57 protein-coding genes and 1 riboswitch (1 of these 58 only partly in view) are annotated in these 55,539 nt (G+C 73.1%); of the genes, 29 read left to right on the top strand and 28 right to left on the bottom strand.

The features are described from left to right. The 6 genes from gap to glyA all read left to right on the top strand — a co-directional run. Window positions 1-756: the 3' portion of a type I glyceraldehyde-3-phosphate dehydrogenase gene (gene gap, locus E1287_RS00285; protein ID WP_131962267.1), read on the top strand. 249 nt of this gene lie to the left of the window's left edge; 756 of the gene's 1,005 nt are visible here — the last part of the coding sequence; the start codon falls outside the window, past its left edge; it ends in the stop codon at window positions 754-756. Between the two features lie 94 nt (window positions 757-850). Then, a complete protein-coding gene (locus E1287_RS00280; protein ID WP_131962265.1) occupies window positions 851-2,038 on the top strand; it encodes a phosphoglycerate kinase in 1,188 nt (395 codons plus the stop codon). Window positions 2,039-2,040: 2 nt separating this feature from the next. After that, window positions 2,041-2,853, top strand: coding sequence for a triose-phosphate isomerase (gene tpiA / locus E1287_RS00275; protein ID WP_131962263.1), 813 nt, complete (start codon window positions 2,041-2,043; stop codon window positions 2,851-2,853). Between the two features lie 151 nt (window positions 2,854-3,004). After that, the gene (gene secG / locus E1287_RS00270) at window positions 3,005-3,241 is read left to right on the top strand and encodes a preprotein translocase subunit SecG (RefSeq protein WP_131962261.1); all 237 of its coding nucleotides are present in this window, start codon (window positions 3,005-3,007) and stop codon (window positions 3,239-3,241) included. Window positions 3,242-3,323: 82 nt separating this feature from the next. After that, on the top strand, window positions 3,324-3,695 hold the full coding sequence (locus E1287_RS00265; RefSeq protein ID WP_131962259.1) for an RNA polymerase-binding protein RbpA: 372 nt from the start codon (window positions 3,324-3,326) through the stop codon (window positions 3,693-3,695). A 151-nt stretch (window positions 3,696-3,846) separates the two neighbouring features. Further along, window positions 3,847-3,933: riboswitch (ZMP/ZTP riboswitch) on the top strand. Between the two features lie 54 nt (window positions 3,934-3,987). After that, complete coding sequence (gene glyA / locus E1287_RS00260; protein ID WP_131962256.1) at window positions 3,988-5,259, top strand: serine hydroxymethyltransferase; 1,272 nt, start codon at window positions 3,988-3,990, stop codon at window positions 5,257-5,259. A 4-nt stretch (window positions 5,260-5,263) separates the two neighbouring features. On the opposite strand, the gene E1287_RS00255 is transcribed toward glyA, so the two are convergent. Next, window positions 5,264-6,046: a class I SAM-dependent methyltransferase gene (locus E1287_RS00255; RefSeq protein ID WP_131962254.1), complete on the bottom strand. Its 783-nt coding sequence runs from the start codon at window positions 6,044-6,046 to the stop codon at window positions 5,264-5,266. A gap of 130 nt (window positions 6,047-6,176) precedes the next feature. On the opposite strand from E1287_RS00255, the gene E1287_RS00250 reads away from it, so the two are divergent. Further along, on the top strand, window positions 6,177-6,908 hold the full coding sequence (locus tag E1287_RS00250; protein ID WP_131962252.1) for a carboxymuconolactone decarboxylase family protein: 732 nt from the start codon (window positions 6,177-6,179) through the stop codon (window positions 6,906-6,908). After that, window positions 6,901-7,503 (top strand): GNAT family protein, encoded by a 603-nt coding sequence (locus E1287_RS00245; RefSeq protein ID WP_131962250.1) that lies wholly within the window; start codon window positions 6,901-6,903, stop codon window positions 7,501-7,503. The genes E1287_RS00250 and E1287_RS00245 overlap by 8 nt, the downstream gene beginning before the upstream one ends. A 10-nt stretch (window positions 7,504-7,513) precedes the next feature. On the opposite strand, the gene E1287_RS00240 is transcribed toward E1287_RS00245, so the two are convergent. Genes E1287_RS00240 through E1287_RS00230 form a run of 3 tightly spaced genes read right to left on the bottom strand, consistent with a single transcriptional unit; the run spans window position 7,514 to window position 9,995 of the window. Further along, window positions 7,514-8,281, bottom strand: a complete 768-nt coding sequence (locus tag E1287_RS00240) for an amino acid racemase (RefSeq protein WP_131962248.1) — start codon at window positions 8,279-8,281, stop codon at window positions 7,514-7,516. A 42-nt stretch (window positions 8,282-8,323) separates the two neighbouring features. After that, window positions 8,324-9,163, bottom strand: a complete 840-nt coding sequence (locus tag E1287_RS00235) for a class I SAM-dependent methyltransferase (protein ID WP_131962246.1) — start codon at window positions 9,161-9,163, stop codon at window positions 8,324-8,326. 37 nt (window positions 9,164-9,200) lie between these two features. After that, a complete protein-coding gene (locus tag E1287_RS00230) occupies window positions 9,201-9,995 on the bottom strand; it encodes an SDR family oxidoreductase (protein ID WP_131962244.1) in 795 nt (264 codons plus the stop codon). 105 nt (window positions 9,996-10,100) lie between these two features. Here E1287_RS00230 and E1287_RS00225 point away from each other — a divergent pair, with 105 nt between their 5' ends. After that, window positions 10,101-10,472: a VOC family protein gene (locus tag E1287_RS00225; RefSeq protein ID WP_131962521.1), complete on the top strand. Its 372-nt coding sequence runs from the start codon at window positions 10,101-10,103 to the stop codon at window positions 10,470-10,472. A gap of 42 nt (window positions 10,473-10,514) precedes the next feature. Here E1287_RS00225 and E1287_RS00220 read toward each other — a convergent pair whose 3' ends face one another. The 3 genes from E1287_RS00220 to E1287_RS00210 all read right to left on the bottom strand — a co-directional run bounded on the left by E1287_RS00220 (window position 10,515) and on the right by E1287_RS00210 (window position 12,686). Then, complete coding sequence (locus E1287_RS00220) at window positions 10,515-11,093, bottom strand: dihydrofolate reductase family protein (RefSeq protein ID WP_131962242.1); 579 nt, start codon at window positions 11,091-11,093, stop codon at window positions 10,515-10,517. A gap of 76 nt (window positions 11,094-11,169) precedes the next feature. Further along, window positions 11,170-12,171: a sigma-70 family RNA polymerase sigma factor gene (locus E1287_RS00215; RefSeq protein WP_131962240.1), complete on the bottom strand. Its 1,002-nt coding sequence runs from the start codon at window positions 12,169-12,171 to the stop codon at window positions 11,170-11,172. A 59-nt stretch (window positions 12,172-12,230) separates the two neighbouring features. After that, entirely contained in the window at window positions 12,231-12,686 is a 456-nt protein-coding gene (locus E1287_RS00210; protein WP_131962238.1) for a MarR family transcriptional regulator, read from the bottom strand. 94 nt (window positions 12,687-12,780) lie between these two features. Between E1287_RS00210 and E1287_RS00205 the strand changes: the two genes are divergently transcribed. Both E1287_RS00205 and E1287_RS43430 read left to right on the top strand, forming a co-directional pair. Next, window positions 12,781-12,969 carry a hypothetical protein gene (locus tag E1287_RS00205; protein ID WP_131962236.1) on the top strand — a complete coding sequence of 63 codons (189 nt, stop codon included), beginning with the start codon at window positions 12,781-12,783 and terminating at the stop codon, window positions 12,967-12,969. Continuing rightward, complete coding sequence (locus E1287_RS43430; RefSeq protein ID WP_131962234.1) at window positions 12,966-13,709, top strand: MFS transporter; 744 nt, start codon at window positions 12,966-12,968, stop codon at window positions 13,707-13,709. Before E1287_RS00205 ends, E1287_RS43430 begins: the two co-directional genes overlap by 4 nt. On the opposite strand, the gene E1287_RS00195 is transcribed toward E1287_RS43430, so the two are convergent. From E1287_RS00195 to tkt, 13 genes are all read right to left on the bottom strand, one after another. Next, window positions 13,706-14,371: a response regulator transcription factor gene (locus E1287_RS00195; protein ID WP_131962232.1), complete on the bottom strand. Its 666-nt coding sequence runs from the start codon at window positions 14,369-14,371 to the stop codon at window positions 13,706-13,708. The two genes, E1287_RS43430 and E1287_RS00195, sit on opposite strands and share 4 nt — an antisense overlap. A gap of 26 nt (window positions 14,372-14,397) precedes the next feature. Then, window positions 14,398-14,826, bottom strand: coding sequence for a pyridoxamine 5'-phosphate oxidase family protein (locus E1287_RS00190; RefSeq protein ID WP_131962230.1), 429 nt, complete (start codon window positions 14,824-14,826; stop codon window positions 14,398-14,400). Window positions 14,827-14,867: 41 nt separating this feature from the next. Beyond that, entirely contained in the window at window positions 14,868-16,019 is a 1,152-nt protein-coding gene (locus tag E1287_RS00185) for a histidine kinase (RefSeq protein ID WP_131962228.1), read from the bottom strand. 94 nt (window positions 16,020-16,113) lie between these two features. Continuing rightward, a complete protein-coding gene (locus tag E1287_RS00180; RefSeq protein ID WP_131962226.1) occupies window positions 16,114-16,446 on the bottom strand; it encodes a cupin domain-containing protein in 333 nt (110 codons plus the stop codon). Between the two features lie 43 nt (window positions 16,447-16,489). Beyond that, on the bottom strand, window positions 16,490-17,701 hold the full coding sequence (locus E1287_RS00175) for an Ig-like domain-containing protein (RefSeq protein WP_243718425.1): 1,212 nt from the start codon (window positions 17,699-17,701) through the stop codon (window positions 16,490-16,492). Between the two features lie 99 nt (window positions 17,702-17,800). Then, window positions 17,801-18,580: a 6-phosphogluconolactonase gene (pgl, locus tag E1287_RS00170; protein WP_131962224.1), complete on the bottom strand. Its 780-nt coding sequence runs from the start codon at window positions 18,578-18,580 to the stop codon at window positions 17,801-17,803. Further along, the gene (locus tag E1287_RS00165; protein ID WP_131962222.1) at window positions 18,577-19,608 is read right to left on the bottom strand and encodes a glucose-6-phosphate dehydrogenase assembly protein OpcA; all 1,032 of its coding nucleotides are present in this window, start codon (window positions 19,606-19,608) and stop codon (window positions 18,577-18,579) included. The genes pgl and E1287_RS00165 overlap by 4 nt, the downstream gene beginning before the upstream one ends. Next, entirely contained in the window at window positions 19,608-21,146 is a 1,539-nt protein-coding gene (zwf, locus tag E1287_RS00160; RefSeq protein WP_207933934.1) for a glucose-6-phosphate dehydrogenase, read from the bottom strand. Before zwf ends, E1287_RS00165 begins: the two co-directional genes overlap by 1 nt. Before the next feature lie 33 nt (window positions 21,147-21,179). Continuing rightward, window positions 21,180-22,820, bottom strand: a complete 1,641-nt coding sequence (locus E1287_RS00155) for a glucose-6-phosphate isomerase (protein ID WP_131962220.1) — start codon at window positions 22,818-22,820, stop codon at window positions 21,180-21,182. Continuing rightward, the gene (locus tag E1287_RS00150) at window positions 22,817-24,502 is read right to left on the bottom strand and encodes a phosphoheptose isomerase (RefSeq protein ID WP_131962218.1); all 1,686 of its coding nucleotides are present in this window, start codon (window positions 24,500-24,502) and stop codon (window positions 22,817-22,819) included. The genes E1287_RS00155 and E1287_RS00150 overlap by 4 nt, the downstream gene beginning before the upstream one ends. Window positions 24,503-24,612: 110 nt before the next feature. Next, window positions 24,613-26,280: a glucose-6-phosphate isomerase gene (locus E1287_RS00145; protein ID WP_131962216.1), complete on the bottom strand. Its 1,668-nt coding sequence runs from the start codon at window positions 26,278-26,280 to the stop codon at window positions 24,613-24,615. After that, window positions 26,277-27,392, bottom strand: coding sequence for a transaldolase (gene tal, locus E1287_RS00140; protein ID WP_131962214.1), 1,116 nt, complete (start codon window positions 27,390-27,392; stop codon window positions 26,277-26,279). The genes E1287_RS00145 and tal overlap by 4 nt, the downstream gene beginning before the upstream one ends. Window positions 27,393-27,403: 11 nt before the next feature. Then, window positions 27,404-29,455, bottom strand: a complete 2,052-nt coding sequence (gene tkt / locus E1287_RS00135; protein ID WP_243718466.1) for a transketolase — start codon at window positions 29,453-29,455, stop codon at window positions 27,404-27,406. A 582-nt stretch (window positions 29,456-30,037) separates the two neighbouring features. On the opposite strand from tkt, the gene E1287_RS00130 reads away from it, so the two are divergent. From E1287_RS00130 to E1287_RS00120, 3 genes are read left to right on the top strand one after another with little or no spacing between them, the layout of a single operon-like run. After that, the gene (locus tag E1287_RS00130) at window positions 30,038-30,967 is read left to right on the top strand and encodes a heme o synthase (protein ID WP_243718464.1); all 930 of its coding nucleotides are present in this window, start codon (window positions 30,038-30,040) and stop codon (window positions 30,965-30,967) included. Between the two features lie 43 nt (window positions 30,968-31,010). After that, window positions 31,011-32,264, top strand: a complete 1,254-nt coding sequence (locus E1287_RS00125) for a PrsW family intramembrane metalloprotease (protein ID WP_131962210.1) — start codon at window positions 31,011-31,013, stop codon at window positions 32,262-32,264. A 48-nt stretch (window positions 32,265-32,312) separates the two neighbouring features. Further along, the gene (locus tag E1287_RS00120; protein ID WP_131962208.1) at window positions 32,313-33,314 is read left to right on the top strand and encodes a COX15/CtaA family protein; all 1,002 of its coding nucleotides are present in this window, start codon (window positions 32,313-32,315) and stop codon (window positions 33,312-33,314) included. A 2-nt stretch (window positions 33,315-33,316) separates the two neighbouring features. Here E1287_RS00120 and polX read toward each other — a convergent pair whose 3' ends face one another. The 5 genes from polX to E1287_RS00095 all read right to left on the bottom strand — a co-directional run bounded on the left by polX (window position 33,317) and on the right by E1287_RS00095 (window position 38,649). Further along, window positions 33,317-35,038 carry a DNA polymerase/3'-5' exonuclease PolX gene (gene polX, locus E1287_RS00115; RefSeq protein WP_131962206.1) on the bottom strand — a complete coding sequence of 574 codons (1,722 nt, stop codon included), beginning with the start codon at window positions 35,036-35,038 and terminating at the stop codon, window positions 33,317-33,319. Between the two features lie 61 nt (window positions 35,039-35,099). After that, entirely contained in the window at window positions 35,100-35,936 is an 837-nt protein-coding gene (gene prcB, locus E1287_RS00110) for a proteasome subunit beta (protein ID WP_131962204.1), read from the bottom strand. Window positions 35,937-36,001: 65 nt separating this feature from the next. After that, window positions 36,002-36,940 carry an EamA family transporter gene (locus tag E1287_RS00105; RefSeq protein ID WP_131962202.1) on the bottom strand — a complete coding sequence of 313 codons (939 nt, stop codon included), beginning with the start codon at window positions 36,938-36,940 and terminating at the stop codon, window positions 36,002-36,004. Window positions 36,941-36,943: 3 nt separating this feature from the next. Next, the gene (locus E1287_RS00100) at window positions 36,944-37,702 is read right to left on the bottom strand and encodes an ABC transporter permease (protein ID WP_131962513.1); all 759 of its coding nucleotides are present in this window, start codon (window positions 37,700-37,702) and stop codon (window positions 36,944-36,946) included. A gap of 8 nt (window positions 37,703-37,710) precedes the next feature. Further along, complete coding sequence (locus E1287_RS00095; RefSeq protein ID WP_131962200.1) at window positions 37,711-38,649, bottom strand: ABC transporter ATP-binding protein; 939 nt, start codon at window positions 38,647-38,649, stop codon at window positions 37,711-37,713. A 196-nt stretch (window positions 38,650-38,845) separates the two neighbouring features. Between E1287_RS00095 and E1287_RS00090 the strand changes: the two genes are divergently transcribed. From E1287_RS00090 to E1287_RS00030, 13 genes are all read left to right on the top strand, one after another. Then, entirely contained in the window at window positions 38,846-40,090 is a 1,245-nt protein-coding gene (locus E1287_RS00090) for an arginine deiminase (protein WP_131962198.1), read from the top strand. A gap of 26 nt (window positions 40,091-40,116) precedes the next feature. Continuing rightward, window positions 40,117-41,118 (top strand): ornithine carbamoyltransferase, encoded by a 1,002-nt coding sequence (gene argF, locus E1287_RS00085; RefSeq protein WP_131962196.1) that lies wholly within the window; start codon window positions 40,117-40,119, stop codon window positions 41,116-41,118. Between the two features lie 30 nt (window positions 41,119-41,148). Continuing rightward, window positions 41,149-42,084 (top strand): carbamate kinase, encoded by a 936-nt coding sequence (gene arcC / locus E1287_RS00080; protein WP_131962194.1) that lies wholly within the window; start codon window positions 41,149-41,151, stop codon window positions 42,082-42,084. Further along, window positions 42,081-43,541: an amino acid permease gene (locus tag E1287_RS00075; RefSeq protein WP_207933933.1), complete on the top strand. Its 1,461-nt coding sequence runs from the start codon at window positions 42,081-42,083 to the stop codon at window positions 43,539-43,541. Before arcC ends, E1287_RS00075 begins: the two co-directional genes overlap by 4 nt. Continuing rightward, window positions 43,538-44,467 (top strand): universal stress protein, encoded by a 930-nt coding sequence (locus tag E1287_RS00070; protein ID WP_131962192.1) that lies wholly within the window; start codon window positions 43,538-43,540, stop codon window positions 44,465-44,467. The genes E1287_RS00075 and E1287_RS00070 overlap by 4 nt, the downstream gene beginning before the upstream one ends. Before the next feature lie 131 nt (window positions 44,468-44,598). After that, entirely contained in the window at window positions 44,599-45,363 is a 765-nt protein-coding gene (locus tag E1287_RS00065; RefSeq protein WP_243718462.1) for a metalloregulator ArsR/SmtB family transcription factor, read from the top strand. Further along, window positions 45,360-46,772 carry a Fe-S cluster assembly protein SufB gene (gene sufB, locus E1287_RS00060; protein ID WP_131962187.1) on the top strand — a complete coding sequence of 471 codons (1,413 nt, stop codon included), beginning with the start codon at window positions 45,360-45,362 and terminating at the stop codon, window positions 46,770-46,772. Before E1287_RS00065 ends, sufB begins: the two co-directional genes overlap by 4 nt. Next, window positions 46,772-47,908: a Fe-S cluster assembly protein SufD gene (gene sufD / locus E1287_RS00055; RefSeq protein ID WP_131962185.1), complete on the top strand. Its 1,137-nt coding sequence runs from the start codon at window positions 46,772-46,774 to the stop codon at window positions 47,906-47,908. The genes sufB and sufD overlap by 1 nt, the downstream gene beginning before the upstream one ends. Beyond that, complete coding sequence (locus E1287_RS00050) at window positions 47,905-48,225, top strand: bifunctional 3-phenylpropionate/cinnamic acid dioxygenase ferredoxin subunit (protein ID WP_131962183.1); 321 nt, start codon at window positions 47,905-47,907, stop codon at window positions 48,223-48,225. The genes sufD and E1287_RS00050 overlap by 4 nt, the downstream gene beginning before the upstream one ends. Before the next feature lie 24 nt (window positions 48,226-48,249). Next, window positions 48,250-49,014, top strand: coding sequence for a Fe-S cluster assembly ATPase SufC (gene sufC, locus E1287_RS00045; RefSeq protein WP_131962181.1), 765 nt, complete (start codon window positions 48,250-48,252; stop codon window positions 49,012-49,014). Then, on the top strand, window positions 49,011-50,273 hold the full coding sequence (locus tag E1287_RS00040) for a cysteine desulfurase (protein ID WP_131962179.1): 1,263 nt from the start codon (window positions 49,011-49,013) through the stop codon (window positions 50,271-50,273). Before sufC ends, E1287_RS00040 begins: the two co-directional genes overlap by 4 nt. A 54-nt stretch (window positions 50,274-50,327) precedes the next feature. Continuing rightward, window positions 50,328-50,786: a Fe-S cluster assembly sulfur transfer protein SufU gene (gene sufU, locus E1287_RS00035; protein WP_131962177.1), complete on the top strand. Its 459-nt coding sequence runs from the start codon at window positions 50,328-50,330 to the stop codon at window positions 50,784-50,786. Continuing rightward, the gene (locus E1287_RS00030; protein WP_207933932.1) at window positions 50,783-51,103 is read left to right on the top strand and encodes a metal-sulfur cluster assembly factor; all 321 of its coding nucleotides are present in this window, start codon (window positions 50,783-50,785) and stop codon (window positions 51,101-51,103) included. Before sufU ends, E1287_RS00030 begins: the two co-directional genes overlap by 4 nt. Window positions 51,104-51,147: 44 nt before the next feature. Here the strand turns inward: E1287_RS00030 and E1287_RS00025 are convergent, their stop codons facing one another. Beyond that, window positions 51,148-51,846: a hypothetical protein gene (locus tag E1287_RS00025; RefSeq protein WP_243718423.1), complete on the bottom strand. Its 699-nt coding sequence runs from the start codon at window positions 51,844-51,846 to the stop codon at window positions 51,148-51,150. On the opposite strand from E1287_RS00025, the gene E1287_RS00020 reads away from it, so the two are divergent. Then, on the top strand, window positions 51,841-53,019 hold the full coding sequence (locus tag E1287_RS00020) for a histidine kinase (RefSeq protein WP_243718421.1): 1,179 nt from the start codon (window positions 51,841-51,843) through the stop codon (window positions 53,017-53,019). The two genes, E1287_RS00025 and E1287_RS00020, sit on opposite strands and share 6 nt — an antisense overlap. Window positions 53,020-53,035: 16 nt before the next feature. Then, on the top strand, window positions 53,036-53,713 hold the full coding sequence (locus E1287_RS00015) for a response regulator transcription factor (protein WP_131962173.1): 678 nt from the start codon (window positions 53,036-53,038) through the stop codon (window positions 53,711-53,713). Window positions 53,714-53,766: 53 nt separating this feature from the next. Here E1287_RS00015 and E1287_RS00010 read toward each other — a convergent pair whose 3' ends face one another. Together E1287_RS00010 and E1287_RS00005 are read right to left on the bottom strand one after the other, a co-directional pair. After that, window positions 53,767-54,906, bottom strand: coding sequence for an EAL domain-containing protein (locus tag E1287_RS00010; protein WP_243718407.1), 1,140 nt, complete (start codon window positions 54,904-54,906; stop codon window positions 53,767-53,769). Between the two features lie 88 nt (window positions 54,907-54,994). Next, window positions 54,995-55,390, bottom strand: coding sequence for an ABC transporter permease (locus E1287_RS00005; RefSeq protein WP_131962171.1), 396 nt, complete (start codon window positions 55,388-55,390; stop codon window positions 54,995-54,997). Between the last annotated feature and the right edge of the window lie 149 nt (window positions 55,391-55,539).

The following is a 55,539-nucleotide window of genomic DNA, read 5'->3' as shown; positions in this document are numbered from 1 at the left end:
CTGAAGTGGAGCGACGTCGGCGCCGACGTCGTGGTGGAGTCCACCGGTTTCTTCACCGACGCCACCAAGGCCAAGGTGCACGCCGACAACGGCGCCAAGAAGGTGATCATCTCCGCGCCGGCGAAGAACGAGGACGTCACGCTCGTCCTCGGCGTCAACGACGACGCCTACGACCCGGCGAACCACACGATCATCTCCAACGCGTCCTGCACCACCAACTGCCTGGCCCCGCTGGCGAAGGTCCTGCACGACAGCTTCGTCATCGAGAAGGGCCTGATGACGACGATCCACGCCTACACGCAGGACCAGAACCTCCAGGACGCCCCGCACAAGGACCTGCGCCGCGCCCGCGCCGCCGCGCTGAACGTCGTCCCGACCTCCACCGGCGCCGCCAAGGCCATCGGCCTGGTGCTGCCCGAGCTGAAGGGCAAGCTGGACGGCTACGCGCTGCGCGTCCCGGTGCCGACCGGCTCCGCCACCGACCTGACCGTCACGCTGTCCCGCGAGGTCACGGTCGAGGAGGTCAACGAGGCGTTCAAGGCCGCCGCCGAGGGCGCGCTCAAGGGCTACCTCACCTACACCGACGACCCGATCGTCTCCAGCGACATCGTCACCGACCCGGCGTCCTGCATCTACGACTCCGGGCTGACCAAGGTCATCGGCGACCAGGTCAAGGTCGTCGGCTGGTACGACAACGAGTGGGGCTACTCCAACCGGCTCGTCGACCTCGTCAAGCTCGTCGGCTCGCAGCTGTAACCCGTAGCCGTAACCCGTAGCCCTTCGCGCCGTGGCCGCGCCCGACGGAGCGCGCGCCACGGCGCGGCCGTGTACGGAAGGACACCGCATCCCGATGCGCACCATTGACGACCTCGACGTCGCCGGTCGGCGCGTCCTCGTCCGGGCCGACCTGAACGTGCCCCTGGAGGACGGCGAGATCACCGACGACGGGCGGATCCGGGCCAGCCTGCCGACGATCGAGGCGCTGCGGAGGAGGGGCGCCAAGGTCATCGTCTGCGCCCACCTCGGCCGTCCCAAGGGCGAGGTCAAGCCCGAGTTCTCGCTGGCCCCCGTCGCCGCGCGGCTCGGCGACCTGCTCCGCGCGGACGTCGCGTTCGCGTCCGACGTCGTCGGCGACTCCGCTCGCGCCGCCGCCGGCGGCCTCGCGGACGGCGGCGTCGCCCTGCTGGAGAACCTGCGCTTCGAGCCGGGCGAGACGAGCAAGGACGACGCCGAGCGCGGCGCGTTCGCCGACCGGCTCGCCGCCCTCGCCGAGCTCTACGTCGGGGACGGGTTCGGCGCCGTGCACCGCAGGCACGCGTCCGTGTACGACGTGCCGAAGCGGCTCCCGCACGCCGCCGGCGGGCTGATCGCCGCCGAGGTCGAGGTGCTGAAGAGGCTCACCGAGGACGTCGAGCGCCCCTACGCGGTGGCCCTCGGCGGCTCCAAGGTGTCCGACAAGCTCGGCGTGATCGACAACCTGCTCGGCAAGGCCGACCGCATCCTGATCGGCGGCGGCATGGTCTTCACGTTCCTCAAGGCCCAGGGCCACGAGGTCGGCGAGAGCCTCCTCGAAGAGGACCAGCTCGGCACCGTCCGCGAGTACCTGCGGCGCGCCGAGGACGCGGGCGTGGAGTTCGTGCTCCCGGTCGACATCGTCGCCGCCGCCGCGTTCTCCGCCGACGCCGACCACGGCGTGGTCGCCGCCGACGCGATCCCGTCCGGCCGGCTCGGCCTGGACATCGGCCCCGAGTCCGGCAAGCTGTTCGCCGCGCGCCTCGCCGACGCCCGCACCGTCTTCTGGAACGGCCCCATGGGCGTGTTCGAGATGGAGCCGTACGCGAACGGCACCCGCGCCGTCGCGCAGGGCCTCATCGACTCCGGCGCGTTCACCGTGGTCGGCGGCGGCGACTCCGCCGCGGCCGTCCGGCGGCTCGGCTTCGACGAGGCCGCCTTCTCCCACATCTCGACCGGCGGCGGCGCCAGCCTCGAATACCTCGAAGGCAAGACGCTGCCCGGCCTGCAGGCCCTGGAGGACTGACGATGGCCCCCGCGACACCTTCTTCCGGCAAGCACGACGCCCGCAAACCGCTGATGGCGGGCAACTGGAAGATGAACAACAACCACCTTGAGGCGATCGCGCTCGTCCAGAAGATGGCGTTCGCCCTCAAGGACGCCGACTACGACGCCGTCGACGTCGCAGTGATCCCGCCCTTCACCGCGATCCGCTCGGTGCAGACGCTCATCGACGCCGACAAGTACCCGATCCAGTACGGCGCGCAGGACGTCTCACCGCACGCCCCCGGCGCCTACACCGGCGACATCTCCGCGTCGATGCTCGCCAAGCTGCGCTGCACCTACGCCCTCGTCGGGCACTCCGAGCGCCGCCAGTACCACACCGAGGACGACGCGCTCGTCAACGCCAAGGCCAAGGCCGCGCTCGCCGCCGACCTCACCCCGATCATGTGCGTGGGGGAGGGCCTGGAGGTCCGCAAGGCCGGCGGGCACGTCCCGCACGTCATCGAGCAGCTGGACGGCGGCCTGGAGAAGATCACCGCCGAGCAGGCGCGGCGCACCGTGATCGCCTACGAGCCGGTCTGGGCGATCGGCACCGGCGAGGTCGCCACCCCGCAGGACGCCCAGGAGGTCTGCGCCGCCATCAGGACGCGGCTCGCCGAGCTGTACGACGGCGGAGTGGCCGACGAGGTGCGTATCCTGTACGGCGGTTCGGTGAAGGGCGGCAACATCGCCAAGCTCATGGCGCAGGCCGACGTGGACGGCGCCTTGGTCGGTGGTGCCAGCCTGGACCCGGGAGAGTTCGTCAAAATCTGCCGGTACCGGGATCTCCCCGTCTGATCAAAGTGATCAATTCCGCGTCAACTGGGGGTTCTTGCCGAACCAGCGGGTTGTTCGTCGTACCCTTCGTAGCTGACGGGTAAACCGCCCGGCCTGACGCACCGTCTGAACTACAGACCGTCCTGAACTACAGACAAGGCGCTGAAGAATCGTGATCATCGCATCGTCCATCGTGCTCATCGTCACGAGCCTGCTGATGGTCGTCCTCGTCCTGATGCACAAGGGCAAGGGCGGCGGACTGTCCGACATGTTCGGCGGCGGCATCTCGTCGTCCCTGGGCGGGTCGTCCGTGGTGGAGCGCAACCTCGACAGGCTGACGGTCGCCGTCGGCGTCCTCTGGTTCGCCTCGATCGTCGCCCTCGGGCTCCTGTTCAAGGGCGACGCCTGAACCACCCGTTCCGACCAATGCGAGCGCCGCGCCGCCCCAGGAGGTCACGGGCGGCGCCGGAAGACCAAGCGAGGAGTACTCCGTGGGTAGTGGCAACGCGATTCGGGGCAGCCGTGTCGGGGCCGGTCCGATGGGAGAGGCGGAACGCGGCGACGCCGCCCCCCGCGTGTGGGTGACCTTCTACTGCGCCAACCGGCACGAGACCCGCCCCAGTTTCGCGACGGACGTCGCGGTCCCCGAGACCTGGGACTGCCCGCGCTGCGGGTTCCCCGCCGGGCAGGACTCGGAGAACCCGCCGGCGCCGCCGAAGACCGAGCCGTACAAGACGCACCTGGCGTACGTGAAGGAGCGCCGCAGTGACGAGGACGGCGAGGCCATCCTCGAGGAGGCGCTGGCGAAGCTCCGGCAGAAGCGCGCCGCCGTGAAGAAGGCCCTGGAGTCCGCGAGCCGCTGACGGCCCGCGCACCGACCACCGCACGGCCCGGCCCCGCGCAGGGGCCGGGCTTTGCGCTTTCCGGACGGCCCTGGAACGGCCCTGGAGCGGCGCTGGAGCCGACCGGCGATACCGGCGATCGCCGCGAGCGGGCGGGCCCGCGCCGGTAGGATGGCGAGCACGCGACTGGCGCAGTCAAGGTGGAGATGACCACCGGGGAGCGAAAGCAGTCCGCACACCGCGCGCCTGGGTGTACGGGTCCCCATCCGCCGGGGTGCCCGAAACCCCGGCGCGGACAGCGCGGAGGCATCCCATGCACGAACCGGCCGTTCCCCATCTGCACGACCAGGACCCCGAGATCGCCGGGATGGTGGAGGACGAGGCGCGCCGCCAGTTCGAGAAGCTGCGGCTCATCGCCTCGGAGAACTACGTGTCGCCCGCCGTCCTGGAGGCGGCCGGGAGCGTCCTGACCAACAAGTACTCCGAGGGGTACGCGGGCAAGCGGTACTACGAGGGCCAGCAGCTCGTCGACCCGATCGAGACGCTCGCGATCGACCGGGCGAAGGAGCTGTTCGGCGTCGAGCACGCCAACGTCCAGCCGTACTCGGGGTCGCCCGCGAACCTCGCCGTCTACATGGCGTTCCTGGAGCCCGGCGACCCGGTGATGGGCCTGTCGCTGCCGATGGGCGGGCACCTCACGCACGGCTGGTCGGTGTCGGCGACCGGCAAGTGGTTCCGGCCCGTCCGGTACGAGGTGCGCGCCGACACCGGGCGCGTCGACATGGACCAGGTCCGCGACCTAGCGCTGAAGGAGCGGCCGAAGCTCATCTGGTGCGGCGGCACCGCGATCCCGCGGACGATCGACTTCCCCGTGTTCGCCGAGATCGCCCGCGAGGCCGGCGCGGTCCTCGCCGCCGACATCGCGCACATCGCGGGGCTGATCGCGGGCGGCGCGCACCCGTCCCCGGTCGGGCACGCCGACGTGATCTCCACGACCACGCACAAGACGCTCCGCGGCCCGCGCGGCGCGATGGTGATGTCGACGGCCGAGCATGCGAAGGCGGTCGACAAGGCCGTGTTCCCGGGTCTGCAGGGCGGGCCGCACAACCACACCACCGCCGCGATCGCCGTCGCGCTGAAGGAGGCGTCGCAGCCCGGGTTCGCGACGTACGCGCGGCAGGTCGTCGCGAACGCCAAGGCCCTCGCCGCCGCGCTGCTGGACCGCGGCTACGACCTGATCTCCGGCGGCACCGACAACCACCTCATCCTGATCGACCTGACCAGCAAGGGCATCGGGGGCAAGCCCGCGGCGCAGGCCCTCGACCGCGCCGGGATCGAGCTGAACTACAACGCGGTCCCGTTCGACACGCGCAAGCCGTTCGACCCGTCCGGGCTGCGCGTCGGCACCGCCGCGGTCACCACCCGCGGTCTCGGCGAGGAGCACATGCCGCGGGTCGCGGCCTGGATGGACGAGGTCGTGCAGGCCGCGTCCAAGCAGGACGAGAGCACCGTCGAGCGGGTCGCGGGGCAGGTCCGCGAGCTGCTCGCGGACTACCCGATGCCCGGCTGGACGTCCGCGCCGTAGCCGGTCACGCCCCGCGCATGATGGTGATCATGCGCCAGGCGGCGGGGTCGGTGAGGGCCACCGCGTCCTGACCGGCCCCGAAGTCGCCGTGCTGAGCCAGCACGTCCAGGCCGCCCGCGAGGCGGATCGCGGCGTCGAGTTCGGTGGCCGTCCAGAACCGGTACGGGACGACGCCGCGCAGCACCCGCGTGCCGCCGTCCCCGGTGATCGTCATCGTGACGTGGTCGTCGGCGATCTGGGTGACGGGGTCGAGCCGGTCGCCGGGCTCGCCCCAACGCACGCTGCCGTGGACGCCGCCGCGCTCGACCGTCCAGCCCGTGCTGACGCTCGGGTCGTCGCCGAGGCGGTCGCGCGGATGCGACATCTCCACGATGTACAGGCCGCCGGGGGACAGGTGCGCGGCGACCCGGCGCAGGTGCGCGACCAGCGCGTCCAGCGTCATCAGGTGGGACGTCGAGTCCAGCATCGTCACGATCAGGTCGAACCGGCGGCCGAGGTCGAACCGGGTCATGTCGTCCTGGACGACCGCCACCTCGACACCGTCGCGCGCCGCCTCGCGGGCCGCGTAGGCGCACATCTCCGCGTTCAGGTCGAGCGCGGCGGCGGCGAGGCCGCGGCGGGCGAACTCCCGGGCGTGCTCGGCGGGCCCGGCCGCCAGCTCCAGCACCGACGCGGGCTTCGCGTCGTGCTCGGCGCACCAGCCGAGCAGCGCGTCCACCTCGGCGGGCACGTCGCGGAACGAGCACGCCAGCTCGTACGCCCACGGATCGTCGTAGATGCCGCTCACCCGGCCATCCTGCCAGGCCGGACGGCGGGTCCCGGCCGGTGTCACGCGACGGCCATGTCATCGTGCGGCAGAGGTTTCACATTCCGGACGGGACTTGAGCGGCCAGGGCCGACCGCCTAGCGTGCGGTAAGTGATCGACCCCGTGAGCGGTGAGCACGTCAACGACCGACCAGCGCGCGGTCCGTCCACGACCCGGCTCCCGCTGCTGCTCCCCGGCTCGCTCAGCGACGAGCAGCTGGCCGTCTACGAGGCGGTGACCGGCGGCCCGCGCGGCACCGGCGGCGCAAGTCCCGCCGCGGAGGACGACCCCCCGGATCCCCCGGCCGCCGAACCGGTGTTCGGCCTGGCCGACGCGTCCGGACGCCTCCTCGGCCCCTTCAACGCGATGCTCTACAGCCCGTCCGTCGGGCTGCCGCTGCAGGACCTCGGCGCCGCGCTGCGGTTCCGCACCGCGTTCACCAAGCGGGAGCGGGAGATCGCGACGCTGGTCGTCGCCGCGCACCTGCGGTCCGACTTCGAGTGGTACGCGCACGAGCGGATCGGCCGCCGCGCCGGGCTCGCCGACGGCGAGATGGACGCGCTCCGCGAGGGCCGCGCCCCGATGCTCGCGGACGTACGCGAACGCGTCGTGTACGAGGCGACCCGGCAGCTCGTCGCCGAGGGCGACCTCGGCGACGCCGTGTTCACCGAGGCGGCGACGTCGCTCGGCCGCGCCGCCGTCGTGGAGCTGGTCACGCTCGTCGGGTACTACCGGGCGCTGGCGCTGCAGCTGCGCGTGTTCCGGGTCGGCGTCCCGGACGGCGAGCCCGCGCCCGAATGGCCCGCCGCCGGCGGCCCGTCCGGGGAGGACGGGCATGAGTGAGGTGCTGCGCACGGTGCGGCTCGTCCTGCACCCGGTGTCCATGAGGGACCACGGCGCGCTGCTGACGCACTGGACGGGCCCGCTCGTCCGGCGGCACCTGTTCCACGACCGGCTGATCTCCGCCGTCCAGGTGTCGGAGATCATCGACTCCAGCGAGCGGGACTTCGCCACCGAGGGCTACGGGCTGTGGGCGCTGCGCCCCGCCCGCTGGTCAGGCGGGATCGACGGCGTCGACGCCCGGCCGCCCGCGGCGGGCGAGCCGCTGATCGGCGTGGCCGGGCTCAGCCACCACGACGGCCCGCTCGGCCACGGCGTGGACGTGGAGATCCTCTACAGCCTGGAACCGGACCGGTGGGGGCAGGGCCTGGCCGCCGAGGCGTCCCGCGCGGTGCTCGACTACGCGTTCGGGGTGGTCGGCGTGCACCGGGTCACCGCCGAGATCGACACGGCGAACCCGGCGTCGGCGGAGATCGCGCTGCAGCTCGGGATGCGCCGCCGTCCGGACGGCCCCGCCGGGCCCGACGGCGCCGCCTACTACGCCGCCGAACGCTCCCGCTGGATCGGGTCCCGCCGGATCGTCGACGCCGTCCCCTAGGTCCGGGCGCTCACTTCTGGACGAGGCCCTGAACGTCCTCGTCGGAGGGCGAAGCGCCGGACGGGCCGCCGCGCCATGCCGGGAAGGGGCGTCGGCCGATGGCCGTCTCGAACGCGGCGCGCGCGAGCAGGCGGGTGGAGTCGAGCGTCGGCAGCGGCGACGCGCCAGGCGTGACCAGCAGCGGGATCTCGGTGCACACCAGCGCCACGGCGTCGCAGCCGCGTTCGGCGAGCCGGTCGATGACGCGGACGTACTCGCGCCGCGAATCATCGGTGAAGACGCCGTTGACCAGCTCCTCGAAGATGATCCTGTGCACGGTCTCCCGGTCGGCGGCGTCCGGGACCTCGGCGGCGATGCCGCGCGCGGCCAGCTCACGAGGGTAGAGCGGACCGTCCATGGTGTAGCGGGTGCCGAGGACGCCGACGCGGGCGCGGCCGTCCCGGGCGGCCTGGTCGGCGACCACCTGGGCGATGTGCAGGCCGGGCAGCGGCAGGTCGGCGCCGGGACGTTCGAGCGCCATGTGCGCGGTGTTGTCCGGGCAGACGAAGAAGTCGGCGCCCGCCGCCGCGAGCCGCCGGACGCTCTCGGCCAGCGTCGCCCGGATCGGGTCGTGGTCTCCGGCGTCCCACGCGGGCATGCTCCGCGCCAGCGCGATGAGGTCGAGCGTCACGTCCGGGTGGTCGTCGGGTCCCAGTTCCCGGAAACCCTCCTGGCAGAAGGCGCGGAGGCACAGCGCGGCGCCTTCCATGCTGTGGGCGAGGATGCCGAGATGCTTCATGCTCTGTCCTGTTCGATGCGGTAGTGCGTGGTCACGCGTCCATCATCGTTCAGGCCGGCCGGCCGGCCCCTGCCGGACCGCGGTGATCGCCAGGGTGGTGTAGGCCAGGGTGAAGCCGCCGCCCAGCCGGTCGATGGCGGGCGCCACACCGTCCCGCACCTCGGCGAGGCTCTCCGGCGGGAGCCGTGTGAAGGCGCCGAAGGTGGGCAGCTGATCGAGCCACTCGTCCCGCGCGCAGGGCTGCTCCCAGCCGAACCGCCACCGCTCCGGCTCGCCGAACGCGCCCGTCCGGCGCATCCCGTCGGCGGCCTTGTCCAGCCCGGGGGCGTAGAGGTCGGCGGCGGACCTCGTGAACGCGCCGAAGTCGATCGGCGAGTCGGGGATCACCCGGCGGCAGACCGCGGCGAGGGCCTCCGCGATCTCGGACGGAAGCTGCTGCGCGTTCCAGAACGCCGCCAGCAGGCCGCCGGGACGCAGCACCCGCGCCGCCTTGGCCGCCCCCGCGGCCGGATCGATCCAGTGCCAGGACTGACCCGCGACGACCGCGTCGAACTCCCGGCCGGCCGGGTCCCAGTCCTCGAACGTCGCGACGTCGGCCTCGACCCCGAGGCGCCGCGCCAGACCGGCCATCCGCGCGTCGGGCTCCACCCCGAGCACCTCGGCGCCCGCGGCCTGGAGCTGCCGGGCCGCGATCCCGGTGCCGCAGCCGACGTCGAGGACGGCCGGGCCGGGGGCGGTGGCGACGATCCGTCCGATCAGCTCGGCGGGGTAGCGGGGGCGGACGCGGTCGTAGCGTTCGGCGTCCGTGCCGAACGACTCGGCCATCTGCCGGTGCCGGTGGGGCTCGTTCTCGCGCGGCTGCTCCAGAGGTTCGGTAGGCATGCGCTCACGTTAGTGGGCGCTTGCCCACTCGTCCATGTCAGGGGACGGGGACGAGGCCGCCGTCGACGCGGAGGTCGATCCCGTTGATGTAGCCGGCGAGCGGGCTGGCCAGGAACGCCACCGTGGCGGCGATGTCGTCGGCGGTGCCGAGGCGGCCGGTCGGGTTGGGCGCGTACTCGGCCGTCACCTGCGGCTCCAGCTCGGCCCACTCCTGCGGGCGGCCGCGCCGGGCGGCGCCGTCCTCGAACAGCTTGCGCATCCCCGCGGTGACGATCACACCGGGGCTGACGGTGTTGGCGGTGATGCCGGTCCCGGCGAGATGCCGCGCCAGGCTCGTGGTCATGTTGACGACCGCCGCCTTGGCCGCCGAGTACTCGACCAGGTTGGGCAGGGGAGTGGTCGCCGCCCGGCTTCCCAGGTTGACGACCCGGCCCCAGCCGCGCTCGCGCATGCCCGGCAGCACGGCCCGGATCACACGGACGGCCGACAGGACGTTGCCGCTCATCGCCTCCAGCCAGGTCTCGGGCCCGGCGTCGTCCCAGTCGTGCTCGGCGACCGGCCCGGCGTTGTTGACCAGCACGTCCGCGCCCCACGCCGCGGCCCGTCCGGCGACCTCCGCCGCCGCGGCGTCGTCGGTGAGGTCGCCGAGCACGACCTGCGCCGCGCCGCCCGCCGACCGCACCTGTGCGGCGACCGCCTCCGCGCGCTCCGCGTCCCGGCCGTGCACCAGCACCGCGCACCCCTCGGCGGCCAGCCGCACGGCCACCGCCGCGCCGATGCCGCCGCTGCTCGCCGTGACCAGCGCCTTCCGTCCTCCGAGTTCAAGATCCATGAGTCCCGACCCTAGGCGGGGCCACCGACGATTCCTCATCGCCGGCGCCGGTGTTAGCCTGCAAGCCGTACGTTCGATCTTGAGTGACGGAGCGGGGTGCCTGCGGTGGCGTGCCGGATCAGTGAGCTCGTGCTCGACTGCCACGACCCGGAGGCGCTGGCGGAGTTCTGGTGCGAGGTGCTGGGATTCGTCGTGCTGCACCGGGAGGACGGCGACGTGGAGATCGGCCCCCGGGAAGGCTTCGGCGGCCTGCAGCCGACGCTGGTCCTCTCCCGCAGCGAGGACCCGAAGACCGGCAAGCTGCCGCTGCACATCGACGTCAACCCCACCGACCGCGACCAGGACGCCGAGCTGGAACGCCTGCTCGCGGCGGGCGCGCGGCACGCCGACGTCGGGCAGACCGGCGAGGAGAGCTGGATCGTCCTCGCCGATCCCGAGGGCAACGAGTTCTGCCTGCTGAGGCGCCGCCTCGGCTGACCGTCCGCCCGGCCCGGCGTCGGGCGTCCGCCCGGCCCGGCGTCAGGCCGGGGCGTGGCGGGTGAGGACGAGGTGGCCGCCGGGCAGCGTGCGGGACTCCAGGAGCCGGAGCGGGACGGGCGAGCCGCCCCCGAACACCGGGGTCCCGGCGCCGAGGAGGGCCGGGCCGATCATGAGGTGCAGCTCGTCGACCAGGCCGGCGGCCAGCAGATCGTTCCACAGCGTGCGGCTGCCGAACATCAGGATCTCCTTGCCGGGGGCGTCCTTGAGCTCGGCGACGCGGGCGTGGGCGCCGGCGCGCCCGACGATCTCGGTGTTGTGCCACGGCGCCGTCCGGTCCTGGGTGAGCGTGTCGGAGATCACGACCTTGTCGACGGCGCCCATGAGCCGGGAGATCTCGCGCTCGACGGGTGCCTGGGACGTGTCGTCCGCGATGGACGGCCAGTAGCTCTTGAAGCCCTCGTAGCTCCTGCGTCCCAGCAGGACCGTGTCGGCGGCGCGGAGGCGTTCGGCGTTGTAGTCGCTGAAGGCGTCGGCGAAGGGAAGGGCCATGACGTCGTTGCCTGGGCCCTCGTAGTAGCCGTCCAGCGAGACGATGTTGGCGACGATCAGCTTGCGCATCGGTTTCTCCTCGTGATCCAGGCGTGATTCAGGCGTTTCACAGGGGGAGAGACGCGGCGTGCCGCGGATTCATCGGTCAGGACGGGAATTCTTCCGGGAGGCCGAACAGCGGGTACAGCGCGGGGTCGAGGAAGGCGGAGATCCGGGTGATCCGGCCGTCGCGGAGGCTGAGGACGTTGATCGCGCCGGTCCGGAAGCGGCCGCCCGGGCCCTGCTGGTAGCAGGCGAACCCGGGCTGCCCGTTCACCGTGATCGGCACGAGCCGCCAGGGCGTCTCGAAGACCCGTTCGGCGAAGAAGCGGGCGACGTCGTCGCGGCCGTCGAACCAGGCGGGCAGCGGCGGCATCGTGAACCGGACGTCGTCGGCGAGCAGCGCGACGAGGGCGTCCACGTCGGCCCGCTCCCAGGCGGTGACGAAGGCGTCGATCAGCTCGCGCCGCCCGTCCGCGCCGAGCGCCGACAGCTCGGTCTGCTGGCTCGCGCCGGGCACCCGTTCCTGGACGGCCTTCCGTGCCCGCTGCAGAGCGCTGTTCACGGCGGCCGGCGTGAGGTCGAGGAACGAGGCCACCTCGGCGGCGGAGAACTCCAGCACCTCGCGCAGGATCAGCACCGCGCGCTGCGTCGCGGGCAGGTGCTGCAGCGCGGCGACGAACGCCAGCTCCACGTTCTCGCGGCGGGCGAACGACGCCGCCGGGTCGGGCTCGTCGGCGGCGACGTCGTCCGGCCACGGCTCCAGGAAGACCGGGCCCTGGACCGGCTCACCGAGGTCGTGGACGTCGCCGCGCGGCGGCCCGTGGTCGGGGGTGAGGACGCGCCGCGGACGCTTCGAGGCGAGCCGCAGGCAGGCGTTGGTGCTGATCCGGTAGAGCCAGGTGCGCAGCGAGCTGCGTCCCTGGAACCCGGGCAGGCCGCGCCAGGCGGCGAGCAGCGACTCCTGGAGCCCGTCCTCGGCGTCCTGCAGGGAGCCGAGCATGCGGTAGCAGTGCGCCTTCAGCTCGCCCCGGTAGCGGTCGACCAGGGCGTCGAACGCAGCCGCGTCGCCGGCGCGTGCCCTGGTCAGGAGTTCGGCCTCGTCCACACGCGGAGCCTAGCCGGTGGCAGGACGCACGGCGGGAGCGGCGGCGGTGCGCGCGGGCGTCAGTCGTCGTAGGTGTGGACGAAGCGGGCGAGGAGGCGGGCGAACTCGGCGCGTTCGGCGTCCGTCCAGTCGCTCATGGCCTTCGCGAAATGCTCCTGGCGGGTGCGGCGGGTGGCGTCCACGACCGCGCGGCCCTCGGCGGTCAGCTCCAGGTGGATGCGGCGGCCGTCCTCCTGGGACGCGACGCGCCGGACGTAGCCGGACTTGACGGCCTCCGCGACGATGCGGCTGCCGCGCGAGGCGTCGACGCCGAGGCGGGCGGCGACCAGGCCGACGCTCATCTCCTGGCCGGCGTCGTCGGGGCCCTCGTCGATCACGTCCACGACGTGCAGGACCTGGACGTCCACGGGCAGGTTGTGCTCCCGGATCGCGGCCCGGCCCAGCCGCTGCCGCGACATGGCGCGCCGCAGCTTGACCATGCTCCGCTCGACGGCGTCCAGTGCCTCCTCGCTCATGCGGCCAGTCTAGCTAGGTTGCGCAGCTCATATGTATGTGTCTAGCATTTAAATGTCTAGAGCATATTAATGTGAGGTGCATATGGTTGCGCTGATGGGACGCCGGGACCGGCTGCTCGCGTTCGGCGGGCTGATGCTCGCCGGGCTCATGTCCTCGCTGGACGCGACGGTCCTCGGCACCGCGCTTCCCGCGATCGTCGGAGACCTCGGCGGGCTCGGCCGGATGGCCTGGTACGCGGTCGACACCCCGTCCTCGCCGAGCGGGCGGCCGCCGAACCCGTGATCCCGCCGCAGCTGTTCCGCGACCGGTCGTTCGCCGTGGCCTGCGCCGTCGCGGCCGTGGGCGGCGCGACCGGGTTCGGGCTGGCGATCTACCTGCCGATGTTCTTCCAGGTCGTCGGGGGAGCGGGGGCGACGGAGTCGGGCCTGCTGCTCCTGCCCATGATGATCGGCCTGCTCGTGGCGTCCATGGGCGCCGGACGGCGCATCGCGCGGACCGGCCGATACCACCGCCTGCCCGCCGCGAGCATGGCGCTCAGCGCGCTGGGCGTCGCGCTGCTGGCGACCATGGACACCGGCACCGGCCTGCTCACCGCCGGGTGCTACATGGCGGTCCTCGGGTTCGGCGCGGGCCTGTCCCAGCAGGTCGTCGTGCTGATCGCGCAGAACGCCGCGCCGCGCCGCGACCTGGGCGCGGCGAGCTCCGGGGTCTTCGCGGCGAGGATGCTCGGCACCGCGGCCGGGATGGCGGTGTCCGGCGCGATCGTGTCGAGCCGGTTCGCCGAGGAGGTCGGGCGGCGCGTCCCGGACGGGAGCGTCCCCGCCTTCCGCGACGCCGTCCGTCCCGAGGTGCTGGACGCGCTGCCCCCGCCGGTGCGGGACGGCGTCGCCGAGGCGTTCGCGGCCGCCTTCTCCGACGTGTTCCTGATGGGGCTCCCCGTCCTCGCGGCGGGGCTCGCGGCGGCGCTGCTGCTGCCGAACGTCCCGCTGGCGCCGCGCGGCGGACCGGGGCCGGGGGACTAGTCGTCGAGCGCGGCGTCGTGGACGAGGAGCGCGATCTGCACCCGGTTGTTCAGCTCCAGCTTCGTCAGCAGCCGCGACACGTACGCCTTCACGGTCGCGACGCTGAGCGACAGCTCCGCGCCGATCTCGCTGTTGGTCCGGCCCCGTCCGACGAGGGCGGCGACGGCCCGCTCGCCGTCGCTCAGCCGGGCCAGCAGTTCCCGGGCGCGGGCCTGGCGCGGGTCGGCGCCGGAGTCGGCGACATAGGACATCATCTTGCGCAGCACCGCGGGCGACATCATCGGCTCACCGGCCGCGACCTGCCGGATCGCCCGGACGATCTCCGGCGGCGGGGTGTGCTTCAGCAGGAACCCGCTCGCGCCCGCCCGCATCGCGCGCATGATGTGGTCGTCGGTGTCGAACGTCGTCAGGATGATGATCTCCGGCGGGTCGCGGCGGGCGCGCAGCAGCTCGGTCGCGGCGAGCCCGTCCAGCCGCGGCATCCGGATGTCCATCAGGACGACGTCGGGCCGGTGCTGGTTGACGGCGGCGACGACCTCGGCGCCGTCGGCGACGTCCCCCACCACGTCGAGCCCGGCGTCGTTCGACAGCATCATCGACAGGCCGGCCCGGACGAGCGCGTCGTCGTCCACGATCAGGACGCGGATGGGTGGGGAGTCCATCCCGCCACCCTATGGCCCGCGGCGCCTCACCGCCGGTGCACGCGCCGTCCGCTGACGTCCCGCGCCGCCAGCCGGAACCAGGCGTCGCGCTCCCCGGCGGGCCACGGCTCGACCAGCGCGGCCCGCTCGATCTCCGCGTCCGACAGCGGGTGCGCGCCGCCGCGCAGCAGGACGCTCCACCCCTCGCGGCTCTCCTCGTCGAACCGGTCGACCTCGAACGCCGCCCGGACCTCCCCGCCCGCCACGACGGTCATCAGGCTGCGGCTCAGGCGTCCGCCGACCGATGTGCGGAAGACCACCGCCTCGCCGTCGAGGGTGTAGTTCACGGGGACGACCGCGGGCCCCTCGCCGTCGTCGAACGCGACGCGGCCGACCGTGCCGCCGGCGATGAGCCGGAGGCACTCGGCGCGGTCGAGCTCTTCGAGAACGGGCCGGTCAGAGGAGTTCGCTGCCATGGATGTGACCCTTCCCCGGCTCGCCGCGCGGCATTCGCGATCTACAGGGGGAGGCGGGCGTGCAGGCGGAAGCGGCCGTCGCGGGTGCGGCCGTGCTCCAGGGTCCCGCCGAGCAGCGCGACCCGTTCGGCGAGGCCGACGAGGCCCGCGCCGGAGCCGGGGATGGCGAGCGCGGGCGGACCGGGCGGGACGGTGTTGACGACCTCGATGTCCAGGTCCTCCCCGGCGTCGAGGGTGACCCGGACGGCGGCGCCCGGCGCGTGCTTGCGGGCGTTCGTCAGCCCCTCCTGGACGATCCGGTACGCGTGCCGCCCGACGCGGGACGGGACGCGGCCCGGGTCGGGGACGTTCTCGTCCAGCGTGACGCTGCCCCCGGCGCGCCGCGACTCCAGGACGAGCCCGGACACGTCCGCGAGCGTCGGCTGCGGCCGCTCCGGATCGGCGCCGGGCGAGTCGGTCCGCAGCACGCCGATCACCTCGCGCAGGTCCTCCATCGCCTCGTAGGCGCTCTGCCGGATGATCCCGGCGGCCTCGCGCTGCGCGGCGGGCGTGTCCGGGCGGAACTCCAGCGCCCCCGCGTGCACGGCCAGCAGCGAGATGCGGTGCGCGAGCACGTCGTGCATCTCGCGCGCGATCCGCTCGCGCTCCAGCAGCCGCGCCTCCTCGATCCGCAGCCGCTGCTCCGACTCCGCGGACCGGGCCCGCTCGTGCAGCGACTCGATCAGCTGCCGCCGCGACCGGACGAGCATCCCCACGGCGACCAGCACCGCGTAGCCGAGGACGAACACGATGGCCGCCTCCCAGCGCTCCCGCTGGCTCGTCATCCCCTCCGTCAGCTGGAACACCGTCGTGACGAACGCCGAGTTCAGGGCGGCGAGGGCCACGGCCGGCTGCCAGCGGCGGTGGACGGCGAGGGTGAACAGGCTCATCGCCGTGGCGCCCCACGAGACGGAGTTGGTGACCTCGAAGAAGGTGAGGAACAGCGCCACCGCGACCGGCCACCGGCGCCGGAACAGCACCAGCACCAGGATGCCGGCGCTCCCGAGCACGGCCTCGCGGACATCGTCGGCCATGTCGGGCTGCACCGGAGAGGACTCGCGGGACCCCGCCAGCACCAGCAGGCCGATCATCAGGGCGGCCGACGCGACGAGGGCGTCGCGGCTCCACTCGCGCGCGGACCTGCGGAGAATCACGCCCACCACGCTAACCGCCGCGGGCGACCCCGGCAGTGGCCGCAGGTCGGGCCCTCCATCGACTTTGGTATCGCCGGGCGGCGGGGGCCGCGGGTCAGCCGAGTTTGGCGACGGTGAGGAGGACGGCGGCGTCCTCCAGGGCCTCCAGGCTGTGCCGCGCGTCTGGGACGATGAGGAGGTCGCCGGGGATGCCGTCCCAGGAGTGCTCGCCGCTCAGCATCCGCACCCGGCCGTGCAGGACCATGACCGTCGACTCGCCCGGGTTCTCGTGCTCCGCCAGCACGGTGCCCGCCGTCAAGGCGATCAGCGTCTGCCGCAGGACGCGCTCATGACCGCCGAAGACGGTCTCGGCGCTGCGCCCCGTGGAGGCGCCCGCGGCGCGCTTCAAGTGGTCCCGTACCTGTGCGTCCAGCGAGAGCTTCTGCATGGCACCCAGTGTGCCCCGCGTCACGGAGCGGATGCGCGGCGGGTCACTGGAGCGGCCCGGCGGTGACGGGTTTGCCGGACGCGCTGCCCGCCAGCCAGTCCTGCCACGACTTCGCCCACGGCGTGGGCCCGTTGCCGAACTGGAGCTGCCGCGAGGTGCCGGTCACCTTGACGATGTCGCCGCGCTGGGAGAACTCGTAGAACCACTTGGCGTCCGAGGGGGAGGCGTTCACGCAGCCGTGGCTGACGTTGTCGTTGCCCTGGGAGTCGGTCGACCACGGCGCCGAGTGCACGAACGTCCCGCTGTAGGTCAGGCGGACGTTCCACTTGGTCGGGATCCGGTACTCGCCGGGGTTGCCGGTGGTCGCGGAGTCCATGACCATGCGGCCCGCCTTCTCCTGCACGATCATCGTGCCGCTGTAGCTCTCGTGGCCGGGCTTGCCCATGCTGACCTTCATCGTCCGCGCCGTCCTGCCGCCGTCGGTGACCGTGGCGCGGTGCTGCTTGGCGTCGATGGTGGTCACGTGCTTGGGGCCGACGGTGAAGGAGACGCTGCGGTCCTTCATGCCGTACATGCCCTCGCCGGCCTTCAGGCCCGCCAGGTGCGCGACGACCTTCACCTTCTGCCCGGACGGCCAGTACTCGCGGGGCCGGAAGTCGACCTCCTTGTCGCTGACCCAGTGCCAGGCGCCCTCCACCGGCTTGGACGCCTTGACCTCAAGGGCCTTCTCCACGGCGGCCTTCCCGGCCTTCGTGCTCACCGGCCTGGACAGCAGCAGCTGCACCGGCATGCCGACGCCGACCGTCTCGCCGTCCAGCGGCGACATGCCGCTCTCCAGCTTATTCTGCGGCGTCAGCGTCGTGAACGTGGACGTCGCCGTGGCCTCCTTGCCGCCGTCGCCCGCCCCCTTCGCGGTCACCGTGTACGTGGTGGACGGACGCAGCGTCCACGACGACTTCCACGACGAGCCGTCCGGGGCGAGCGTCCCTTCGGCCTTGGCGTTCTTCGTGCCGTAGGTGAGGGTGACGCTGGTCAGCTTGCCCTTGTCCGCGGTGACCGTGACGGGCTTGTCGGGTGCGACCTGCTGGGCGCCGGTCGCGGGCGTGATGGCGAGCTTCACCGCGTCCTCGGCCTTGCCGCCGCTCCCGCCGCCGTCGCCCCCGGACGAGCAGCCCGCGGCGGCGATGGCCGCCGCCCCCATGATCGCCGCGATCGCCGTTCCGGTCCGGCCCTTCAGCACCAGAGCACTCCTCACGCTTGACGCGTCCCTTTGTCAGGGTATGCACGGTTTTACGCAAGCCATGCGAAAGCGCGGAGAATGGTCGGATTCCGCCTGGTCACGGCCTGGTCAGGGTCAAGGGGACGCCAGACCCTCCGCGCCGTGCGGGAGCCGCGCGGCGGCGGCCCTGTCCAGAAGGAACAGCGTCCCCTGCCGGCCCCGCGCCCCGGCGACCGGCGCCCGCACGGGCGACGGCTCCGTCAGCCCGAGCCGGACGGCCTCCGCCTTCGACTCGCCCGCGGCCAGCAGCCACACCTCCGTCGCTGCCTGCAGCGACGGGAACGTCAGCGAGATCCGCGTCGGCGGCGGCTTCGGCGCGTTCCGCACCGCCGTCACCGGGCGCTCGTCGCGCAGCGCGGGCATCTCGGGGAACAGCGACGCCACATGCGCGTCCGGGCCCACGCCGAGCATCAGCACGTCGAACGCCGGCACCGGCCCGAGGTCTTCTGGACGGGCGGCGGACCGCAGCTCGGCGGCGTAGCGCTCGGCGGCGGCGTCGGGGTCGTCGCCGTCCGGGCCGTCCGCCGCCGGCATCGGATGCACCCGGGCCGGATCGACCGGGACGTGGTCGAGCAGCGCCGCGCGGGCCCCGGTCTCGTTGCGCTCCGGGTCACCGGCGGGCAGGAAGCGCTCGTCGCCCCACCACACGTCCACGCGGCCCCAGTCGACCGCGTCGCGGGCGCCGGTCGCGGCCAGCGCGGCGAGCACCGCCGTGCCGACGCCGCCGCCGGTCAGCACGATCGACGCCGTGCCGCGGGCCGCCTGCGCGTCCACGATCCGCGTCACCAGCCTGGCCGCCGCCGCCTCGGCGAGGACGTCCTGGTCGCGGTGCAGCAGGACCGACAGGGGGATCACGCGTCCTCCGCGTGGTCGCGGCCCTGCTCGGCCGCCTGCTCGATCGCGGGCCCGGTCCGCGCCGCCTCCGCCGTCGCCGACAGCGGCTCGCTCGCGGTGCCCTCCTTCGTCGTCCCGCCCGCGAGGTCCTTGGCGAACCGGGCCGCGGCGTCCCGGTACACCTCGTCGGGGTCGAGCCTGCGCAGCTCCTCGGCCAGCAGATCCGACATCGGGCGGCGCATCAGCGACACCTGCCGGTCGGGCTGGCCGGGACGGCACAGCGTCGCGACCCGCCCGTCCGGGCGGTGGATCACGATGTCGCCGCCGGTCGTCGCCAGCCGGACGCCGGTGATGCCCGGGCCCTCCGACACCGCCCGGTCCATCGGGACGCCGAGCCGGATCGACAGCCACGCCGCCAGCAGCTCCGCGCTCGGGCTGTCCGGCTCCGCCGTGACCTCGCCGGACACGATCTCGTCGTGGTCCTGGTCGAGCGCGGCGGCCAGCAGCGACCGCCAGTTCGTCAGCCGCGTCCAGGTGAAGTCGGTGTCGCCCGGACGGTACCCGGACGCGAGCTGCGCCAGGGTGCCGAGCCGGTCGCGGGCCGCGTAGGAGTCCGTCACGCGCCGCTGCGCCAGCCGGCCGAGCGGGTCCTTGGCCGGCACCTTCGGCACCTTGCCGCCCGGCCACCACGTCACCACCGGGGTGTCGGGCATCAACAGCGGGACGACGACCGAGTCGGCGTGCTCGGCCAGCGGCCCGTACATGCGCAGCAGCACCGTCTCGCCGGGCCCGGTCTCGCCCATGCGAATCTCGGCGTCCAGCCGGGACGAACTGCCGCGCGGGTCGCGGGAGATGACGGTCAGCACCCGGCACGGATGCTCGCGCGCCGCCTCCGTCGCCGCGCGCACCGCGTCGTACTGCGCCGACTCGTCCGTCACGATGATCAAGGTGAGGACCATGCCGACGGCGGGGCCGCCCATCAGGTGCCGGGACTGCGTCAGCGCGTCCTGGATCTGCCGGGTGGTGGTGCCCGTGAGGTCGATGTTCATCAGAGCCTCCTCCAGGTGCGGCCGTCGCGCGCCATCAGCTCGTCGGCGCTGTCGGGCCCGTAGCCGCCGGACTTGTACTGGTCGAGGCCGCCCCGGCTCGCCCAGAACTCCTCGATCGGGTCCAGGATCCGCCAGGACAGCTCGACCTCCTCCTGGCGCGGGAACAGCGGCGGGTCGCCGATCAGCACGTCCAGCAGCAGCCGCTCGTACGCCTCAGGCGAGGTCTCGGTGAACGACTCGCCGTAGGCGAAGTCCATGTTGACGTCGCGGATCTCCATCGAGGTGCCCGGCACCTTCGAGCCGAACCTGACCGTGATGCCCTCGTCCGGCTGCACCCGCATGACCAGGGCGTTCTGCCCGAGCTCCTCGGTGTCGGTCTCCGAGAACGGCAGGTGCGGCGCCTGCTGGAACACCATCGCCACCTCCGTCACCCGGCGGCTGAGCCGCTTGCCGGTGCGCAGGTAGAACGGGACGCCCGCCCAGCGCCGGTTGTCGATCTCCAGCTTCACGGCGGCGTAGGTCTCGGTGCGGGTGTCGGCGGGGATGCCGTCCTCCTCCAGGTAGCCGCGGACGTTCACGCCGCCCTGCCAGCCCGCCGCGTACTGCCCCCGCGCCGTGGACGCCTCCAGATCGCCCGGCACCCGCACCGACGAAAGGATCTTGGCCTTCTCCGCCCGGACGGCCTCCGCGCTGAACGACGTCGGCTCCTCCATCGCCGTCAGCGCCAGCAGCTGCAGCAGGTGGTTCTGGATGACGTCGCGGGCCGCGCCGATCCCGTCGTAGTACCCGGCCCGGCCGCCGATGCCGATGTCCTCGGCCATCGTGATCTGCACGTGGTCGACGAACGAGCGGTTCCAGATCGGCTCGAACATCGTGTTGGCGAACCGCAGCGCCAGGATGTTCTGCACGGTCTCCTTGCCGAGGTAGTGGTCGATCCGGAAGATCGACTCCTCGGGGAAGACGCGGTGGACGGTGTCGTTCAGCTCGACGGCGGTCTTCAGGTCGCGCCCGAACGGCTTCTCGATCACGACCCGCCGCCACGACCCCTCCTCGCGGTCGGCGAGGCCGCTGCGCCGCAGCTGCTCGACGACCTTCGGGAAGAACTTCGGCGGGATCGACAGGTAGAACGCGTAGTTGCCGCCCGTGCCGCGGGTGTCGTCCAGCTCCTTGACGGCCATCGACAGCGCGTCGAACGCGCCCGGGTCGTCGAACGTGCCGGGGACGAAGTGCATGCCCTCGGACAGGTGCGTCCACACGTCCTCGCGGAACGGGGTGCGGGCGTGCGCCTTGATGGACTCATGGGCGATCTGGCGGAAGTCCTCGTGCTCCCAGTCGCGGCGGGCGAAGCCGACGAGGGAGAACCCCGGCGGCAGCAGCCCCCGGTTCGCCAGGTCGTAGATGGCCGGGAGCAGCTTCTTGCGCGACAGGTCGCCGGTGACGCCGAACAGCACCAGCACGCACGGCCCGGCCACGCGCGGGAGGCGCTTGTCCCGCGGGTCGCGGAGCGGGTTGGCCGGGCTGATCAGTGGGTCGGTCACGTGGTCCCCTTCGTCGGTGATCGCACTGCGCGCTCAGTCCCCTTCTCTGGCGGAGTCGAGCAGCCGGGCGAGCCCCGCCCGGCGGTTCTGCAGGTGCAGCCGCACCACCGGGCGGCCGGCCGCGCGCGCGTCGCGGGCGTCCCCGAGCGCCCGCGCGAGCTGCAGCATGCCGAGCCGGTGGTGGCGGCCAGGGACCGGCACGTCGCGGACGACGTTCCCGGTCACCATCAGGTATACGCCCCCGTCGCGGTGATCATTCCAGATCGCGGGGTGGCCCGCGCCCCAGTCGACGGTGACCGGGCGGCGGGAGCGGGCGGCGAGCAGCGCGGCCAGCCGGCGGACCTGCCCGCCCTGCCCGCGCGCCTCGTCCGGGTCCAGGTAGGCGACGATCGCGAGGTGCTCGTCGGCGCCGATCCGGGCGGCGAGCGCGTCCACGAGCGCGGGCAGGTCCGGCGCGGCCATCAGCTCCGGGACGGTCGTGAACACCTCGACCGCCTGGCCCGCGGCGCCGTCGGCGAGGAGCGGCTCCCCGGTCCCGTCGTCGAGCGTCAACGGGGCCGCGCCGTGCCGCGGCGCGAGGGGGTCCAGCTCCAGCAGGTAGGACGCGACGGCCGCGGCGTACTCCCACACGACGAGCTGGGCGGCGAGCGGGCCGGTGACGGTGGCGTCGTCCTGGCGGGGACGGCCGTCGAACGTCACGAGGAACAGGTCGTCGGCGGGCTGGAGGGGGAGGCCGCCGTCCTGGACGACCGGCGTCAGCCGCCCGCACGCCGTCTCCTCCAGCAGCAGCGCGACCCACCGCGCGATGCCGGGCAGCGCCGCCGGGTAGCCGCCGAGCACGGCCGTGCGCCGCCCGGCGCGGACCGCGCCGCCGAGGATCGCGCCGAGGACGAGCCCCGGATTGTTCTCCGGCCTCGTCAGCGACGGCAGGACGGCGGTGGCGCCGTCGAGCAGCGCGGGCACGTCGGCGCCGGCGAGGGCCGCGGGCACCAGCGCGTAGGGGGACAGGGCGCCGAACGCGGTCGGCGCGGGAGCCTCGATCAGCGGGTGGCCCGCCTCGGCGGCGCGCTTGGCGGCCGCGGCGCGCGGCTCGGCGACCGTGACGAACCGCCGCGCGACCTCGGCGGACGGCAGGCCGAGGCCGTCGCGGAGCAGCCCGTCCAGGACCCGGCGGAGCGCGTCGGAGCCCGGGTCGTCGCCGGTCACCACGATCAGCGTCCGGCCCAGCCGCTCCGGGTCGTCGGCGAGGCGCAGCAGCGGGCCCGGCTCCGGCCCGTCGAGGACGGTGAGCGGCATGATGGGGGAGCCCGGCTCGTCGTCATCCGCGTCGTCCGCGGCGAGCCGGTGCGCCGCGACGATCAGCTCGGCGGCGCGGGCCGGGGCCCCGTGCCCGAGCAGCGCGACCTCGGTCAGCCCGTCCGCGCGGGCCTGCCGGCGCAGCTCACCGGCGCGGTCCAGGGCGGCACGTCCCGGGCCCGGCTGACTCGGCCAGCACAGCGCGCGGCCCTCCGCCCCGGCGGCGCCGGCGGACGGCCACAGCGACGGGTCCTCCGAGGCGAGCCGGACGGGCACCTCGTCGATCCAGAGCCGGCCCAGCACCCGCTCGGCGGCCTCCCTGAGCGGCCCGCGGGCAGTGATGGCCGTCTCCCCCGAGACGACGGCGGTGAAGCTCACGGCCTGCGCGCCCCCGCCACCGCCCGCACCGCCTCGGTGAGCCTGCCCGCGCCGTCCACCGGGTCGCGCAGGTGCAGCCGGATCACCGGGAGCCGCCGCCTGCGCAGCGCCCGCAGCTCGCCGAGCGCCCGCGCGATCTGCAGCTTCGCCAGGCTGTAGGGGCGGCCGGGGACGGGCTGCGCGGCGAGCGCGTCGCCCGGCGCCGGGTCGCCGGTGATGATGAGGAACGCGCCGTTGCCCCGGCCGTCCTTGTGCACCGGTCCAGTGGCGTGCGGGTAGGCGGGCCCCGGGCCGTAGGCCACGGGGCGCCCGGACCCGCGGGCCAGGGACGGCGCCAGATACCGGCCGGAGAAGTCGCCCAGGTACGTCATGACCGACAGGTACCCGTCGGACGGCACGGACGCGACCAGCCCGCCGAGGACGGTCTGCAGCTCCGCGCCCGGCGGCCACGGGAAGTCGGCGTGCACCTCGATGCCGTCCTCGACGTACACCGGACGCTCCCCGGACGGCGGCCCGTCGCCCGCCGCGCGCAGCAGCGCCGCCGCGTCGTCCTCCGCCTCCTGGACGACCGTGCCGCCCGCCTCGAACGGGTTCACGCCGAGCAGCCACCCGGCGACCGCCGTCGCGTACTCCCACAGCAGGAACTGCGCGCCCAGCGGCGCCCACACCGAGGTGTCGGACTCGTCGTCGGCCGCCGACCGCGGGTTGATCGACACGCCGTGCACGTCGGGGAACGCGCCGCGCCCGCCGAGCGCCTCCAGCGCCAGCACGCCCCGGCCGCGCTTGCCGGTCCCGACCGCGAGGAGCTGGGAGATCCAGGCGCTGAGCGCGCCCGTCCCGCCGGGCTCGCGCAGCAGCACCTTGTCGCGCGCGACACCGCCCTGCCCCTGCTGCGCACAGCCGCCGAGGATCGCGCCGAGCAGCAGGCCCGGGTTGTCCTCGTCCTTGCCGAGCGAGGGCACCAGCGACGCCGCCTCCTCCAGCAGCCGCTCCGCGTCCGCGCCCGCGAGGACGGCCGGGACCAGCCCGTACGCCGACAGCGCGCCGTAGTGCCCGGGCAGGTACGGGTCGGTCAGCCCGATCCGGTAACCGCACTGCCGGGCGAAGTCGTGCAGCGGGCTGCCGTGGTCGGTGATGACGAGGAACCGGCTCGCGATCTCCCGCTCCGACAGGCCCCGCTCGCGGAACGCCGCCGCGAAGATCCTGCGGTAGGCGTCGCCTTCGAGGGACACGCCCGCCTTGCTGGCCAGCACGACGAGCGTCCGGTCGAGCCGCTCCAGCGCGAACGCGAGGGCGGCGGTGTCGCCGCCGTCCAGGACGGTCAGCTCCCCGGTCGGGCGGCCCGTGCCGTTGCGGTCCTGCCCGGCGGCGCCGGGGGGCGCGTGCGCCTCCATGATCGCCTGCGCGGCGAGGCTCTCCGCGCCGACGCCGATCAGCACGATGTGGTCGAGACCCGAGTAGCGCGCCTCCGCCACCAGGCCGTCCACCTGGGTCAGCAGCCCGCGGGAGGCGAACGGCAGGTCGAGCCAGCCGAGCCGGCTGTGGTCGACCGCGCGCCGGCCCCACAGCCGCGGGTCCTTGGCGGCGAGCGCGCCAGGAACGCCGCAGCTCACGAGGTAGTCCCTCGCCTGCAGCGCCGAGTCCAGCACGTCACCGCGCGTCAGTACGTCGAATCCGGACACTGCACCCTCCCTCCCCCCATCGTTTCAGGAGAGAAAGGGCATTCGCGACCATCTCCATCGATCTTCTTCGGCCCGGCGGCCGGGTCAGGCGGCCGGGTCAGGCGGCAGGGTCAGGCGAGCGCCTCGGCGAGCTGGGCGAGGCCCTCCGCGCGGTCGCGCAAATGGAGCCGGACGGCGGGACGGCCGAGCGACCTCACCACCCGCAGGTCGCCGAACGCCTGCGCGAGCTGCAGCTCCCCGAGGCTGTACGGCCTGCCCGGGACCGGGACGTCGCCCGTGACGGCCCCGGTGACCTGCAGGAACGCGCCGTTCTGCGGGCCGCCCTTGTGGTACTGGCCGACGGCGTGCAGCGACCGCGGCCCCCACCCGAACGTGACGGGCGCCGGACGCCGCCGGACCTTCGCGCCCCGCGCCGCCAGCAGCGGCCGGAGCCCGGCCGCCGCCGCGTCCCCGACCCGGTCCAGGTACGCGACCGCGGCGAGGTAGCCGCCGTCCGGGACGTCCTCCAGAAGCACGTCGAGAGCCTCGGTCAGGGTCTGCGCGCCGCGCAGCGAGCCCTCCGGGGCATGGACCTCCACCGCGCCCGCCACCAGCTCCGGCGGGGCGCGCACGATCGTGGGCGCCGCGCCTTCCTCGGAGCGCAGCAGCGCCGCCGTGCTGTCCAGCGACTGGGCGACGTCCGGCTCGGCGAACGGGTCCACGCCGATCACGCGGGACGCCACCGCGACCGCGTACTCCCACAGCAGGAACTGCGCGCCCAGCGGACCGGCGACGCTCACGCCCGCCTCGCGTCCCGGGCCGGGCTCGTCCGGACGGCGGCCCAGGATGACGCGGCGCAGGTCGTCGGTCAGCTCGAAGCCGGGCGCGTCGACGCTCTCCACCACGACCGGCAGCAGGCCCTTGCCGTCCTTGCCCATCGCGCCGCCGACCAGCTGCTCCGCCCACGCCGCGAAGCCGTCGAGGCCCGACCCGTTGTCGGCGATGACCAGCTTGTCGCGGGCGCCGAGCGCCGACGACGCGAGCGCCGCGCCCAGCGCCAGCGCCGGGTTGTCGTACGGCTGCAGGAGCGCCTGCGCCAGCCGGGACGCCTCGTCCAGCAGGACGGACACGTCCACTCCGGCGAACGCTGCCGCGACGACGCCCCGCGCGCCGAGCGCACCGAAGCGCGAGTCGACGTCGGCTTCCGCGTGGACGAGGTGATGGCCCACGTCCAGGGCGGCGCGTTCGAGCGCGGAGCCCTCCTCCGCCACGATCACGAACCGGCGGGCCAGGTCGGCGCCGCCCAGCCCGGCCTCGGAGAACGCCCGCCCGAAGACCCGGCGCAGCGACTCCGCCTCGACGCTCTCGCCCACCACGACGACGAGCGTCCGGCCCAGATCCCCGGCCAGGACGCCCGCCACCTCGTGCGGATCGGAGGTGTCCAGGACGATCAGCTCCGTCCCGGCGACGCCGCCCGCGGTGCGGAACATCGCGTCGGCGGCGAGCGCGGAACCTCCCACGCCAACCAGCACGATCCGGTCGAGACCGGCGTCGCGGGCCTCGGCCGCCGGTTCGGCCAGCCGGGCCGCCAGCGACCGCGAGGTCTCCGGCAGGTCCAGCCAGCCGAGGCGGCGGGCGGCGAGCGGGGCCGCGTCGGGCCCCCACAGGTTGGCGTTCCCGGACGTCAGCGAACCCGGCACGCCGTCGGAGACGAGCCGGTCAAGGACCGTCTCGCTCTCGTCGACGACGGCGCCGCGGATGGTGACCGAGATCCCCCCGGCGGTCACCACCGAGGTCACGCGCCGGCCCTCTTGGCGTCCAGCTCGCCGGTGATGGAGTCGAGCAGTTCCTTCCACGAGGCCGCGAACTTCTCGACGCCCTCGTCCTCCAGCACCTTCACGACGTCGTCGTAGTCGACCCCGGCGTCCTTCAGCGCCGCCATGTGCGCGCGGGCGTCGTCGTAGGCGCCGCGGACGGTGTCGCCGCGCAGCTGCCCGTGGTCGGCCACCGCGACGAGCGTCGCCTCCGGCATCGTGTTGACCGTGCCCGGCGCGACGAGCTCGTCCACGTACAGGGTGTCGACGAGGTCGGGGTCCTTCACGCCGGTCGAGGCCCACAGCGGACGCTGCGGGCGAGCCCCCGCGTCCTTCAGCGCCTTCCACCGGCCGGTGCCGAACTTCTCCTCGTACAGCGCGTACGCGAGCCGCGCGTTGGCCAGGCCCGCCTTGGACTGCAGCGCCTTCGCCGCGTCGGTGCCGATCTTCTCCAGCCGCTTGTCGATCTCGGTGTCCACCCGGCTGACGAAGAACGACGCCACCGACGCGATCTTCGACAGGTCGTGCCCGTTCTCCCGAGCCTGCTCCAGGCCGGTGAAGAACGCGTCGATGACCTCGCCGTAGCGCTCCAGCGAGAAGATCAGCGTCACGTTCACGCTGATGCCCTCCGCCAGCGCCGCGGTGATCGCGGGCAGGCCCTCCTTCGTCGCCGGGATCTTGATGAACAGGTTGGGCCGGTCCACCAGCCACCACAGCGCCCGCGCTTCGGCGACAGTCCGGCGGGTGTCGCGGGCCAGCCGCGGGTCGACCTCGATCGACACGCGCCCGTCCAGGCCGTCCGTCCGGTCGTACACCGGGCGCAGCACGTCGCAGCCCCAGCGGATGTCGTAGGTGGTGATCGCGCGGGACGCCTCCTCGACGTCCACGCCCCGCACCGCCAGGTCGCGGACCTGGTCGTCGTAGGCCGTGCCCTTGCTCAGCGCCTTCGCGAAGATCGTCGGGTTGGAGGTCACCCCGACGACGTTGCTGTCCTTGACCAGCTCCGCCAGGTTGCCCGAGCGGAGCCGGTCGCGGCTGATGTCGTCCAGCCAGATCGACACGCCCTCGTCCGAGAGCGCCTTCAGGATGTCGCTCATCGTGCCTCTCCCTAGTTGCCGGTGGTCTCGCCGCGCCCGGCGTGCTTGACGCTCGCCTTGATCAGGCTGGCCTTCGCCGCCGCGACGACCCGCTCGGAGGTGATGCCGAACTGCAGGAACAGCGTCTTGTAGTCGGCGGACGCGCCGAAGTGCTCCAGGCTCACCGCCTCGCCGGCGTCCCCGATGTAGGTGCGCCAGCCGAGCGCGACCCCGGCCTCGACCGACACGCGGGCGCGCACGCCGGGCGGCAGGACCTCCTGCCGGTAGGCGTCGGTCTGCGCCTCGAACCACTCCACGCACGGCATCGACACGACGCGGGCCGGGGTGCCCTCCGCCTGCAGCGTGTCGCGGGCCTCCAGTGCGAGCTGCACCTCGCTGCCGGTCGCGATGATGATCACGTCGGGCCGGCCGCCGTCGGCGTCCGCCAGCACGTAGCCGCCCTTGGCGGCGCCCTCGGCCGACGCCAGCCCGGCGCCGCGGTCGAGCGTCGGCAGCTTCTGCCGCGTCAGCGCGAGCCCGGCCGGGCGGTCGGTGTGGGTGAGGATCGTCCGCCACGCCACCGCGGTCTCGTTGGCGTCCGCCGGGCGGACGACGTCAAGGCCCGGGATCGCCCGCAGCGCCCACAGGTGCTCGACGGGCTGGTGCGTCGGGCCGTCCTCGCCGAGCCCGATCGAGTCGTGCGTCCACACGAACGTGACCGGCAGCTTCATCAGCGCCGCCAGCCGCACCGCCGGGCGCATGTAGTCGCTGAAGATCAGGAACGTGCCGCCGTACGGGCGGGTGCCGCCGTGCAGCGCGATGCCGTTGCAGATCGCGGCCATCGCGTGCTCGCGGACGCCGAAGTGCAGCGTCCGGCCGTACCGGTGCCCCGGGAACTCCTTCGTCTGGAACTCCTCGGGGATGAACGACGGCTCGCCCTTCATCGTCGTGTTGTTGCTCTCGGCCAGGTCGGCCGAGCCGCCCCACAGCTCCGGCAGCACCGGCGCGAGCGCCGCGAGGATCTGCCCGGACGCGGCGCGGGTCGCGATGTCCTTGCCGGGCTCGAACTCCGGCAGCGCGCCGTCCCACCCGGACGGCAGCGTCCGGGACGAGATCCGGTCGTACTCGGCGGCCCGATCCGGGTTCGCCGACCGCCACTCCTCGAACGCCTTGTTCCACTCGGCGTGGTCGGCGCGGCCCCGGTCGCACACCTGCCGGGCGTGCGCCAGGACGTCCTCGGGGACGTGGAACGACTCCGCCGGGTCCAGGCCGAGGATCCGCTTGGTCGCCGCGACCTCGTCCGCGCCGAGCGCCGCGCCGTGGATCTTGCCGGTGTTCTTCTTGTTCGGCGCGGGCCAGCCGATGATCGTCCGCAGCGCGATGAACGACGGCCTGGCGGTCTCCGCCTTCGCCGCGGCGAACGCGGCGGCCAGCGCGGCGACGTTCTCCTCGTAGTCGCCGTTCTCCGTCCAGTCGACGTGGTGGACGTCCCAGCCGTAGGCGGCGTACCGGGCCCGGACGTCCTCCGACAGCGCGATCGCGGTGTCGTCCTCGATGGAGATGTGGTTGTCGTCGTACAGCAGGACCAGGTTCCCGAGCCGCTGGTGGGCGGCGAGCGCGCTCGCCTCGTGGCTGACGCCCTCCTGGACGTCCCCGTCGGACGCGAACGCCCAGACCGTGTGGTCGAACGGCGACTCGCCCTGCGGCGCGTCCGGGTCGAACAGGCCGCGCTCGCGGCGCGCCGCCATCGCCATCCCGACCGCGTTCGCGACGCCCTGACCCAGCGGGCCCGTCGTCGTCTCCACGCCCGCCGTGTGCCCGAACTCGGGGTGGCCGGGGGTGAGGCTGCCCCACTTGCGCAGCGCCTTCAGGTCTTCCAGCGTCATCGGGTAGCCCGACAGGTACAGCTGGATGTAGAGGGTCAGGCTGGAGTGGCCGCAGGACAACACGAACCTGTCCCGGCCGGGCCAGTGCGGGTCCGTCGGGTCGTGCCGGAGGAAGCGCTGGAAGAGGAGGTAGGCGGCGGGCGCGAGGCTCATCGCCGTCCCCGGGTGGCCGGACCCCGCCTCCTCGACCGCGTCCATGGCGAGGGCGCGGATCACGTCCACCGCCGCCCCGTCCTGGTCGGACCACTCAAACGTGCTGTTGTCCCTGCTCACGGAACGCCGGGCTCCTCTCGAACCGGTGTACGGACTGTGCTCGTGCGCCGCCCGCGCGCGCCCGCCCCATGAGCGGTAACGTCCGGCGGCGCGGCGCCTCTTCCCGCCGGCCCCGTGCGACGCCCCGTCCGCGACCGGCGAAGATCATGACTCGCCCTTCGCGAGCCTATCGCCAAGCACCCCTGCCCGGACGTACCGGCGGCTAACCCCCTGGCGCGGGGGATCGCGCGAGCGATCCGGGAGGTGATCCGGTGACCCGGTGCGTGACCCCCGGAGGGGGCGCACTACAGTGATTGCGCGGTTGACGACAGCGGCCGCGGCAGGAAGAAGCCGGAAGTTGCATCCAGCCGAGGCCGGCCCGGATCGCGGGGGCGCCGCCTTGGTGGTACGCGACTTTCTCATCCCTAGTTGGACGTGGACCCGATTGTGACGGTGCTCAGTAACAAGCGCGGGGTCGAGGTCGGCCTCGACCTCGACGAGGGGGCGTCCGTGGCCCCGCTCGTGCCGGTGGCCGCCGAACCGGACCTCGACCTGGCCCCGGCCGCCCGGCGGACGTTCGGGGCGAGCCTGCGCGCCTATGTCGCGCTGACGAAGCCGCGCGTGATCGAGCTGCTCCTGATCACCACGATCCCGGTGATGTTCCTGGCGTCCGGCGGCGTGCCGGAGCTGTCCACCGTGCTGCTGACGCTGGCGTTCGGCACCATGTCCGCCGGCGCCGCCAACGCGATCAACTGCTACATCGACCGCGACATCGACGCCAAGATGCGCCGCACCCGGCGCCGCCCGCTGGCCCGCCACCAGGTCACCCCCGCCCGCGCGCTGATCTTCGGGGTCGGGCTCGCGGCGCTGTCCACGGCCGGGTTCCTGCTCGCCGTCAACCCGGTCGCCGCCGGCGGGTCGCTGTTCGCGATCCTGTTCTACGTCTTCGTGTACTCGCTGCTGCTCAAGCGCCGGACGTCCCAGAACGTCGTGTGGGGCGGCATCGCCGGGTGCATGCCCGTCCTCATCGGGTGGGCGTCCGTCACCGGCGGCGTCGCCTGGACGCCGCTCGTCCTGTTCGGCGTCGTGTTCCTCTGGACGCCGCCGCACACCTGGACGCTCGCGATGCGCTACCGCGACGACTACGCGCTCGCCAAGGTCCCGATGCTGCCGGTCGTCGCCACCGAGCGCCGCGTCGTCACCGAGAGCCTCGCCTACACCTACGCCACCGTGGCCTGCTCGCTGCTGCTGTGGCCGGTCGCCGGGATGGGGCCGGTGTACGCCGCCGTCGCCGCCGTCCTCGGGCTGGTGTTCCTCGCCGAGGGCCACCGGCTGCTGCGCGCGGTGCGGGCCGGGGTGACGGGCGTCCACCTCCGGCCGATGCGGTTCTTCCACCTCTCCAACGTCTACCTGGCGCTGCTGTTCACGGCCGTGGCCGTCGACCCGATCTTGTCGTAGGCGGCCTCCCCGTTCGCCGCTACGTGCCGTTACGCTTCGCCACATGACGCACGTGGACCCCAAGGCGGTGCTCGAAGGGCGGGTTCCGGGGCGGCCCCCGGTCGGAATGATCCTCGGCATGACCGTCTCGGGCGTGTGCGTCCTCATCGCGCTCGGCCTGACCGCCGCGTTCGGCGGGGCGGGGTTCTGGGTGGGGGTGCTCCTCGCCATCGTCCCGATCCCGGTGCTGGTCGCGCTCGCGCTCACCCTCGACCGGCTGGAGCCCGAGCCGCCGCGCGCCCTCGTCTTCTCCTTCCTGTGGGGCGCGGGCATCGCCGTGCTCGGCGCGCTCGTGCTGAACACCGCCGGGCTGCTGTACGTGACCGTCCCGATCTTCGGGGAGGCGGAGGGCCACTTCGTCAGCGCCACGTTCGGCGCGCCGCTCATCGAGGAGACGCTGAAGGGCGCCGTCCTGTTCGGCATGCTGTGGTTCCGCCGCAACGAGATCGACGGCTTCGCGGACGGCATCATCTACGCCGCCATGGTCGGCCTCGGCTTCGCGATGATGGAGAACATCACCTACTACATGCGCGCCTACGACGAGGGCGGCGCGCAGCAGCTCACGGCGGTGTTCGTCCTGCGCGGGCTGATCGCGCCGCTCAGCCATCCGCTGTTCACCTCGATGACCGGGCTCGGCGTCGCCTACGCCGCCACGCACCGCCGCGGCCAGTTCGCCGCGCCGATCGCCGGGCTGCTCGGCGCGATGATCCTGCACGGGCTCTGGAACGGCGGCGCGTCGCTGGGGCTCGGCGGCCTCGGCGTCGTCTACGCGCTGGACTTCTGCATCCTCGTCGCCCTGATCGTCGTCGTGTTCGTCGAGCGCCGCGGCACCGTCCGGCGCATCGAGGCGTACCTGCCGATGTACGCCGGGACGGGCCTGGTGACGCCGCAGGACGTCCGGATGCTGCGCTCCATGCCGGCCCGCCGCGTCGCCCGCCGCTGGGCCCGCAACGTCGGCGGCAAGGACGCGGCCCGCGCCATGACCGACTACCAGCTCGCGGCGACCGAGCTGGCGCTGCTGCACAAGCGCGCCGACCGGGGCGTCGCGGACCGGGGCTGGTTCGTCGCCCGCCGCGACGCGCTGCTCGGCCTGATGTCGCTGGCCAGGCAGGCGTTCCTGCGGACGCCGCCGCGGTCGGGCGCGGCGGGCCCGCCGTGGGCGGGTCAGGGGCCGTCCGGGTTCACCCAGCCGCCGCACGGCCCACCGCCGCCCGGCCCGCCGGGTCCGCCCGCGCCGCCGGGTCCTTATCGGACGTAACCGGGGGCCGGATCGGAGGCATCGGCGCACGCCCATACGATTGGTGCCGTGGCAGAGCGACCCTCCTCCAACCTCCTGAACCGGGCCTGGAACGCCGTGTGGCGCCCGACGCCCGGGTCGCTGCGGCTGCTCGCGCTGCTCGGCGTCATCGGCAACGTGGTCATCGTCGTCAGCGGCGGCGCCGTCCGGGTCACCAAGTCCGGGCTCGGCTGCCCCGACTGGCCGCGCTGCTCCGGCGACAGCCTCGTCCCGACGCACAACCCCGAGCACCACGTGCTCAACATGTCGATCGAGTTCGGCAACCGGCTGGTCACCTTCGTGGTGCTGGCCGTGGGCGCGCTGGTGTTCGTCGCGGCGCTGCGACTGCGCCCGCGCCGCAAGGACCTGGTGTGGTGGGCGCTGGCGCAGCCGATGAGCGTGGTCGCGCAGGCCGTGATCGGCGGGATCGTCGTCCTGACCGAGCTGCACCCGGCGACCGTGTCCCTGCACTTCCTGGTGTCGCCCGCGCTGCTCGTCTTCTGCGTGGCCCTGTGGATCCGCGCCGGTGAGGGCGACGCGCCGCCGCGCGCGCTCGCCGGGCCGTGGACGCGCCGTCTCACCGCAGCGCTGATCGTCGCCTGCGCCGCCGTCATGGTCGCGGGCACCGTCGTCACCGGCACCGGCCCGCACGCGGGCGACGCCGAGGCCCGCCGCTACGGCTTCGACATCACCGACGTCGCCCGCATCCACAGCGTCCTGGCCTGGGTCACCACGGCTCTGACGGTGATCGTCGTGATCGCCCTCTACCGGACCGGGGCCCCCGCCGCCGCGCGCCGCCGTGGGAACGAGCTCGCCGGGCTCATCGTCGCGCAGGGCGTCGTCGGGTACGTCCAGTACTTCCTGGGCGTCCCGGAGGGCCTGGTGCTGCTGCACATGCTCGGCTCGGTGCTGATGTGGCTGGCGGCGTTCCGCCTCTTCTTCGCGCTTCGCGACCGCGGGCCCGTCCCGGCGGCGATGGGACCCGCGGCTCCCGCCGCGGCCGCGCCCGCCGAGACCCCTCAGCCCGCCTGACGTCAGCGCTTTTTCCGCAGGAACTCGCGGAGCCGGTCCAGCGGCCAGGTGTTGATGACGTCGTCGGGCGTCAGCCAGCCGCGCTGCGCGGTGCCGACGCCGTAGCGGATGTTGCGGTGGTGGCCGAGGGAGTGCGCGTCGGTGTCGACGGAGAACTTCACGCCGAGGCGCTTGGCGCGGCGGATCAGGTCGGCGGGCAGGTCGAGCCGGTCGGGGAACGAGTCGATCTCCATGGCGGTGCCGGTGCGGGCCGCGGCGCGGAACACCTCGTCCCAGTCGGCGTCCACCGGCGGGCGGCGCCCGATGCTCCGGGCGGTCGGGTGCCCGATGACGTGGACGTGCGGGTTCTCGCACGCCCGGACGAGCCGGCGCGTCATCGCCGCCTGGTCCTGCGTGAAATGGGAGTGGACGGACGCCACGCATACGTCGAAACGGGAGAGGAAGTCGGCGTCCCAGTCGACGCCGCCGTCCGGGTCGATGTTGAGCTCGGTGCCGTGCAGGAGCGTCAGGTCGCGGTATTGCTTCTGCAGCTTGGCGACCTGGACGCGCTGCGCGAGCATCTTCTCGTCGGTCATCCCCTGCATCACCAGGTTGGGCGCGTGGTCGGTGATCGCGTAGTACTCCAGGCCGCGGGCGTGCGCGGCGGCGACCATGTCCTCCAGGGACGCGACGCCGTCGGTCAGGTCGGTGTGGCTGTGCAGGTCGCCGCGCAGGTCCTCCACGGTGACGAGCCGCGGCAGCTCCCCGGCGAGGGCGGCCTCGATCTCGCCCGCGTCCTCGCGGAGCGTGGGGTGCACCCACGGCAGGCCGAGCCGCTCGTAGACCTCCTCCTCCGTCTCCGACACGATCAGCTCGTCCGACTCCGCGTCGAACAACCCGTACTCGGACAGCTTGAGGCCCGCCTTCACGGCGATCTCGCGGGTGCGGATGTTGTGCGCCTGCGACCCGGTGAAGTACTGCAGCGCCGCGCCCCACGACTCCGGCGGGACGACCCGCAGGTCGACCTGCAGCCCCTTGGCGGTGCGGATCGAGGTCTTCTTGTCGCCGCTCGCGATGACCTCCGCGACGAACGGCAGCGCCGCGAACGCCTCCATGATCGGGTGCGGGTCGCGGGACGCGGCCAGGACGTCCACGTCGCCGATCGTCTCCCGCATCCGGCGCAGCGACCCGGCGTGCTCGCACCGCTCCACCTGGGGCAGCCCGGAGAGGGCCGCGACGACCTCGTCGGCGACGCTCGCGGCGGCGTCGACGAGGACGCGCTCGCCCGCGCTCCGCATCAGCTCGATGCCGCGCAGGATGTTCTCCTCCGTCTTCGCGCCGAAGCCCTTCAGGCCCTTCAGCCGCCCTTCCTTGATGGCGGCGGCCAGCTCGTCGACCGAGGAGATGCCGAGCTCCTCGTACACGGCGAGCGCCTTCTTGGGGCCGAGCGTGGGGATGGCGGTCAGCGCCCTGACCCCGGCGGGGATCTGCGTGCGCAGCTCCTCCACCTGCCGGATCGTGCCGGTGTCGTTGTAGTCGAGGACCTTCTTCGCGATCGCCTCGCCCACGGCGGGGATCGCGCGGAGCCCGGCCAGGTCGAGGCCGGAGATGTCGTCGGGATGCCCGGCGATCGCCCGCGCCGCCTTCTCGTACGCCCTGATCTTGAACCCGTCGCCGCCGGTGATGGACAGCAGGTCGGCCAGTTCCTGGATGAGGGCCGCAGCCTCGTCGTTCGCCCGTGCCATGCCTTCGAGTCTAGAAGCCGGGTCCGACGTTCCGGCTCCAGGACGCCTGGCGGGACGCGGGTCAGCGCAGCGGCGCGACGGGCCCGTTCGGGTCGTCCATCCGGGCGCGGACGACGTCCTCGGCGATCGCGGAGACCTGCTCCTCCGGCAGGCGCCGGTAGCCGTCCTCGGTGACGACCGCGATCGTCGGGAAGATCCGCCGGGCCAGGTCGGGGCCGCCGGTGGCGGTGTCGTCGTCGGCCGCGTCGTACAGGGCCTGCACGCAGACCGTCGCCGCGTCCTCCAGCGACAGGTCGCTGCGGTACAGCTTCTTGAGCGCGCCCAGCGCGTACGGGGAGCCTGAGCCGTCCGCGTGGAAGTCGCGGGCCTCCTGCGGGGCGCCGGTGATGTCGTAGGTGTAGATCCGTCCCTCGCCGGTGTCGGGGTCGTACCCGGTGAACAGCGGGACCACCGCGAGGCCCTGCAGCGCCTGGGCGAGGTTGGCCTGGATGACGGCGCCGAGGCGGCGGGCCTTGCCCGGCAGCGACAGCGGTACGGTCTCCATCTTCTCGTAGTGCTCCAGCTCGACCTGGAACAGCCGGACCATCTCCAGCGCCAGCCCGACCGTCCCCGCGAACGCGACGGCGGAGTACTCGTCGCCGCGCTGCACCTTGTCGAGGTGGCGGTAGGCGATGCGGTTGCCCTGGGTGGCGCGCCGGTCGCCCGCCATCATGACGCCGCCGGGGAACGTCAGCGCCAGGACGGTGGTGCCGTGCGGCAGCTCCGGGACGTCCCCGTCCGGCACCCGGTTGACGGGCAGCAGCTCGGGGGAGTGGACGCGCAGGAAGTCGACGAACGACGCCGACCCCGCCTCGAAGAACTCGGGCGGAATCCCCTGGTCCTCGCTCCGGCCGGTCACGGCGGCTCCTCTCCGCTGGACGATCCTTGATCCGATCCTTCCACGCTGCCACAACCGTCCGCCACTTACGCTTCGGGTGCTTCCGGCGGATCCTTCTGGCTCCGCGTGGCGCCCGCGCAGGCGACGATGACGCAGCAGATCGCGACCCACTGGCGTCCGGTGAGGATCTCGCCGAGCAGCGCCACCCCGACCAGCGCGGCCACGGCGGGCTCCAGGCTCATCAGGATCCCGAAGACGCGGGCGGGCATCCGCCGCAGCGCCTCCAGCTCCAGCGAGTACGGGATCACCGACGACAGCAGCCCGACGCCGAGCCCGATCAGCAGGAGCTTCGGGTCGAGCAGGGCCGACCCGGCGGACGCGACGCCCAGCGGCAGGATCGCGATCGACCCGATGACGCTGGCGAAGGCCAGGCCGGTGGACCCGGGGAACCGCTGCCCGGTGGCGGCGGTCAGCAGGATGTACGCGGCCCAGCACGCCCCGGCGAGCAGCGCGAACGCGATCCCGACCGGGTCGAGGTCGTCGGCGCCGCCCCTGGCCAGCATGACCACGCCCGCCCCGGCCAGCACGACCCACAGCGCGTCCCTCGGACGCCGGGACGCGACGATCGCCACCGTCAGCGGCCCGAGGAACTCGATCGTCACCGCCACGCCCAGCGGGATCCGCGCGAACGACTGGTAGATCGAGAAGTTCATCAGCGCCAGCGCGAGCCCGAAGCAGGCGGCGATGGCGAGGCTGGAGCGGGAGTGGTCGCGCAGGATCGTCCGCATCGCCTTGCGAGCCAGGAACCCCAGCACGATCGCGGACGTCAGCAGCCGGATCGTCACGACGGCGCTCGGCGGCAGCCGGTCGAACAGGTGCTTGGCCATCCCGGCCCCGACCTGCAGGGAGATGATGCCGAGCAGGATCAGCGCGGGCGGCGGCACCGACCCGAGCGACAGCATGCGGGCGCGTCCGGGCGCCCGCGACGCGCCGCCGAGCGACCCGGGCGCCTCAGCGAGTGCCATCCGCTACTCCCATTTGAAGAACCTCCCGGCCAGGACGAGCCCCGCGACGGCCCACACCGCGAGGACGATGAGGGGCGTGCCGGGGAGGGACGCGCCGCCCTGGAGGACGTCCCGCAGACCCTCGGCCAGCGCCGTGATGGGCAGCAACTCCAGCGCGTTGCGGACCCCGCCCGGGAACTCGTCCAGGGGGAAGACGACGCCGCCGGCGGCCAGCAGCAGGATGTAGACGAGGTTGGCGGCGGCGAGGGTGGCCTCGGCGCGCAGCGTCCCCGCCATGAGGAGCCCGAAGCCGCTGAACGCGGCCGTCCCGAGCAGCAGCAGCACGATCACCGAGAAGGGGTCGCCCTGCGGGTGCCAGCCGAGCGCCAGCGCCACCGCGCAGATCACGGCGGCCTGCACCGCCTCGACGGCGAGCACGGCGAGGGTCTTGGCGGCGATGAGCCCGCCGCGCGGCAGCGGCGTCGCGCCGAGCCGCTTGAGGACGCCGTAGCGCCGCTCGAAGCCCGTCCCGATCGCCTGCCCGGTGAACGCCGTGGACATCACCGCGAGCGCGAGGACGCCCGGCGCGAGGAAGTCGATCCGGCGGCCGGGCCCGAGGTCGAGCAGGGAGGTGGCGCCGAACAGCACGAGCAGCACCACCGGGATGATCAGCGTCAGCAGCAGCTGCTCGCCGTTGCGGAGCACGGCGCGGATCTCGAAGGCGGCCTGGGCGAGGATCATCCGCGGCAGCGGCACCGCGCCGGGCGCCGGGGACAGGTCCATGGGGGCGGTCACGAGCGGAGCTCCCGTCCGGTCAGTTCGAGGAAGACGTCCTCCAGGGTGCGGCGCTCGATCCGCAGGTCCTCGGTCATGACGCCGTGCGAGGCGCACCAGGCGGTGACGGTGGCGAGCAGCTCGGGCCGCACGTCCGCCTCGATCAGGTAGTGCCCGGCGGGCGACTCCTTGGCGGCGCTCCCGGCGGGCAGCGCCGACAGCAGCTCCTCCAGGCCGAGGCCGGGACGGGCGCGGAAGCGCAGCTGACGCTCCGCGCCGGTCAGCTCCTCGGGGGCGCCCTCGGCGACGACCCTGCCGTGGTCGACGATGACGACGTGGTCGGAGAGGCGCTCGGCCTCCTCCATGTTGTGCGTGGTGAGGACGACCGAGACCCCTGCGGCGCGGAGCTCCTCGATCAGCGTCCAGGTGGCGTGCCTGGCCTGCGGGTCGAGGCCGGTGGTGGGCTCGTCGAGGAAGACCAGCTCCGGCCGTCCGACCACGGCGACGGCCAGCGACAGCCGCTGCTGCTGCCCGCCCGACATGCGGCGGACCTGGGCGCGGGCGTGCCCGGCGAGGCCGAGCCGCTCCAGCAGCGCGGACGGGTCGAGCGGCGTCGCGTGGAACGAGGCGACGAGCCGCAGGAACTCGCCGGCGCGGGCCGTGCCGGGCACGCCGCCCGACTGCGGCATCACGCCCACCCGCGGCTTCAGCGCCCGCCCGTCGGCGACGGGATCGAGGCCGAGGACGCGGACCGTTCCCGAGTCGGCCCGCCGGAACCCCTCGCAGATCTCGATCACGGTGGTCTTGCCCGCGCCGTTCGGGCCGAGCAGCGAGGTGACCGCGCCCCGGGCGGCGGTGAGCGACAGGCCGTCCACGGCGGGCCGCGCGCCGCCGGCCGCGCCATAGCGCTTGACGAGCGTGCGCAGCTCGACGGCGCCGTCTCCGGGGGGTGTCATGCCCACGAGTTTAGGTCGGGGGAGGGACGGCCCCGCGCCCGGTCCCGCCGCCGGGACGGTGAAGGCGCGGTAAAGGCGCCGAGGGAAAGTGGATCTAGTTTCGCCCACGTGAGCCGGGGGAATTGACCGCCTGTCGCCGGGGCGGGGCCTGGCGGCCTGGGGCCCGCCATCGGCGCCGGGTCCCGAGGAGGTGGGGATGGCGTTCCATGTCGACTCGGAGGTCGGGCGGCTGCGGAGCGTGCTGCTGCACCGGCCCGAGCTGTCGCTGAAGCGGCTGACCCCGTCCAACGCCGCTGGCCTGCTCTTCGACGACGTGCTGTGGGTCAGGCGGGCCGTGGAGGAGCACGAGGAGTTCGAGGACGTGCTGCGCGCGCAGGGCGTCCGGACGCACCTGGTGCTCGACCTGCTGCGCGAGACGGTCGAGAACCCCGAGGCCCGCGTCCACATCCTCGACGCCGTCGTCGACCCGCACTGGTTCGGCCCGCTCGCCGTCGACGCGATCCGCAACTGCTTCGACGCGATGGACCCCGCCGAGCTGAGCGCGTTCCTCGTCGGCGGGATCACCAAGCGGGAGATGCTGGAGCGGATGCCGGAGCCGGCGTCGATCGCGTTCCACTCCATCCCGCTGGACGGGTTCATCCTGCCGCCGCTGCCCAACCACCTGTTCACCCGCGACACCTCCTGCTGGATCTACGACGGCGTGTCGATCAACACGATGCGCAAGAAGGCGCGGATGCGCGAGACGGTGAACATGGAGGCGATCTACCGCTGGCATCCGCTGTTCGCCGACGGCTACGGCAGGCCCGGCGCCTGCGGCGGCTTCCACGTCTGGAACAAGGGCATGGAGATGGCCCCGGCGACCCTGGAGGGCGGCGACGTCCTGGTCATCGGGAACGGCGCCGTCCTGGTCGGGATGAGCGAGCGGACGCAGCCGCAGGCCGTGGAGATGCTCGCGCAGTCGCTGTTCGCCGCCGGTTCGTGCGGCCGGATCGTCGCGCTGCGGATGCCGCAGAAGCGGGCGTTCATGCACCTGGACACCGTCATGACCATGGTCGACCACGGCGTGTTCACCACGTACGCGGGGATGGGGATGCTGCCGTCCCACACCGTCGAGCCGGGCGACACCGAGAAGGAGCTGAAGATCACCGACCATCCGCCCGAGGACATGCACCGGGTGATCGCGGCGGCCCTCGGGCTGGACGCGATCAAGGTCCTCACCCCGACGCAGGACGTGTTCGCCGCCGAGCGCGAGCAGTGGGACGACGGCTCCAACGTCCTGGCCGTCTCGCCCGGCGTCGTCGTCGCCTACGAGCGCAACGCGACGAGCAACAACCATCTGAGCCGGAACGGGATCGAGGTCATCACGATCCGCGGCAGCGAGCTCGGCCGCGGGCGCGGCGGCCCGCGCTGCATGTCCTGCCCGATCGAGCGGGACGCCTGACGCCCGCCACTTCCCAGGAGAGACGGATGGCGTTCAACCTTCGCGGGCGCAGCTTCCTCAAGGAGCTCGACTTCACCCCCAGGGAGTTCGGGTTCCTGCTCGACCTGGCGGCCGAGCTGAAGGCCGCCAAGTACAGCCGGGCGGAGAACCCGGCGCTGACCGGCAAGAACATCGCGCTGATCTTCGAGAAGACGTCCACCAGGACGCGCTGCGCCTTCGAGGTCGCCGCGCACGACCAGGGCGCCCACGTGACCTACCTGGACCCTGGCGGCACCCAGATCGGCCACAAGGAATCGATGAAGGACACCGCGCGCGTCCTGGGACGGATGTACGACGGCATCGAGTACCGGGGCTCCAGCCAGAGGCTCGTCGAGGAACTGGCCGAGTACGCGGGCGTCCCGGTGTGGAACGGCCTGACCGACGAGTGGCATCCGACGCAGATGCTCGCCGACATGCTCACCATGCGCGAGCACAGCGACAAGCCCCTGCGCGACGTCACGTACGCGTATCTGGGCGACGCCCGCAACAACATGGGCCATTCGTACGTCGCGGCCGGTGCGCTGCTCGGGATGAACGTCCGCATCGTCGCGCCGCGGGCCCTCTGGCCGGACGAGGAGACGGTCGTCAAGCCGTCCAACGCGGTCGCCGCAACGACCGGCGCGGACATCACCCTCACCGAGGACGTCCGGGAGGGCGTGCGGGGCGCCGACTTCGTGATCACCGACGTGTGGGTGTCGATGGGCGAGCCCGCCGACGTCTGGGACGAGCGCATCGCGCTGCTCCGCCCCTACCAGGTCAACGCGGACGTCATGCGGGCGACCGGCAACCCGGACGCGAAGTTCATGCACTGCCTCCCCGCCCTCCACAACCGGGAGACCGCCGTGGGGGAGCAGCTCTACCAGAAGACCGGCATGGAGGGCCTGGAGGTCACCGAGGACGTGTTCGAGTCCTCGGCCTCGATCGTGTTCGACGAGGCGGAGAACCGGATGCACACCATCAAGGCGGTCATGGTCGCGACGCTCGGCTGACCGCCGGGCGGGTTCTGACAAGGGGGGACTATGCGGGTGGTCGTCGCGCTCGGCGGGAACGCGCTGGTCAAGCGCGGTGAGACACCGGACGCCGAGCCGCAGCGCCGCAACGTCGACCGGGCCGTGCGGGCGCTGGCGCCGCTCGCCGAGCGGCACGAGCTGATCGTCACGCACGGGAACGGGCCGCAGGTCGGGGTGCTGTCGCTGGAGAGCGTCAACGACCCGAACCTGACCCGCCCGTACCCGCTCGACACGATCGGCGCCGAGACCCAGGGCATGATCGGCTACTGGATGCTGCAGGCGCTGCAGAACGCGCTGCCGGGACGCCAGGTCATGGCGATGATCAACCAGACGCTGGTGTCGGCGGTGGACCCGGCGTTCGAGAACCCGACCAAGTTCGTCGGCCAGGTCTACGACCGGGAGGAGGCGGAGAAACTCGCCGCCGAGTACGGCTGGACGGTCCGCCAGGACGGCGACCGCTGGCGCCGCGTCGTCCCGTCCCCGCGCCCGCAGCGGGTGATCGAGACCCGGCTGATCAGGGAGCTGGTCCGGCTCGGGACGGTCGTGGTCTGCGCGGGCGGCGGCGGCATCCCGGTGTTCCGCAACGACGTCGGCCGGCTGGAGGGCGTCGAGGCGGTGATCGACAAGGATCTCACCGCGTCCGTCCTGGCCGAGAGCATGGACGCGGACGCCCTGCTGATCCTCACCGACGTGCCCCGGGTGATGCGGCACTACGGCACCCCCGAGCAGGAGGAGATCACCCACACGACCCCGCACGAGCTGCGCGCACAGGACTTCCCCGCCGGGTCGATGGGCCCGAAGGTCGAGGCGGTGGCGGGCTTCGTCGAGCGCACCGGCGACATGGCCGCCATCGGGATGCTCGACCAGTGCGTGCAGATCCTCGAGGGCACCGCGGGCACGATCGTCACCCCCAACGCGACCTGGCCGCTGGCGAGCACCCTGTGAAGACCGGCACGGGGGCGGCGCCGGTCTCGTTCGGGCGGAGCCTGCTGCGGACGAAGCCGGTCGACGCGATCGTCGCCGAGGGCGGCCGCGGCGAGGGCGGCGAGCTGAAGCGGACGATGAGCCTCCTGCAGCTCACCCTGTTCAGCGTCGGCGCGACCCTCGGCACCGGGATCTTCGTCGTCCTCGGCGAGGCGGTGCCGAAGGCCGGGCCGGCGGTCGTGCTGTCGTTCGTCCTCGCCGCCGTCACCGCGCTGTTCTCGGCCCTGTCGTACGCCGAGCTGGCCGGGACGATCCCCGTGTCCGGCTCGTCCTACTCCTACTCCTACGCCACGCTCGGGGAGCTGGTGGCGTGGGTCTGCGGCTGGTGCCTGCTGCTGGAGTACGCCGTGTCGGTGTCGGCGGTCGCGGTCGGGTGGGGCTCCTACCTCAGCGCGTTCTTCGACGACGCGGCCGGGTTCACGATCCCGGCGGAGCTGAGCGGGCCGCCGGGCGAGGGCGGGATCGTCAACGTCCCGGCCGTGATCGTGGTGATGTTCGCGACGTTCCTGCTGCTGCGCGGGACGTCCGAGAGCGCCACCGCCAACACGGTCATGGTGTTCCTGAAGATCGGCGTGCTGCTGTTCTTCTGCGCGGTCGCGTTCACCGCGTTCGACTCGGGGAACCTGAGCTCGTTCGCGCCGATGGGCTGGGCCGGGATCAGCGCCGCCGGGTCGAAGGTGTTCTTCTCCTACATCGGCTTCGACGCCGCCTCCACCGCGGGCGAGGAGGCCAAGAACCCGCGCCGCGACCTGCCGCTCGCGATCATCCTGTCGCTGGTCATCGTGACCGTGATCTACGTGCTGGTCGGCCTGGCGGCGGTCGGCGCCATGCACTGGGAGCGGTTCGACATCAGCGGCTCCGAGGCGTCGCTGGCGGCGGTGCTGGACGCGGCGACCGGGCGGACCTGGCCGTCGATGATCCTCTCGCTCGGCGCGGTGATCGCCATCGCGAGCGTCGTGCTCACCGTCATGTACGGGCAGACCCGCATCCTGTTCGCGATGTCGCGGGACGGGCTCGTCCCGCCCGTGTTCCAGAAGGTCAGCCCCGGACGCCGCGTCCCGGTCGCCAACACGGTCATCGTGGCGGGGCTCATCTCGATCCTCGCCGCCGCGATCCCGCTCGGCCGCCTGGTGGACGCCACCAGCATCGGCACGCTGTTCGCGTTCGCGCTGGTCAGCGTCGGGGTCATCGTCCTGCGCCGCACCCGTCCCGACCTGCCGCGCAGCTTCCGGACCCCGCTCTACCCGCTGACGCCGCTCCTCGGCGTCGGGTTCTGCGTCTACCTCATGGCCGGGCTGGGCGGGGTGACGTGGGTGGTGTTCCTGCTGTGGACCCTCGTCGGCCTGGCCGCGTACTTCCTGTACGGCCGCCGCCACTCCCGGCTGGCGGCCGGGCCCGCGGGGAAGGGGGCGCCATGAGGGTGCTGGTCGGCTACTCGCCCGACGACCGCGGCGCCGACGCCCTCGCGCTGGCGGCGCTGGTCGTCCGGGCGGCGGGCGCCTCGCTGGCGGTCGCGAACGTCCATCCGCCGCCGTGGCCCGCGCGCGGGCCCGGCTCCGTCGACGCCGAATGGGTCGCCTACCTCAAGGGCGAGTCGCAGGCGGCGCTCACGGAGGCCGCGGGGAAGCTCGCCGAGTCGGACGTGCCGGAATCGGACGTGACGCTCCGCGTCCACTCCCACCGGGGCAGCGGGCGCGGGCTCATCGAGATCGCCAGGGACGCCGCCGCCGACCTGATCGTCATCGGCTCGGCGCCGCGCGGGCGGCGCGGGCGGATCGCCATCGGCAGCACCGCCGACCAGCTCCTGCACGGCTCGCCCGTCCCCGTCCTGCTCGCCCCGCGCGGCTACGCCGATGACCTGCCCGGCCGGTTCGAGCGCATGACCGTCGCGTACTGGCGGCGCAAGGACGCGGACGGCCCGCTGTCGGCCGCCGCGGAGATCGCCGCCGCGCTGGACGTGCCGATGCGGCTCCTCACCCTCGTGCTGCGGCCGCCCGGCATCGCGGCGAAGTTCAAGGACGCGGGCGGCGTCCTGGACCGCCAGGCGGCCCAGGCCGACGAGGACCTGCGCGCCGCCGCCGCCCGCCTCGGCGGCGCCGGGACGCCGGTCGAGCACCTGGCGGCCGTCGGGACGGGCATCGCCAAGACCCTCGGCACCGTCGATATGCTGCCCGGCGAGGTGCTGGCCTGCCTGTCCAGCCATGACGGGCCGCTGCGCAAGGTCTTCCTCGGGGAGAGCTCCGGCAAGATCGTCCGCGCCGCGTCCTGCCCGGTGCTCCTCATGCCGCGCGGAGCCGCCACCGCTTCCGGTGCCGTTCCCGGTGCGAAGCCGCAGGTTAGGTAAGGCTTGCCTGCGTGAGGCACGACATCGGGAAACCGGTGTTTGGCGGGAAGGAATTACGGCACACTGATGTTGTGAAAAACGTGAGCGAGGACCGGACCAGCGCAGAGGCCGCCACCGCGCGGTCCCTCGGCGTGCCTTCCGTGCCCGCCCACACCGAGCGTGACACACGCGCGCGAGTGGCCCGGCTCATTCTCGAACACGGTCCGGTCACGGCGTCCACGCTGGGGGAGCGCGTCGGCCTCACGCCCGCCGCCATCCGCCGGCACCTGGACGCGCTGCTGGCCGACGGCATGATCGAGGTCCGCAAGGCGCGGGCGCCGCAGGCCCGGCGCGGCCGGGGACGTCCCGCCAAGTGGTTCGCGATCACCGACGCCGGGCGCAACGCGTTCGTGCACGCCTACGACGACCTGGCGACCAGCGCGCTGCGGTTCATCGCCGAGACGGCCGGCGACCACGCGGTCGCCGAGTTCGCCCGGCGCCAGATCGCCGACCTGGAGCGCCGCTACCGGCCCGTCGTGCAGCAGGCCCCGCCCAACCAGCGGGTCCGCACGCTCGCCGAGGCGCTGTCCGGCGACGGCTACGCGGCCGCCGCGGCCAAGGCGCCCCAGCCGGGCGGCGGCGAGCAGCTGTGCCAGCACCACTGCCCCGTCGCGCACGTCGCCGCGGAGTTCCCGCAGCTGTGCGAGGCCGAGACCGAGGCGTTCAGCCGCCTGCTGGGCACCCCCGTCCAGCGGCTGGCCACGATCGCCCACGGCGACGGCATATGCACCACCCACGTCAGTCCCCGCTCCCTGTGCGGGACCGGAGGCGAGGAGCACGACCCGGGGGACCGGGGAGCCGCGTCCCCCGAGCGACCACTGATCAGTGACGAGGAGTCCGGAGGGACCTCCCTATGACTACGGCAGCCCACCCCGAACTGGAGGGGCTCGACAAGTACAAGTTCGGCTGGGCCGACTCCGACGAGGCCGGGGCCTCGGCGCGGCGCGGCCTGAACGAGGACGTCGTCCGCGACATCTCGGGCAAGAAGGACGAGCCCGACTGGATGCTCGCCCTCCGCCTCAAGGGGCTGCGCCTGTTCGACAAGAAGCCGATGCCCACCTGGGGCTCGGACCTGTCGGCCATCGACTTCGACAACATCAAGTACTTCGTCCGCTCCACCGAGCAGCAGGCCGGCTCCTGGGAGGAGCTGCCCGAGGACATCAAGAACACCTACGACAAGCTCGGCATCCCCGAGGCGGAGAAGCAGCGCCTCGTCGCCGGCGTCGCCGCGCAGTACGAGTCGGAGGTCGTCTACCACAAGATCCGCGAGGACCTTGAGGAGAAGGGCGTCATCTTCCTCGACACCGACACCGGCCTGCGCGAGCACCCGGAGATCTTCCAGGAGTACTTCGGCTCGGTGATCCCTGTCGGCGACAACAAGTTCGCCGCGCTCAACACCGCCGTGTGGTCGGGCGGCTCGTTCATCTACGTCCCGCCGGGCGTGCACGTCGAGATCCCGCTCCAGGCCTACTTCCGGATCAACACCGAGAACATGGGCCAGTTCGAGCGGACGCTGATCATCGCCGACGAGGGCTCCTACGTCCACTACGTCGAGGGCTGTACCGCCCCGATCTACAAGTCGGACTCGCTGCACTCCGCCGTCGTGGAGATCGTCGTGAAGAAGGACGCCCGCGTCCGCTACACGACCATCCAGAACTGGTCCAACAACGTCTACAACCTGGTGACCAAGCGCGCCGTCGCCTACGAGGGCGCGACGATGGAGTGGGTCGACGGCAACATCGGCTCCAAGGTCACCATGAAGTACCCGGCGGTGTACCTGCTCGGCGAGCACGCCAAGGGCGAGACCCTGTCGATCGCGTTCGCGGGCGAGGACCAGCACCAGGACGCGGGCGCCAAGATGGTGCACGCCGCGCCGAACACCTCCTCCAGCATCATCTCCAAGTCGGTGGCGCGCGGCGGGGGCCGCACGTCCTACCGGGGGCTGGTGCAGATCCAGGAGGGCGCCGAGCACAGCAAGTCCACCGTGAAGTGCGACGCGCTGCTCGTCGACCAGATCAGCCGGTCCGACACCTACCCGTACGTCGACGTCCGCGAAGACGACGTCGAGATGGGCCACGAGGCCACCGTCTCCAAGGTGTCCGAGCAGCAGCTGTTCTACCTGATGAGCCGCGGCCTCACCGAGGACGAGGCGATGGCGATGATCGTGCGCGGGTTCGTCGAGCCGATCGCGCGCGAGCTGCCCATGGAGTACGCCCTTGAGCTGAACCGGCTCATCGAGCTGCAGATGGAAGGAGCCGTCGGCTGATGGGGCTCGATGTCAAGCCTCTCTCGACGCTGCACGACAAGGCGTCGTTCGACGTCGGCGACTTCGACGTTCCGACGGGCCGCGAGGAGGAGTGGCGGTTCACGCCGCTGCGCCGCCTCCGCGGCCTGCACAACGGCACCGCCGACGCGCACGGCAAGGTCCTGGTCGAGGCGGAGGCGCCGCCGGAGGTGACCGTCGAGACGGTCGGGCGCGACGACGCGCGGCTCGGCACGGCCTACGTCCCGTCCGACCGGGTCAGCGCGCAGGCGTGGAACTCGTTCGCGCAGGCCACCGTCGTGACCGTGCCGAAGGAGGCCGTCGCGTCGGCGCCGACCGTGCTGCGGCTGCGCGGCGAGGACGCCTCGGCCGCCGCCTACGGCCACACCACCGTGATCGTGGAGCCGTTCGCGCAGGCCACCGTCGTGCTGACGCACCGCGGGCCCGCGACCTACGCCGACAACGTCGAGTTCGTCGTCGGCGACGGCGCCCGCCTCTCGGTGATCAGCCTGCAGGACTGGGCGGACGGCAGCGTCCACGTGTCCCACCAGCACGCCCGCCTCGGCCGCGACGCCCGGTTCGTCTCGCACAACATCTCGCTCGGCGGCGACGTCGTGCGGATCTCGCCGTCCGTCGCCTACGAGGGGCCCGGCGGCGACGCCGAGCTGTACGGGGTGTACTTCGTGGACGGCGGCCAGCACCTGGAGCACCGGCTCCTCGTCGACCACGCCGTCCCGAACTGCCGCAGCCGCGTCGACTACCGCGGCGCGCTGCAGGACCAGGACGCCCACGCCGTCTGGATCGGCGACGTGATCATCCGCGCTGAGGCGGAGGGCACCGACACCTACGAGCTGAACCGCAACCTCGTCCTCACCGACGGGACGCGGGTCGACTCCGTGCCGAACCTGGAGATCCTCACCGGCGAGGTCGCCGGCGCCGGGCACGCCTCGGCGTCCGGACGGCTCGACGACGAGCACCTGTTCTACCTCCAGGCCCGCGGCATCACCTTCGACCAGGCGCGCCGCATGGTCGTGCGGGGCTACCTGGGCCAGCTGATCGAGCGCATCGAGGTCCCCGAAGTGCGGGAGAAGGTGCACGAGGCCATCGAGGCCGAGCTCGACCGGGGGGCCGCGAAGTGACGTACGTGAAGGTGTGCGCGCTGGACGACGTCCCGCCGGACGGGGCGCTCGCCGTCGAGATCGACGACACGCCCATCGCCATCGCGCGCAGCGACGGCGCGGTGTACGCCGTCAACGACATCTGCTCCCACGCCGAGGTCTCGCTGTCCGAGGGCGAGATCTACGACGGCACCATCGAATGCTGGCTGCACGGGTCCTGCTTCGACCTGCGCACCGGCAAGCCCACCAATCCTCCGGCCACGCAGCCGGTCGCCACATACAAGGTCAAGGTCGAGGACGGCGACGTCTATGTCTCGCTCGCCGCCGACGACGACTGACCCCACCACGAAGGACGAACACGCATGGCCACGCTAGAGATCCGCGACCTCCACGTCTCCGTCGGCGACGGCTCCGACGGGGCGAAGGAGATCCTGCGCGGGGTCGACCTGACCGTGCAGGCCGGCGAGACCCACGCGATCATGGGGCCGAACGGCTCCGGCAAGTCCACCCTCGCCTACGCGGTCGCCGGGCACCCGAAGTACGAGGTGACGTCCGGCTCCGTCACGCTCGACGGCGAGGACGTCCTCGGCATGTCGGTCGACGAGCGCGCCCGCGCCGGGCTGTTCCTGGCGATGCAGTACCCGGTCGAGGTGCCCGGCGTGTCGGTCTCCAACTTCCTGCGCTCGGCCGTCACCGCGGTCCGCGGGGAGGCCCCGAAGCTCCGCGAGTTCTCCAAGGACATGAAGCAGGCGATGGAGAACCTGTCCATCGACCCCGCGTTCGCGCAGCGCAGCCTCAACGAGGGCTTCTCCGGCGGCGAGAAGAAGCGGCACGAGATCCTGCAGCTGGAGATGCTCAAGCCGAAGGTCGCCGTCCTGGACGAGACCGACTCCGGCCTGGACGTCGACGCCCTCAAGGTCGTCGCCGAGGGCGTGAACCGGTTCGCGTCCGGCGACACCGGCGTCCTGCTCATCACCCACTACACGCGCATCCTCCGCTACGTGAAGCCCGACTTCGTGCACGTGTTCTCTGGCGGCCGCGTCGTCGCCGAGGGCGGGCCCGAGCTGGCCGACGAGCTGGAGGACAAGGGTTACGAGAAGTACGCAAAGGCGGGCGCCGCGCTATGAATTTGCTGCCGGAGGAGTTGAAGAAGGACTTCCCGCTGCTGCAGCGCACGGTGCGCGGCGGGCGCCCTCTGGTGTACCTCGACTCGGGTGCGACCTCGCAGAAGCCCGTCCAGGTCCTGGACGTGGAGCGCGAGTTCTACGAGCGGCACAACGCGGCGCCGCACCGCGGGGCGCACCAGCTCGCCGAGGAGGCGACGGAGGGCTACGAGAAGGCCCGCGCGTCCATCGCCCGGTTCATCGGCGCGTCGACCGCCGAGGTCGTGTTCACCAAGAACGCCACCGAGGCCATCAACCTGGTCGCGTACGCGATGAGCAACGCCGCCACCGCGGGCGCGGAGGCCGAGCGGTTCGCGGTCGGGCCGGGCGACGAGGTCGTGGTGTCGGAGATGGAGCACCACGCCAACCTCGTCCCGTGGCAGCAGCTCTGCCGGCGGACGGGCGCGACCCTCCGGTGGTTCGGCATCACCGACGACGGCCGTCTCGACCTTGAGCAGCTGGACGACCTCGTCAACGAGCGCACGAAGATCGTCGCGCTGACGCACCAGTCGAACGTCCTCGGCACCGTCCCGCCGATCGAGCGGATCGCGGAGCGGGCCCACGCCGTCGGCGCGCTCGTCCTGCTGGACGCGGCCCAGTCGGTCCCGCACCAGCCGGTGGACGTCACCCGCCTCGGCGTCGACTTCCTCGCCTTCTCCGGCCACAAGATGCTCGGCCCGACCGGCATCGGCGTGCTGTGGGGACGGAGCGAGCTGCTCGAGGTGATGCCGCCGTTCATCACCGGCGGCTCCATGATCGAGATCGTCCGCATGGAGGAGACGACCTTCATGCCGCCGCCGCAGCGGTTCGAGGCCGGCGTCCCGATGACCGCGCAGGCGATCGGCCTCGGCGCGGCCTGCGAGTACCTCGCCGAGATCGGCATGGACCGCGTCCACGCCCACGAGGAGGCCCTCGTCGGCTACTCGCTGGAGCGGCTCACCGAGATCCCCGGCGTCCGGATCATCGGCCCCGGCACCACCGAGGCCCGCGGCGGCGCCGTGTCGTTCACCGTCGACGGCATCCACCCCCACGACGTCGGCCAGGTCCTCGACGACCTGGGCGTCGCGGTCCGCGTCGGCCACCACTGCGCCTGGCCGATCTGCCGCCGCTTCGCCATCCCGGCGACGACCCGCGCGACGTTCTACCTCTACAACACCCTCGGCGACATCGACGTCCTCGCCGACGGGGTCAGGCAGGCCCAGAAGTTCTTCGGCACGTCCTGAGGAACAGCCCCGAGACCTGCCCTGTTGTAGCGAGAGAGCCTTGGAGAGGACCACATGCACCTGGAGGCGATGTACCAGGAGGTCATCCTGGACCATTACCGCAACCCCCATCACAAGGGGTTGCGTGAGCCGTTCGAGGGCGAGGCGCACCACGTCAACCCGACCTGCGGGGACGAGGTGACGCTGCGCGTCCACCTGGACGGCGACGGCCAGGACGCCACGGTCGCCGACGTGTCCTACGACGCGATGGGCTGCTCGATCAGCCAGGCCAGCGCGTCGGTGATGTCGGACCTGGTCATCGGGAAGTCCGTCAAGGAGGCGATGGCGGTCGGCGAGGAGTTCCGCGCGCTGATGCAGTCGCGCGGCCAGGACGTCGAGCCCGACGAGGACGTCCTGGAGGACGCCATCGCCTTCGCCGGGGTCTCCAAGTACCCCGCCCGCATCAAATGCGCCCTGCTCGCCTGGATGGCGTGGAAGGACGCGACCGCCCGCGCACTCGGAGAGGCATCATGACCACCGAAACGGCCGTCCCCGAAGAGGACGTCCTCGAGGCCCTCAAGGACGTCGTCGACCCCGAACTCGGCATCAACGTCGTCGACCTCGGCCTGGTGTACGGCGTCACCATCGCCGACGAGGTCGCGACCCTGGACATGACCCTCACCAGCGCCGCCTGCCCGCTCACCGACGTGATCGAGGACCAGGCCCACAGCGCCCTGGAGGGCATGGTCAAGGACGTCAAGATCAACTGGGTGTGGCTGCCCCCGTGGGGCCCCGACAAGATCACCGACGAGGGCCGCGACCAGCTCCGCGCCCTCGGCTTCAACGTCTGACCCGCACCGCTCGCACGAAGGCCGCGCCCCGCGAGGGCGCGGCCTCACGTGTGCGTACTGGGCTTCGCCGGCCAGAGGGTGTGGGTGATCGGCCATAGCGACCAGATCGCCAGGACCATGCCGAGGCGGGCGAGCCAGCCGTTGAGGGCCTCGGTGCGGCCGGGGTCGCCGACCCAGGCGATCATCGTGAGGAGCAGGCCGCAGGCGATGGCGGTGGCGATCGCCGCCTTCCCGAACTCGCGCCATTCGTAGCGGGTGCGGGCCCGGCCGTGGCCGGGCTTGCCGCGGGGCGGCGGGCCGCCGGCGAAGCGGTGCGCGAAGCGCTCGTCGGCCCACCGGACCATGCTGTGCCCGAACGCGATCGAATAGCCGATGTAGGCGGCGGCGAGGCCATGGGCGAAGCCCGCCGTCCCGCCGCCCTGGAGGTCGATCGCGGTGGCCGCCAGCAGGGCCACGTCGACCAGGGGGACGCACACCAGGAGCGCCGCGCCGGTCCGGCGGAGGCGCAGGACGTAGCGGGCGACGAGGCCGGCGGCGAGGACGACCCAGAAGCCGATCTCGCAGGCGGCGATGATCGCGATGAGCACGTGGAGTCCTTTCTCGATGGTTCCATCGTCCGCGCGGGACGGGCGGAAATCGTCGTCCGCGGTGGGGGTTCCGGGGGTCGTCCGAAGGATGTACGCGTGCTCGTCATCCCGGTGGACGAGGTTCTCGCGCGGGGATGCTGAGATGGAGGCGTGCACAGGCTCACCACCCGCAAGGACGCGCTCGTCGCCGCGGCGGCGCTGGCCGGTGGGCTGCTCATGCTCGCGGTGCACGGCTACTCGACGTGGTCGCAGGACTGGGACCCGCCGGTGTGGGCGCGCCTCGTCCCGCTCCTCGGGCTGTGCTCGGCGCTGCTGATGCGGCGGACGGCGCCGCTGACCGCGCTGGCGGTGGCGACGCCGTTCAACGTCGCCGACGTGCTGATGGGCCCGGGCATCGCCACCGCGATGATCTACGGGGACGCGCTGTACGCGGCGAGCCTCTACGGGCGGCGCCGGACCGCGGAGTGGCTGCTCGGCACGACCGTGGTGGCGTCGCTGATGGTCGCGGCCGGCACCGGGATCGGGCTGCGCGACGTCGCCGTCGGGGTGGTCGGCGGGTCGGTCGCCGGGGTGGTGTGGGTCGCGCCGGTGCTGACGGCGATGGCCGTCCGGGAGCACCGGTTCCGGGCGGAGGCGGAGAGGCAGCGCGCCGAGCAGGTGGCGCGGCTCGCGGAGCTGGACCGGCGGGCCGCCGTGACCGCCGAGCGGGCTCGGATGGCGCGCGAGCTGCACGACGTGATCGCCAACCATCTGAGCGCCGTGGCGCTGCACTCGTCGGCCGTGCTGAAGGTGCCCGGCCTCGACCGGGAGGGGATCGAGCGGGCGATGGAGGTCATCCGGGAGAACAGCGTCCAGGGCCTCGCGGAGATGCGCCGGATGATCGGGCTGCTGCGGGACGGGGACGGCGAGGAGGATCCGGCGGCGCGGCCGCGGCTGGCGGAGCTCGGACGGCTCGTCCGGCACACGGCGCGGTCCGACCTGTCGGCGCGGCTGGAAGTCGCCGGGGAGCCGCCGGAGCTGCCCGCCGCGGTGGAGCTGGCCGCGTACCGGATCGTGCAGGAGGCGCTGACGAACGCGCTGAAGCACGCCGGTCCCGGCAGCGCCGACGTCCGCGTCGAGTACACGCGGCGCAGCGTGGTGATCGACGTGCTGAGCCCGCTCGGGGCGGACGCTGCGCGGCTGCCCGGCACCGGCAGCGGGCTGGTGGGGATGCGCGAGCGCGCGGTGATGCTGGCCGGGGAGTTCGACGCCGGGCCCGACACCGCCGCCGGACGGTGGCGCGTGCACGCCGAGCTGCCCGTCGACCAGCAGTTCACGGAGACCCGATGACCGGAGCGAGGGCGTCATGATCGAGGTTCTGGTCGCGGACGATCAGGCGGCGGTGCGGGCGGGGCTGGTGCTGATCCTCGGCGCGGCGCCGGGGATCCGGGTGGTTGGCGAGGCCGCTGATGGGGTCCAGGCAGTGGAGCTGGCGCGGGAGCTGCGGCCGGACGTGGTGCTGATGGACGTCCGCATGCCCCGCCTGGACGGCATCGCCGCGACCCGGGAGATCGCGGGCATCGCGGACGTGCTGGTGCTGACCACGTTCGACATGGACGAGTACGTGTTCGGCGCGCTGCGGGCGGGCGCGGCCGGGTTCCTGCTCAAGGACGTCGACGCCGACAGGCTGGTGGACGCCGTGCGGACGGTCGCGGCCGGCGAGGGGATCATCGCGCCCAAGGTCACCCGGCGGCTGATCGGCGCCTTCTCCGCCCGCCCGGCGGCCGACCCGTCCGCGCCGGGGCTCGCGGAGCTGACGCCGCGGGAGCGGGAGGTGTTCGCGTGCCTGGGGGAGGGCCTGTCGAACGGGCAGATCGCGGCCCGGCTGGACATGGCGGAGACGACCACCAAGACCCATGTCAGCCGCATCCTCGCGAAGCTGGGGCTGGCCAGCCGCGTCCAGGCGGCCATCTTCGCGCAGGAGACGGCCGCCACCGGGCTTTCCGGGACCGATCCGCATAAAGGATCACCCGGGGCGGTCTGACGCCCCAGAAAGGATCTCAGCGCGGCGGATGCCCGGAGGCCGGCGGACGGCCTTCAGCTGGACAGGCTGCGGATCAGGTCGGCGACGCGGACGATGCCGAGGCAGCGCCCGACCTCGTCCACCACGACCAGGTCGTCGTAGACGCGCTCGTCCTCCCGCCCGGCGGCCCGCAGCGCCGCGACCGCCGGGACGGTGCGCGGCACGAGCCGGGGCGCGTCGGCCAGCCGCGCGGCGGGACGGCGGGCGTGCAGCGCGTGCCCGTACGCGCCGGACAGGCGCAGCAGGAAGCGCGTCCGGTCCACGGTGCAGCGGGGCCGCTGCCGGTCGTCGACCAGGACGATGCTGGTGATGCCGGACTCGGCGTTCAGCGCGTTGAGGACCTCGCCCGCGGTCGCCGTGTGCGGCAGCGTCACCGCCGGGAGGGTGAACTCCGAGACCCGCGGCCCCAGACCCAGCCCAGGGTCGGGACGCGACTGCTCCTCGGCGGCCGCGACCGGGATGTGGATCGGCATCCCCGGCCGCCACTCCGGCGGCGCCAGCGCGGGCCCCTGGACGAGCCGCACCCCCGCGTCCCGCATGTGCAGCACCTGCTCCCGGGTCGCCATCTGCGGCGCCAGGACGTGCGTCTCCAGGCGGTGCGCCAGCTCGACCAGGCTCCCGACCAGCGCCGCGCGGCGCGGCTCCGACACCGACCTGCGGGCCAGCTCGGGATCGAGTTTCAGCAGGTAGGACGCGCCGTCCACGAGCAGGTCCAGCGGCGCGTGGGCGGCGCCGAGGCCGGCGAGGCCGACGAGGTAGCCGGTCCGGCGCAGCCCCGACAGCGCGGCGGTGACGGGCGGGCGCGCCGCGGGCGGGAACCCGCCCGACACGCAGATGATGATCTCCTGCGGGCGGCGTCCGGTGTCGCCGAGCCCGCGGTGCAGGTCGGCGAGGAGGTCGTCGCCGCGGGCGAGGGTCTCGGTGCGCAGGCCGATCTGCAGCGGCAGGGGCGTGCCGAGTCCGGAGGCGGCGCGGGCGGCCTCGACCGCGCGCCGCACGTCCTCGGCCGCCGGATCGGGCCGCATCGGGCCGGACGGGCCGGCCGGCGGTGCGTGGGCCTCCACCGCGACGACGGTTCCGGTGCCGAGGTCGACGACCGGATGGAACACCGCCCGGGCCGGGAGGAGGGCATCGAGTGCATCGACTGCTGACACAGCCGCATCATGTCGCCCCACTACACGACGAAACTAGATGTGTCAGCCGAAGTTAACCCAATATTCGCAGTTCAGAGGACATGCGCGGTCACAGGCCGCGACCGCCCGCGACCGCCGCCAGCAGATATGTCACGCCGGCGACGGCGGCGAGCCACGCGTAGGCGGTGATGTCGGCGCCGCGCAGGGCCTGGACGGTCAGCCCGCCGACCACCGCGACGGTCAGCACGTCGCCGGTCATCGCCGCGGCCCGCAGATGCGCGCGGGCGCGAGTGCCGGAGCCGAAGCCCTCGCTGATCGGCAGCGCCGGCTCGTTGCGCCGGTACGCGAGGTACCCCGCGTACCCGGCCAGCGCGGCGAGCGCGATGAGGGCCGTGCCCGACCGCCCGTCGGCGGCCAGCACGGCCCCGACCACCACGCCCGCGCCCAGGACGAGCCCGGGCACGGCCCACCTGCTGAGGCTGCGGCGTTCGGGAGCGATCCACATGGTGCTCATCCTTCCCGATCCGCGCGCGGGGCGGACCCTCAACGCGCCGGGCTGGTCAATTGTGGGGAGGACGCCCCCCACACCCCTCGCCATCGGCTGTGCCTTCTGTGGGGGGACGACCCCCCACACCCCCCCGCCATCGGCTGTGC

The organism is Actinomadura sp. KC06 (assembly GCF_004348735.1).
Classification (GTDB): domain Bacteria; phylum Actinomycetota; class Actinomycetes; order Streptosporangiales; family Streptosporangiaceae; genus Spirillospora.
The sequence above is the reverse complement of the archived record's forward strand: the minus strand, read 5'-3'. Positions and strand labels throughout refer to the sequence as shown.

What these genes read in the sequence shown, in the direction of transcription:
- E1287_RS00245 (WP_131962250.1), top strand. Translation starts at nt 6,901, where the DNA reads ATGAGTGAGGTGCTGCGCACGGTGCGGCTCGTCCTGCACCCGGTGTCC.
- E1287_RS00210 (WP_131962238.1), bottom strand. Translation starts at nt 12,686, where the DNA reads ATGAGCGAGGAGGCACTGGACGCCGTCGAGCGGAGCATGGTCAAGCTG.
- E1287_RS00195 (WP_131962232.1), bottom strand. Translation starts at nt 14,371, where the DNA reads ATGGACTCCCCACCCATCCGCGTCCTGATCGTGGACGACGACGCGCTC.
- E1287_RS00205 (WP_131962236.1), top strand. Translation starts at nt 12,781, where the DNA reads ATGGGACGCCGGGACCGGCTGCTCGCGTTCGGCGGGCTGATGCTCGCC.
- E1287_RS00190 (WP_131962230.1), bottom strand. Translation starts at nt 14,826, where the DNA reads ATGGCAGCGAACTCCTCTGACCGGCCCGTTCTCGAAGAGCTCGACCGC.
- tal (WP_131962214.1), bottom strand. Translation starts at nt 27,392, where the DNA reads ATGAGCGACATCCTGAAGGCGCTCTCGGACGAGGGCGTGTCGATCTGG.
- argF (WP_131962196.1), top strand. Translation starts at nt 40,117, where the DNA reads ATGGCGTTCAACCTTCGCGGGCGCAGCTTCCTCAAGGAGCTCGACTTC.
- sufU (WP_131962177.1), top strand. Translation starts at nt 50,328, where the DNA reads ATGCACCTGGAGGCGATGTACCAGGAGGTCATCCTGGACCATTACCGC.
- E1287_RS00030 (WP_207933932.1), top strand. Translation starts at nt 50,783, where the DNA reads ATGACCACCGAAACGGCCGTCCCCGAAGAGGACGTCCTCGAGGCCCTC.
- E1287_RS00090 (WP_131962198.1), top strand. Translation starts at nt 38,846, where the DNA reads ATGGCGTTCCATGTCGACTCGGAGGTCGGGCGGCTGCGGAGCGTGCTG.
- sufD (WP_131962185.1), top strand. Translation starts at nt 46,772, where the DNA reads ATGGGGCTCGATGTCAAGCCTCTCTCGACGCTGCACGACAAGGCGTCG.
- arcC (WP_131962194.1), top strand. Translation starts at nt 41,149, where the DNA reads ATGCGGGTGGTCGTCGCGCTCGGCGGGAACGCGCTGGTCAAGCGCGGT.
- polX (WP_131962206.1), bottom strand. Translation starts at nt 35,038, where the DNA reads ATGGCACGGGCGAACGACGAGGCTGCGGCCCTCATCCAGGAACTGGCC.
- E1287_RS00125 (WP_131962210.1), top strand. Translation starts at nt 31,011, where the DNA reads ATGACGCACGTGGACCCCAAGGCGGTGCTCGAAGGGCGGGTTCCGGGG.
- E1287_RS00095 (WP_131962200.1), bottom strand. Translation starts at nt 38,649, where the DNA reads ATGACACCCCCCGGAGACGGCGCCGTCGAGCTGCGCACGCTCGTCAAG.
- E1287_RS00220 (WP_131962242.1), bottom strand. Translation starts at nt 11,093, where the DNA reads ATGCGCAAGCTGATCGTCGCCAACATCGTCTCGCTGGACGGCTACTAC.
- E1287_RS00235 (WP_131962246.1), bottom strand. Translation starts at nt 9,163, where the DNA reads ATGCCTACCGAACCTCTGGAGCAGCCGCGCGAGAACGAGCCCCACCGG.
- tkt (WP_243718466.1), bottom strand. Translation starts at nt 29,455, where the DNA reads ATGGACGCGGTCGAGGAGGCGGGGTCCGGCCACCCGGGGACGGCGATG.
- sufC (WP_131962181.1), top strand. Translation starts at nt 48,250, where the DNA reads ATGGCCACGCTAGAGATCCGCGACCTCCACGTCTCCGTCGGCGACGGC.
- E1287_RS00280 (WP_131962265.1), top strand. Translation starts at nt 851, where the DNA reads ATGCGCACCATTGACGACCTCGACGTCGCCGGTCGGCGCGTCCTCGTC.
- E1287_RS00040 (WP_131962179.1), top strand. Translation starts at nt 49,011, where the DNA reads ATGAATTTGCTGCCGGAGGAGTTGAAGAAGGACTTCCCGCTGCTGCAG.
- E1287_RS00005 (WP_131962171.1), bottom strand. Translation starts at nt 55,390, where the DNA reads ATGTGGATCGCTCCCGAACGCCGCAGCCTCAGCAGGTGGGCCGTGCCC.
- E1287_RS00100 (WP_131962513.1), bottom strand. Translation starts at nt 37,702, where the DNA reads ATGGACCTGTCCCCGGCGCCCGGCGCGGTGCCGCTGCCGCGGATGATC.
- tpiA (WP_131962263.1), top strand. Translation starts at nt 2,041, where the DNA reads ATGGCCCCCGCGACACCTTCTTCCGGCAAGCACGACGCCCGCAAACCG.
- E1287_RS00180 (WP_131962226.1), bottom strand. Translation starts at nt 16,446, where the DNA reads ATGCAGAAGCTCTCGCTGGACGCACAGGTACGGGACCACTTGAAGCGC.
- E1287_RS00105 (WP_131962202.1), bottom strand. Translation starts at nt 36,940, where the DNA reads ATGGCACTCGCTGAGGCGCCCGGGTCGCTCGGCGGCGCGTCGCGGGCG.
- E1287_RS00015 (WP_131962173.1), top strand. Translation starts at nt 53,036, where the DNA reads ATGATCGAGGTTCTGGTCGCGGACGATCAGGCGGCGGTGCGGGCGGGG.
- glyA (WP_131962256.1), top strand. Translation starts at nt 3,988, where the DNA reads ATGCACGAACCGGCCGTTCCCCATCTGCACGACCAGGACCCCGAGATC.
- E1287_RS00230 (WP_131962244.1), bottom strand. Translation starts at nt 9,995, where the DNA reads ATGGATCTTGAACTCGGAGGACGGAAGGCGCTGGTCACGGCGAGCAGC.
- E1287_RS00165 (WP_131962222.1), bottom strand. Translation starts at nt 19,608, where the DNA reads ATGAACATCGACCTCACGGGCACCACCACCCGGCAGATCCAGGACGCG.
- sufB (WP_131962187.1), top strand. Translation starts at nt 45,360, where the DNA reads ATGACTACGGCAGCCCACCCCGAACTGGAGGGGCTCGACAAGTACAAG.
- E1287_RS00070 (WP_131962192.1), top strand. Translation starts at nt 43,538, where the DNA reads ATGAGGGTGCTGGTCGGCTACTCGCCCGACGACCGCGGCGCCGACGCC.
- E1287_RS00240 (WP_131962248.1), bottom strand. Translation starts at nt 8,281, where the DNA reads ATGAAGCATCTCGGCATCCTCGCCCACAGCATGGAAGGCGCCGCGCTG.